This is a genomic window from Blautia hansenii (genome assembly GCF_013304445.1).
Lineage (GTDB): Bacteria > Bacillota > Clostridia > Lachnospirales > Lachnospiraceae > Blautia.
This window is the reverse complement of sequence record NZ_JAAITA010000004.1, coordinates 1-57,065: the sequence shown is the minus strand read 5'-3', so window position 1 is coordinate 57,065 and position 57,065 is coordinate 1. Positions and strand designations below refer to the sequence as shown.

Below are 57,065 nucleotides of genomic sequence, written 5' to 3'. Positions count from 1 at the left end.
ACAGTTGCCTTTGTCTGGCTGAAACAGAACAAAAGCGGAAAAGGGTGGTTTTTCGGTCTGGGATTTTGGACACGGGGAAATGCAGAAATCTGTCTGCTTGCCACAAAGGGAAAACCACGCAGGCAGTCTAATCGTGTGCATCAGTTTATTATCAGTCCTCTGCGTGAGCATAGCCAGAAGCCAGATGAAACCAGAGAAAAAATCGTTGAACTTATGGGGGATTTGCCGAGGTTGGAGCTGTTTGCCCGTAAAGAAACGGATGGTTGGGATGTCTGGGGCGATGAGGTTGTATGTGACGTTGAAATAAACAGTTATCCAGAGAAAACAGGAGGTGGTCTATGTGTCTGATAACTGGGTAGTACAGAATTTAGAGAACGCCCTGAACACATGGAATGAGAAGCTGTCCGAAATATGGACGCTCATTACCCAATCCCCAGAGCAGTTCAAGGGCGGTACGATATGGAATGTCATCGTGGATATACACGGGGCATTGCAGGCTGTCGGGCTTGCCCTGCTTGTGCTGTTTTTTGTCGTGGGCATGATGAAAACCTGCGGCAGCTTTGCAGAAGTCAAAAAACCCGAACACGCATTAAAGCTCTTTATCCGATTTGCCCTTGCTAAAGGTGCAGTAACCTATGGACTGGAGCTGATGATGGCTCTGTTCAAGATTGTGCAGGGTATCATTTCAACCATTATGAACGCCGCAGGCTTCGGCTCGGCAACCCAGACGGTATTACCGCAGGAGGTTGTCACAGCCGTTGAGGACTGCGGCTTTTTTGAGAGCATCCCCCTATGGGCGGTCACGCTCATTGGAGGGCTGTTCATTACGGTGCTGTCGTTCATTATGATTATGTCGGTATATGGCAGATTTTTTAAGCTCTACCTTTATACCGCAATCGCTCCCGTGCCGCTTTCCACTTTTGCGGGAGAACCGAGCCAGAGTGTCGGCAAGAGCTTTATCAAAAGCTATGCCGCTGTATGCCTTGAGGGGGCAATCATCGTACTCGGCTGTATCATCTTCTCCCTGTTTGCGGCTTCTCCACCCGTAGTCAATCCCGATGCGGCGGCAGTCACGATGGTCTGGAGCTATATCGGGGAGCTTGTATTTAATATGCTCGTCCTTGTCGGTGCGGTCAAGATGGCAGACCGTGTGGTACGGGAAATGATGGGCTTGTAAGGGAGGTGTTTGTAAATGGAAGTCAAGATAAATAAGGAAATCCGTAACTATACGGAATCCATGTTTTTTGGACTGTCCCTGCGGCAGTTCATTTTTTCTCTCCTTGCCATTGGTGTGGCGGTAGGATTGTATTTTCTGCTCCGTCCCCATTTTGGCACGGAAACCCTCAGTTGGATGTGTATTCTGGGAGCCGCCCCGTTTGCGGCGATGGGCTTTGTCAAGTACAACGGCATGACTGCCGAGCAGTTTGTGTGTGCGTGGTTCAAATCCGAGTTTATGACGCCGAAAAAGCTGATGTTTCTCCCAGATAATCTTTATTATGAAACGCTGAAACCTGCAATCCAAGACCATGAAAGGGCGGCTCTCGGCATGAAACCGAAACGAAATCCGAAGCCGCCGAAGAAATCAAAAAAGCGTAAGGAGGTAGACCATGATTAAAACGCTTAAAAATCTGTTCAAGCAGGACAGGGAGAAATTTGCCGTGCCAAAATCGGTGCAGAGTGTCATCCCGATTAAGACGATCTGGGAGGACGGCATTTTCCTTGTCGGCAAGAACAAATATGCCAAAACCTTTAAGTTTGAGGATATAAATTATGCGGTAGCAAGCCGTGAGGATAAAGAAGCCATGTTCCTTGAATACTCCGAGCTTCTTAACGCCCTCGACAGCGGGGCGACCACGAAAATCACGATCAATAACCGCCGCTTAAACCGCAGGGATTTTGAGCAGACCATCCTAATCCCGATGGCGGAGGACGGTCTGGATAAATACCGTGACGAATACAACAGGATGCTGCTCGACAAGGCGACGGGGGCAAACTCCATCGTGCAGGATAAGTATGTGACCATTTCCGTCTGCAAGAAAAATATCGAGGAAGCCAGGAACTACTTTGCCCGTATCGGTGCTGACCTTATCGGGCATTTTAACCGTCTGGGGTCAAAGTGTACGGAACTGGATGCAACGGACAGGCTGCGTATCTTCCATGATTTTTACCGCACAGGCGAAGAAACGGCATTTTCTTTCGATATGGTACAGACCATGCGGAAAGGTCACGATTTTAAAGACTATATCTGCCCCGATACCTTTGAGTTTGAAAAGGACTGTTTCCGTATTGGCGACAGATACGGGCGTGTGATTTTCCTCAGAGAATACGCCGCTTATATCAAGGACAGCATGGTAGCGGAGCTTTGCGAGTTAAACCGAAACATGATGCTGTCCGTCGATGTTATTCCTGTTCCCACAGATGAAGCCGTAAGAGAAGTTGAAAACAGGCTTCTGGGTGTTGAAACGAATATTACCAACTGGCAGAGAAAACAGAACCAGAATAACAACTTTTCGGCGGTCATCCCCTATGATATGGAACAGCAGCGAAAGGAAAGCAAAGAGTTCCTTGATGATCTGACGACCCGTGACCAGAGGATGATGTTTTCCGTCCTCACGATGGTGCATACCGCCGACACCAAAGAGGAGCTTGACAGCGATACCGAAGCCCTGCTCACAACAGCCAGAAAGCATCTTTGCCAGTTTGCGGTGCTGAAATATCAGCAGATGGATGGTCTGAACACGGCTCTGCCTTTCGGCGTAAGGAGGATTGACGCCCTGCGTACCCTGACAACGGAGAGCCTTGCGGTATTTATCCCATTCCGTGTGCAGGAAATCTACCATGAAAACGGCGTATATTACGGTCAGAACGTCATCAGCAAAAATATGATTATCGCCAACCGCAGATACCTCTTGAATGGAAATTCCTTTATCCTCGGTGTGTCTGGTGCGGGTAAATCCTTTACGGCAAAGGAAGAAATGACGAATATCATACTGACAGACCCCAATGCCGATGTCATTATCATTGACCCAGAACGGGAATATTCGCCCCTTGTGAAAGCCATGCAGGGCGAGGTCATCCATATATCTGCCACAAGTGAAAACCACATCAACGCTATGGATATGAACTCCGATTACGGTGACGGTGCAAACCCCGTCATTCTGAAATCGGAGTTTATTTTATCCCTCTGTGAGCAGCTCATCGGCGGTGCAAGTCTGGGGGCAAAGCAGAAATCCATCATTGACCGTTGTACGGCGAGTGTGTACCGCTACTATCAGCAGGGCAACTATATGGGAACACCGCCGACCTTGCAGGACTTCCGTGAGGAACTTCTGAAGCAGAGTGAACCAGAAGCACAGGAAATCGCCCTTGCCATCGAGCTGTTTACGGACGGATCACTGAATACCTTTGCCAAGCATACCAACGTGGACACCCACAGCCGCCTTATCTGCTATGACATCCTTGATTTGGGCAAGCAGTTACAGCCTATCGGTATGCTCGTTGTCCTCGACAGTATCTTAAACCGTATTACCCAGAACAGGGCAAAAGGCAGGAATACATTTATCTTTATTGATGAGATTTATCTGCTGTTCCAACATGAATACTCCGCAAACTTCCTCTTTACCCTCTGGAAACGTGTGCGTAAGTATGGGGCGTACTGTACGGGTATTACCCAGAATGTAGACGACCTCTTGCAGAGCCATACGGCGAGGACGATGCTTGCCAACTCCGAGTTTATCATCATGTTAAATCAGGCGTCCACAGACCGTATCGAGCTTGCCAAGCTCCTGAATATCTCCGATTTGCAGATGAGCTATATCACGAATGTCGGCGCAGGACAGGGGCTTTTGAAAGTGGGCAGCTCCCTCGTGCCGTTTGTCAATAAGTTCCCGAAAAATACGGAGCTTTACAAGCTGATGACAACGAAATTTGGGGAGGTGTAAGTCTATGGCAGATATTAGGTTTCGCAACACCGCACATCGGGATTTCTTTCTGGAAAATATGATGAAATGCAAGGTCAACGACTGTTACCACAGGGCTTTTTTCTATGTCATGGGGATTGCGGATGAAACACGCAGGAATATCAATTCCATGTTCAACTTTAAGACGGATTGTATCGAACCAGAGGGGATGCACGGCGGTTGGCAGACAAGCGGCACGGTCAAGGTGTGCCACCTTGCCTTTAACCTCTGGAACGGTTACGCCGAGGAGAGACGGGAACGGTATTTCACGCCAGAGGAATTATTCTGTTGTGAGTTTGCCCCGTATTTCATGGAGGGTATCAAGGTCAGGTATCCCGAATATTGCAGGGATTTACCCACGCCCAAGAAGCAGACCGAGCATACAAGGTAAATCAATATATCGAAAGGAAAAGCCTATGAATTTGAAAAAATATAAATCTGTTATTAGTATCGTTGCCGTCGTCGGCCTGTTAGCTGCGGCGGCTTTTTGTGGTTATCACATCTATCATCACTATGCACAGGTGGACGAGCAGACCGAAGCCTTTTCGGAGCTTGCCGAGGTTGTAGAGAACGCTCCCGATGATAAAGAAGTACCAGAAGATACGCCTGTCAGTGAGGGCGAGGACGTTCTGGCAAAATATAAGGAGCTGTATTTACAGAATGAAGATATGGTTGGTTGGATTTCCATTGCCGGCACGAACATCAATTATCCTGTTATGCAGACGAAGAACAACCCCAACTTCTATCTGAAGCATAATTTTGAAAAGGAATACAGTGATTTAGGTGTGCCGTATATCCAAGAGGACTGCGATCTTGCCACAAGTGACAATCTGATTATTTACGGTCATCATATCAAAGGGCAAAGGATGTTCGGGGCTTTGGAAGATTACAAAGCCAAGAGCTTTTATGAGGAACACAAGACCATTCAGTTTGACACGCTCACAGAGCAGGCGGAGTATGAAATCATTGCCGTATTCAAGACAGTTGCATACAGCTCCGAGGGCTACCGCTACTATGATTTTGTAGATGCGGAGAATGAGGATGAGTTTCATGCTTATATCGAAAAATGCAAAGAGCTTGCCCTGTATGATACGGGAGTGACCGCAAAGTACGGCGACAGGCTCATTACCCTGTCTACCTGCGAATACTCTGCACAGAACGGCAGGCTTGTTGTTGTGGCAAAAAAGGTAAACTGATATGACCGCAAATCCTCTGGGAAAGGAGGTTTTGTATGGCTGATATTAAGACCAGAGATGCGGTCAAAGGCACGATAAAGACCATTGACAAAGCCGCCATTGCTTCAGAGCGGATGAAAAATGCCTATGCTAAGACAAAGGATAAGGCAGAACAGGGTTATTATACGGAGAGAAATTCCCCTGCCGAGTATGCTTCTGATAAGATTTCCCATACTTCGGAGGGTATCGCAGCAGAGGGTGTCCGTCAGTTTAATAAGCAGGGACAGAAAAGTGTCCAGACGACCAGAGAGAATATCGGTAAGGCAAAGGATAAACTTTCTGATTTTAAAACGAAACGGGCGGTAAAAGCCGCCGAACAGAGAAAAGCACAGCAGGCTGCAGAGCAGACAGGCTCGCAGATCCGTCACGGAACTGCGGGCCTGTCCCCTGCTCCCGATATTTCTGTTACGGGTGAAGCACCCCAGACAGGGACAAAACAGTTGATAAAAACCCGAAGTCAGGGGAAAAAGACCATTAAGACAACAACCCGAAATGCAGAAAAAGCGGTAAAGTCTACCGCAAAAGGTACAGTCAGGACTACCGAGCGGACGGTAAAAACAGCACAGGCAACCTCAAAGGCGGCGATTAAAACCGCAGAGCAGACCGCCCAGACAACACAGGCAGCAGCAAAGGCGTCTGCCAAAGCAACCCAGAAAGCGGCACAGGCGGCGAAAGCCACCGCAAAGGCGACAGCCGAAGCAACAAAAGCGACGGTCAGAGCTACCATTGCCGCAGTCAAGGCGATTATCGCAGGGACAAAGGCTCTGATTTCTGCCCTTATTGCAGGTGGTTGGATCGCCGTTGTGATTATTCTGATCGTTGTCCTGTTCGGTTGTGCCGTTTCTCTTTTTGGCGGCGGCAGCGGCAGTAATTCCTATACGCCTGTCAGCGCAGAGGTAGAAGCCTATGAGCCGTTAATCCAAAAGTACGCCAAACAATACGGCATTCCCGAATATGTGGAGTTGATCAAGGCGGTTATGATGCAGGAAAGCGGCGGGCGTGGACTTGACCCTATGCAGGCGGCGGAAGGGAGCTTTAACACCAGATACCCTCATGAGCCGAATGGGATTCAAGACCCCGAATATTCCATAGAGTGCGGAGTGCAGGAATTAAAGGCAGCTCTTATCTCTGCCGAGGTGGAAAACCCGATTGACATGGAGCATATCAAACTTGCCTTACAGGGCTATAACTTCGGGAATGGCTATATATCATGGGCAAAGAGTAATTATGGCGGTTATTCCTATGCGAATGCGGTAGAGTTTTCTACTATGCAGGCACAGCGGTTAGGTTGGGAAAAATACGGGGACACGCAGTATCCCGCCCATGTACTGCGGTACTATCCATACGGGCGGGCATTCACAAGCGGCGGCAATCAGGCAATCGTGGAGGTTGCCTTGACACAGCTCGGTAATGTGGGCGGTCAGCCCTATTGGAGTTGGTACGGCTTTGAGGGGCGTGTGGAATGGTGCGCCTGCTTTGTTTCATGGTGTGCCGATCAGTGCGGTTATCTGGATAGCGGAATCGTACCAAAGTATTCTCTTTGTTCGGACGGTGTGGATTGGTTTCAGAGCAATGGGCAATGGCAAGGACGGGATTATGAGCCATCGGCAGGAGCGATTATCTTTTTCGATTGGGACGGTGACGGTACAATCGACCATACAGGCATTGTGGAGAAATGCGAAAACGGAACGGTTTATACCGTTGAGGGCAACTCTGATGACGCCTGCCGCCAGAGAAGCTATGCTGTCGGAAGCGGCGTTATCTATGGTTACGGTATCCCTGCCTATTAAGAAAAGGCAAAAGAAAACCAGAGGTTTTATTCCTCTGGCTCTTTTGCCTTACATAGTCCGTTTACAGTTGCTTCTATAACCGACAGTTCTCTATCGTCTAATTCGTCGAGCCGTGCGTCTAAGCGTCTGCGGACGGAACTTTTTTTGACTTCCTTGTTTGGGAATATGTATTCGTCAACCGATACATCAAACATCGTGATAAGCTGAATGAACAGCTCAATGCTCGGATACTGCCCCTCATTTTCGATTGCTTGAAGATGTCTGGGAGCAAAACCGATGATCCCAGAAAGCTGTTCCCTTGTCATACCTCTGGCTTCACGGGCTTTCTTAATCGCCTGTCCGATCGGCATAAAGTCGAAGTCAAAACCGTTGTTTCTTTCGTCCATAAGCTCACCACCTTGTACTTACATAATGTTTCCATTATATTTTACAGAGGTGTCAGCTCTTATGAAACGATGTGAAATCTCTTGTTATAAGAGATATAATCTCTTGATTGCAGAGATTAAAAAGCTGAAATGTTTCTTTAATGAAAACAAATTTAAGGTGTTCTTGACAAATGCGTAATAAGTTACTATAATACGAAAAAGGTAACTTATTACGCATTGTAGGAGAATACAAAATGGAATATGAAAAAATGGGTATAAATCTGCAATGGAAGAAAAATCTTTTGTTTGCAGGAGTGTTCATTCAAGAAAACCTTCTTCATTCAGTTTTTGACCGATATAACGAGATGTCGTGCAAACAATGGCTTTTAATGTCTGTTCTTAAAGCATTTGATACGCCGCCCGATTTGTCAACGGTAGCGAAAGCTATGGGCTGCTCCCGTCAAAATGTAAAACAGTTGGCACGACCACTTGAACAAGAGGGATATATCAGACTTGAAAAATCAGAGGCAGACGCAAGGAGTTTGTGCATTTCTTATACTGAAAAAGGCAAACAATTCAGTAAAGAGAATACAGCGAAAGGGAAATTTGTTCACGAAGCTGTTTTCAGTGAATTTACCGAAGATGAAATCGACGTTTATTATTCCTTGTCAATTAAGATGATGAACGGAATTAAGCACTTGGAAGAAGCGTTCCAGAAGCAAAAGGAGGAAGTTTAAGTGAACGGTATCGTTTTATATCAATCAAAATATGGTGCAACAAAAAAATATGTCGATTGGCTTACCGAAGCTACAAAATTTTCTTGTTTGGAAATCAAGAAAGCGGACATAAAAGACCTTGCAAAATACGACATTGTTATTTTAGCGGGTGGTATTTACGCTTCGGGGATAGCGGGTCTAGCATTTTTGAAAAAGCACATTATGCAGTTAGAAAACAAACGCATAGCAGTTTTTTGCGTTGGCGCTTCGCCGTTTGATGAACAGGCTTTTAAGCAAGTCTATGAACACAATTTCAGTGGGAATTTAAGTAACATTCCTTGTTTTTATGGTCGTGGTGCGTGGAACGAGGAAAAGATGTCATTCGCTGACAGAACAATGTGCAAAATGCTCCAAAAAATGGTTGCGAAGAAAGATCCCACAACATATGAGCCGTGGGAAAAAGCGTTGATGTGTGCGGTCGGGCAAAGCTGCGATTGGACAGATAAGAAATATCTGAATGCGTTGTTAGATTGGATAAAATCTGAATTGTAATTCTATCAATCTAAGTACAATGTACAGATGTGAAACGAATGGAAAACTATGTGGGAGAACTTGAATAATGGAATGGAAATTGAGGAAGAGAAAAATGTTTATCTTAATTGGCGGCTTATTTGTGCTTATTGGAATCATTTTGATATGGTTTTACGTTCCGTACTCTCCCGTTAAGAGAGATTTTCAGAATGATATTGACGCTCTAATGTCTGAAAATCAGTTGCGGACAAATAATGAAGTTTTTACGAAAGAAGATTTCAGCAGTCTACCCGTCGCTATTCAGAAGTACATACAAAATTGCGGATATATTGGAACTCCGAAAATGTCTTATTTGAGAATGGAATACAATAATGTTGACTTTTCACAAGGTAAAAATCACCCTACTTTGAAAATCGACTATATGCAATACAATTTTATAAATGAGCCTTGCAGAATGGCACTCATAGACAGCAGTATGTTTGGTATTCCTTTTGAGGGATATGATTATTACCAAAATGGCACAGGCGGTATGAAAGGCGTGATTGCAAAAGCAATTACTCTTTTCGATCAGACGGGAGCGGATATAGATAAGGCGTGTTTGGCGACCTTTCTTGCAGAGAGCTTATTTGCTCCTACCATTCTATTGCAGGATTATATCACTTTTGAAGAAATAAGCGATTTTGAAGTACAGGCAACAATTAGCTACAAAGAGCAAAAGGCAAGTGGCATTTTTACTTTCAACGAGCAGTATGAAATGATTTCATTTACAACAAATGACAGAGCTGTTGCAGGAACAGACGGCAGTATGGAATATATACCGTGGTCTGCTTTATGTGGTGATTATCAAATTTCTGTAAATGGTATAAAGTATCCCTCAAAATTTCAAGCTGTTTGGAACTATCCCGATGGTGATTTTATTTACTTTGACGGAATAATTAGCAAGGTATCGTATGGATATGAGGAATAAAACAGAATGGATACTATGTCCTGTCTGCAGGAACAAAACAAGGGTGCAGATACGGAAAGATACGGAACTGAAAAACTTTCCCCTCTACTGCCCGAAATGCAAGCAGGAAAGTTTAATTGAAGCAAAGGATTTACATATAACGATTATCAAAGAGCCAGACGCAAAGACGCAGAGCCGATGAACTTACGAGATACCTCGTAGCTCATCGGTATTTTGATGTCTTAGGTTATTTTTTCTCATATTGACTTTTTGAACAGTGTTCAGTATAATATAATATGATTGAACATTGTTCAAAAGGGAGATGTGAATATGGATAACAAAGAAGCAATCATACAGGCAACGATGACACTTATTGAAGAAAAAGGAGAGCATTTAGAGGAAATAACCGTCCGTGATATATGCAAAAATGCGGGAGTTGGTTTAGGGCTTGTAAATTATCATTTTGGCAGTAAAGAAAAACTGATAGAAATGTGTGTGGAACGCATTATAAATGGAATTGTAGAACGCTTCCAGAATATGCGGGAGGAAGCAAAAGCACTTTCGTCTTTTGAAAAATTAGAATATCTTGGCAATATGACGCTGGATTTTCTATTTGAACACTCCGCTGTATCCAGAATTTCAGTACTTACAGATATGCAGACTCCAAAAGCCAATGATAACACTCACAGAACCTATGCAGCATATTTACCACTTGTTGCAGCCTGCCGCCCCGATTGGGATGAAACAACTGTAAAGCGAAAAACTTTTTGTCTGATAACCATTATGCAGCAGACATTTTTGCGGTACGAAACAATATCGAAGATGTTGGATATTGATTTAAGTCAGAGAGATAATCGCAGAGCCTTTCATACGCAGATACTTCACGATGTTCTGGAGGTGTAAACAATGAAAATTACAGTTATAAACGGTACAGAAAAGCACGGTGTGACCTATCGGTTAAAAGAGATATTTTTATCGGAATTTAAAGGGAAAGCAGATATTACAGAATATTATTTGCCAAAGGATTGCCCAGACTTTTGCATTGGCTGCACAAACTGTTTTTTTAAGGGCGAGCATACCTGTAAAGATGCAGACAAAATCGGAAATATAGAAAAATCACTCTTGGAAGCAGATTTGATTGTAATGACATCTCCTGCCTATGTGTTTCATATCACAGGTGCAATGAAAGCCTTTCTCGATCATTTGGGTTATCGTTGGATACCGCACCGTCCTGCGCCCACAATGTTCGGAAAGCGAGCAGTTATCATAACGCAGTGCTTAGGCAGCGGCGCAAAATCTGCGGCTAAAGATATAAAGCATAGTTTGTCTTGGTGGGGAATTTCCCAAATCGGTGTATTTACTGGTAAACTGATGAGCGATATTGTTTGGGACAAACTACCGCAAAAAAAGCAATATGAGCTTACAAACAAGGCAAAAAGATTGTCACAGAAATATGCCCGTATTGATTATGCAAAAGCGGCACATACAAATTTCATTACAAAAGTAAAGTTTTTATTTTGTAGGCTTATGCAGAAATCGTTACATAAAGCAGACCCCGAATATCTTGACGGGAAATATTGGGCTGAACAGGGCTGGCTCGGCAGTGTCAGACCGTGGAAATGATTTCATAAGTCTGGAGGTGTGCTTATGGATACAACAGAATGGATACGCTGTCCTGTCTGTAGGAACAAAACAAGGGTACAGATACGGAAAGATACGGAATTGAAAAACTTTCCCCTCTATTGTCCAAAGTGCAAGCAGGAAAGTTTGATTGAAGCAAAGAATTTTCATATAACGGTCATCAAAGAGCCAGATGCACAGACGCAGAGCCGATGAATTTGTGAGGTGACTCACAGATCATCGGCTCTTTTTGTTGATTATTCGTAGTTAGATTTTAAGGACTCAATCCATGTTTCTATCGCTTGAGCGAGAACAAATTGCTGTTGCAAGACTGCTAATCCTGTTTGGGGGATTTCGGGTATATTCTCTTTCGCTTGCAAGTTTTCTTCCAGATATGATTTTAATGTTTTTACATTCGCTTCAATATCTGTTAGGCATTTCATTTGGTTTTCTGGCGAAAGAGCATCCAAATTTACGATTACAGCATTAAAATCTAAGAAGATTTGAATAGGTTTAGCGGCAATCTCAAACATAAGATTTTCAAGCTGTTTTTCGCCTGCTTCTGTCAGAGAATAGACTGCTTTTTCTGGCATTTTTCCTTCTTTGACGATGCTGCTTGAAATGTATCCTTTTTCTTCTAATTGGATGACTTTTTTATAAATTGACGGAGTGCTGATTTTTACCCATTTTGATATGTTGCGGTATTCAACTAACTTCTGAATGTCGTAGGCACTTAGAGCTTCTTTTTTCAGCATTCCTAATACAATTAAATCTATTGTTGCCATAATATTCTCCTTTCTCTATTGACAACTACTATAATTTATAGTAGTATATTCAACGCAGCTTAGTTTGCTGTAATTTATACTACTATATTTTATAAATAGTGTCAAGAAAAGGAGTGCTAGTCATGAGTCAACAAAACAAAAAAATGCAACTATTAGGTAGCGCACCCATTCCCAAAGCTCTGTTAGCAATGGGCATCCCGACAATGATTGGAATGTTAGTCAATGCTTTATACAATCTGGTGGATGCCTATTTTGTCGGGGGATTGGGAGAGAGTCAGATGGGAGCAATTTCGGTTGTGTACCCTCTCGGACAGGTTGTTGTAGGTTTAGGGCTTTTGTTTGGAAATGGTGCAGCGTCATACATTTCCAGACTGTTAGGGCGCAACGATAAGGAAAAGGCGAATAAGGTTGTCAGCACCGCTTTATACAGTAGTATCTTTGTCGGGGCGGTTATAATTATATTGTCTGTCATTTTTTTAAAGCCTATCTTAAGACTTTTAGGAGCGACAGAAAGTATTTTACCTTATGCAGTCACATATGGAAGCATCTATATTATTTCCTGCATCTTCAATGTATTTAATGTCACAATGAATAATATTGTGACAAGCGAAGGTGCGGCAAAGACAACGATGTGTGCTTTATTGACGGGTGCTGTGCTGAACATTGCATTAGACCCGATCTTTATTTATGTGTTGGATTTAGGTGTGGCAGGAGCTGCCATTGCTACTGCTATTGCACAGGTGGTATCCACTCTGGTTTACCTTTTTTATATTTTCAGAAAGAAAAGCGTATTTGATTTCAAAGTAAAAGATTGTTGTTTTTCAATGGATATTATGTCCGAAATATTTAAAATTGGTATTCCAACGCTTGTATTTCAGATATTAACAAGTCTTTCCATATCTCTTACCAATAACGCTGCGGCTAATTATGGAGATGCTGCAATCGCAGGAATGGGCGTTGTAACACGTCTTGTTTCTATGGGAAGCCTGACGATATTTGGTTTTATTAAAGGATTTCAGCCAATCGCAGGATATAGCTATGGAGCGAAAAAATTTGACCGCCTGCATGAAGCAATTAAAACGTCTATTATTTGGTCAACTGCATTTTGTGTCGTTTATGGATTGATATTAGCTTTGTTTTCAACGACAATCGTATCTCAATTTGCAAGTGGCAACATGGACATGATAAAGGTAGGCGCAAGCTCATTAAGGGTAAATGGAGTTTCCCTTATGTTATTTGGATTTTACACGGTGTATTCTTCGTTGTTCCTTGCTTTAGGTAAAGGAAAAGAGGGATTTATTCTGGGAGCTTGCAGACAGGGGATTTGCTTTGTGCCAGTTATTCTTATTCTCCCGATGGTATGGGGGCTAAATGGTATTCTGTATGCTCAACCAGTTGCAGATGTGCTTTCCGCTATTATTACAGTATTTATGGCTGCTCATCTTTATAAAGAGTTGAAAGCAGAGGAAAAACAATACATTGCTATAAAAGATGAGAATATCCATTAAAGGAGATGTTTATGCAGAATGAAAAATGGCTACTATGCCCTGTTTGTGGAAATAAAACACGAATAAAGATAAGGGAAAATACGGTACTTCTTAATTTCCCGCTTTTTTGTCCTAAATGTAAAAGGGAACAACTTATAAATGTTCAGCAATTAAAGGTAACTATCATCAAAGAGCCAGACGCACAGACGCAGAGCCGATGAACTTGTGAGGTAACTTACAGATCATCGGTTCTTTCTTTTTTATAGAATAGGTAGGAAAGCCCACTGAATAAAAAAAACGGAGCTTCGGTGGGCTGTTTTGTCACGCCTATATTGAGAAATCCCCCCATTCTCTGTTTTGAGTTTGGAGGGATTTTTTTGTGTTGGTCTAAATCAGCCACGCCGCTGCTTATCAAAAGCAGCGACTATCTACATAATATTATACAGGAAAGAGAATAGTGCGTTAAAAAAATCCATGCTTGTGCATGGAACTCTTGCACCCTTAAAGTAGAAGTCAAATATCTACAAAACAGAAATAGATACTCCTATATCCGCAAAGGTTATACAGCCTTTGCGGATTTTCTTTTGTCGCTTTTTGCAGAACACTGTAAAAAGCTGATTTGCGGCGTAGGCTGTCGTTCTCCCCCTACCAATCTGAATTTTCAAAATTTTCAGATTGATTGGAGGAAATGACAATGGATGAAAAGCATCCAAATCGAAAAAAGGACAAGCATAACCCATATACGTTGACGATAGCAAACGGACGTTATTACTTATCGTTCAAAGATGGGCGTGGTATGTTGCAGACGATAGAGATTGATAAGGTGCTTTATGGATTGTTCAACCGTTTTGAGCTTGAGGATATATCCTATCTCAATAAGGTAAGCAGACATATTGAACACTCCGAGCTGACAGAAGCCACCTTAAATAACAGAGCATTTTATAAGCCAGAAACGGTTGAGGATACTGTGTCAAGAAGTATGGAATATGAATTGTTACATAGGGCAATAGCAAAACTTCCCGAAGTACAAAGACGCAGATTGTTATTGTACTTTTTCGGGGAGCTGACCTATGAGCAGATTGCAGAATTGGAGGGATGCAAATATCAAGCTGTTCAGAACACTATTTATGCGGCGTTGAAAACTTTGAAAAAATTTTTGAAATAGTGCATTGTGTTATGGCGTTTGAGTGAGCAAACAGGTGAGAGGGCTTAAAAACCCCTTTCACCTGTTTTCATTTTTGTGTGGCGAAAACGGGATTGTTCCTTGACAACAGAATACTCATTCGTCAAATACTTCCTCTTTGTGATTGTGATGAGCATAAGCGTGTGTAGCGGTACGCCATGATCTGCCGACAAGCAGAATAGCGATGAAAGGTGGTGAGCGGATAAATACTGACTCAAAATATCGGGCAGCTCCCGATTTCGCCATGACCCACAAAGAGAATAATGGTACTCCCGTCCAGTCATAGTCCGAATGGTATCCAATCCATCGCAGGCAATGAGGGCGGCTCTGTCAGACCGACAGTTGAGGTGGAACTCCTGTGGAGTCAGTTCGCTGCTGACCGTTTGGCGACTTCCCTGCGATATAAGCGCATTGGCATTTCGGGGTGTCGAGGACAAATAGAAATGCTCCTATCATAAAGCCAGATATAAGGCGGTCTATGGAACAGAGCTTTGTTTATACTCTCCCGACCTTAAACACTTCCTTATATCTGGCTGTTACATAGGCAGTACATATCTGCCTTATTCCAGATAGGAGGTCAAACACTATGGAAAGAATAATCAGGCGTGGAGATGTTTTCTACGCAGAACTTAATCCCGTTGTCGGTTCGGAGCAGGGCGGCACAAGACCCGTGCTAATTATCTCTAATAATACAGGCAACAGACACAGCCCGACAGTTATCATTGCAGCGATTACGAGCCGAGTACACGCAAAAGCAAAATTACCAACACATACCTCAGTAAAGGATTTTGAGGGGCTTGATAAGGACTCAATTATCCTGCTTGAACAGATACGGACGATTGATAAGCAACGGTTAAAACAGTATATGGGAATGATGCCCAATAACATAATGGCAAGAGTTGACAAGGCTCTTGCCATTAGTCTTGCAATGGACAGAAAGGGGTGCTTGAATGGAACAAAATAAAGGACAGAAATTTGCACATTACAGCATCCAATTTGCATGTTTGCAGAAGCTGAAGAAAAACGGTTTAATTACGGTAGATGAGTACGAAGCCATAAAGAAACGGCTTATGAGTGATTTCAATGTCGTTTCCAATCTTGCAGCTTGACACTTATCAATAAATATTTTGGAGGTAAAATCTTATGAGTGATGTTCAAGTAATCAAGGCAAACCGTAGCGAAAACCGTATGCGTGGCAGAAAGGTTGAGATATTGAGAGTAGCTGCCTATTGCCGTGTCAGCACAGACAGCGAAGACCAGCTTAACAGCTATAAATCACAGGTTATGTATTATACGGATTTGATTAAGAAAAAACCCGAATGGGCATTAGCCGATATATATGCTGATGAAGCTATAACGGGAACACAGGTAACGAAGCGTGAGGACTTCCAGAGGATGATTAACGATTGTATGAATGGAGATATTGATATGGTCATCACAAAATCCATTTCAAGATTTGCCAGAAACACATTGGATACTCTGAAATATGTCCGTATGCTGAAAGAAAAAGGGATTGCCGTTTTCTTTGAAGATGAAAATATCAATACCCTAACGATGGACGGCGAGTTACTATTGGTGGTACTCAGTTCTGTTGCTCAGCAGGAGGTAGAGAATATATCTTCCAATGTCAAAAAGGGTTTAAAAATGAAGATGCAGCGTGGAGAACTTGTGGGCTTTCAAGGCTGTCTGGGATATGATTATCACAAAGAAACAAAGAGTATATCGGTCAATGAAAAAGAAGCCGAGATTGTGCGATATATCTTTAATCGCTATATCGAGGGTGCAGGTTGTACGGTTATAGCAAACGAGCTTGAAAATCTCGGCTATAAAACCAAGTATGGCAGCTCACGGTGGGTACAGTCCACAGTAATCGGCATTATTAAAAATGAGAAATATAAAGGCGATTTGCTTTTGGGCAAAACCTTTACTGTTGATCCAATTTCAAAAAGACGGTTGGAAAATTTCGGAGAGGAAGATAAATTTTATATTCGTGACCATCATGAACCGATTATTAGTGAGGAAATATTTGAAGAAGCCCAGAAGATATTGGCAAAGAGAAATGTCAATCGAGGAGTGCATCAGGAGGGGCAGAAGCGGAACAAATTCAGCAGGAAATATGCTTTTAGTTGTATGATTAAGTGTGGCTTTTGCGGCGGCACTCTAACTCGAAGGAATTGGCATAGCAGTTCTGAATATACAAAAACAATCTGGCATTGTGTGACAGCTACAAAGCATGGGAAAAAGAATTGTCCGCATTGTAAAGGCATCCCCGAAGAAGTAATTGAGAATGCCTTTGTTAAAAGTTATCAGCTCTTATGTTCCGACCAACATGAGGTTGTGAGTGTGTTCCTACAAAAAGTTGAGGACATTCTTAATGATGATACTTCTTTGAAACGTCTGCCGAAGATTGAAAAAGAAATGGCAGATTTACAGAGGAGAAAAGAGAAGCTGCTTGACTTAAGACTTGATAATAATATCGACAGGGATATTTATGAGAAGAAAAATCGGGAATTATCCGAACAGCTAAAAAAACTTCAAGACGAACAGTTGCAGTTGGTTGAATTGGGTAAAAATCAGGAAAGCACAAAAACACGGCTGCGGGAATTTCGGAAAAACTTGAGTTCAGGAGAGATACTGGAGAGTTTCGACAGAGTGGTTTTTGAAAGTGTGGTTGAAAGAATAATTATCGGAGGTTATAATGATGAAGGAGTGGAAGAACCTTTGAAGATAACTTTTGTGTATAAAACAGGTATCCACTCAAATCTTAATGCAAAGGATTTTAAGCCAAAGCGTAAAAACGCTGCGGCTGTACATAAGGACGCAGAATTGTGTTCCTATACAAGTAACGAGGTCAGAGAATTGTGTTTACATAGTAGCTCCGACACATGTCGAGACTGTGGTGTTGCTACAAAGGAAAAATATGTAGAAATCCTTGAATTTACGCACTTTGTGGAGTTTTTCAGTTTCAAAAAAATAGGTGAAAATCACAAAGAAAAGAGCCTTGTGAAGAAAGTAACCGTTGTTGTTGCGTTAGACCTCGGGACGGGGAACACAAAGAATCTTGAATATGAAAATGAATAGAGAGCTATCAGATCATTGATAGATTATAGGGATACTTGTTAAAAGCGGGTGTCCCTATTTTTTATGGGGCATTCCAGAAATGGGGTGTCTTTTTTATTAAAATTTAGGAGGAAAATAAAAAATGACAAACACAGCGTTAAGAGCAGAGAATAGCAATTCTCGCACAATTACTTTCAAGAGCAAGGAACACGAAAAATTTTATATGGAATATCTGGAAAAATGCAGATATCAGGATGTCTACCATCAGGCTCTGGTTTATTGCCTGGGTATCGACAGAGACACAAGAGAAAATGTGAATAAAATCTATAATTTTAAAACTGGATGTGTAAAAACGGAATCCCTGCAGGAAGGTTGGCAGACCAGTGGAAGTTTACGGATCGTCCGCATGGCATTTAATCTTTACTGCAATGGGACACCAAGTGTCGGAGATTATGAAGCAGAGGAAGATCAGTTAAAAGAGTGTCAGTATTATACCGTAGAAGATCTGTTTTGTTGCGGATATGCCCGGTATTTTTGGGAAGCCATTAAAATCCGTTATCCAGAGTATTGTTTTTACAAAGACTGGGAGGATATGTATGCTGAAAATTAGATTACAGGGTACTTTAAAGGATATTCAATGGTTCCGTCGTATTTTGGAAAAGCATAAAGAATTGGATGTTCTGGAAGTATCGGATGCTTATGCGAACAAAGGAACAAGCAAATATTTTCGTATTTATGTTGAAGTAGAAGAAAAAGAGTAAATCGGAGGAAAGTATATGTGTAAAGTAATTGCTATTGCAAATCAGAAAGGCGGAGTAGCCAAAACAACGACAACAATCAATCTGGGAGCCGGACTGGTGAAGTCAGGGAAAAAAGTAGTCCTGGTAGATGCTGATCCACAGGGGCACTTGACAATGGGATTGGGATTCCCTAAAAATCTCAAGGTAACATTAAAGAGCATGATGGAAAATATCATCATGGGACTGGAATTTGATCCAAAAGAAGCAATTCTTCACCATGAAGAAGGGGTTGACCTGATTCCGTCCAATAAATTGCTTGCTGGAATGGATATGTCCTTATTTACAGTAGAGGACAGAGAAAAGGTGCTGAAAGAGTATCTGGAACTGCTGAAGGACGAGTATGATTATATTCTGATTGACTGTATGCCATCCCTGGGAATGCTGACCATCAATGCTCTGAGTGCAGCGAACAGTGTTCTGATTCCGGTGCAGCCACAATATTATGCGGCAGATGGACTCATGGAATTACTGAAAGTAGTTAAGGGAATCCATCAGAGGTTCAATCCAGATTTACAGATAGAAGGCATTTTATTCACAATGGATAATTGCCGTTACAATAATGCAAAGAGAAACAAACAGGCGATTAAAACTACATATGGAGATGACATTAAGATTTTTGAGCAGACGATTCCGAGAACAGAAAGCCTTGCAGAAACAGCATCGGAGGGTGTAAGTATCTTTGCCTATGATGGAAAAAGCAAGGGGGCAGACAGCTATCTGGAATTGGTTCAGGAGGTGTTGAAACATGCGTAGACCGAAAAAAGATATTCAGCTCACCTCTTATGATAAATTACTGGGATTAGAAGAAACACCGGAAAAGAGCATGAACCAGGTTGTGGAAATAGAACTGGAAAAGCTCTATCCTTTCAAAAATCATCCATTTCATGTAAGCGATGATGAAAAAATGGCTGAGACAGTAGAGAGTATTAAAAACTACGGTGTTTTAAATCCTGCTCTGGTAAGACCCCGATCAGAAGGTGGATATGAACTGATTTCAGGTCACAGGAGAAAAAGAGGCTGTGAACTGTGTGGCAAAACAACTATGCCGGTCCTTGTCCGAAACTATACAGATGATGAAGCTGTCATAATTATGGTCGATTCCAACATTCAGCGTGAAAATATTCTGCCAAGTGAAAAGGCCCATGCCTATAAGATGAAATATGATGCTATGAAGCACCAGGGAAGTAAAGGTGAAAAATATACGGCAGATATGGTTGGTGAAACAGCCGGGGACAGTGGAAGAACTGTGCAGAGATATATCCGTCTGGCTTCATTATCAGATGGATTATTGGAATATGTGGACGATAATAAAATCCCTATGATAGTGGGAGAAAAATTGTCTTATCTGAAACCACAGGAACAGGAATGGCTTCTGGAAGGAATTGTCAACAGTAATATCTTTCCGACAAAACAACAGGCAGAACAATTAAAGGAATGCAGTGCAAATGGAAAATTAAATCAGGGTTATATCTATGCCATTTTATTGAAAAAAGAAAACAGTAAAATCAATGTAACCATTCCGGCAAAAAAAATCGGCAATTATTTTCCAGAGACATATTCTAAAGAACAGATAGAAGAAGTTATTTTTATGCTTTTGGATAAATGGAAACAAAACAGAGAAGGAGTAGCAGATGCAGAAGATACAGTTTGATTATTTTACGGGAATGGAAGCGGAACAATATAGCTTTTATCGTGTCCCGAAAGTGCTGTTTACAGAACCATGCTTTAAAGCTCTTTCTTGTGAAGCAAAGGTATTATACGGTCTGATGCTGGACCGTATGAGCCTGAGCATTAAGAACCGATGGCTGGATTCAGAGGACAGAGTATATATTATTTTCACGGTGGAAGAAATTGCAGAGCTGATGAACTGTGGAACCCAAAAGGCAGTGAAGCTGGTAAAAGAGCTGGACAGTAATAATGGGATTGGACTGATTGAAAAGAAACGTCTGGGACTGGGAAAGCCTAATGTTATTTATGTGAAAAATTTTATGCTCAGAGAAGTGCCAGACCAAAAGCCGATGGATAGCTGTGCAGATTTGCAATCAGAGCAGAAAAATCATAGAAAATGTGCAGATCTGCAATCTGAGCAGGGAAACCATGAAGAATGTGCAAATCTGCAATCAGAAGCTGAGAATAGGGAAAAAACAGGCACTTTTCTGAATTGTGAAAATCATCATTCAGGAGTAGTGAAATCCACAATTCAGGATTGTGTGGAATCACAATTACAGAATGGTGAAAATCACAATTCAGGAATGATGAAAACCACAAATCAAGAATTTCCAGAATCACAATTCCAAAATTGTGAAAATCATCATTCAAGAATAGTGGAAATCACAAAACCAGAATATCCGAAATCACAATCTAATAATACTGATATTAACAAGACTGATATTAGTGAAACTGAGATAAATCAATCCTATCCAATCATATCATCAGGTAATCTGAAAAAGAAAAGAGATGTGATGGAGGAGATGCGGGCATATCGTGAAGTGATTCATGAAAACATAGATTATCAATATCATGCCAAAGAAGATGTGGATGAACTGGTAGAACTGATGATTGAAGTTATGATGATGCCGGAGGATAGTATGATTCGAATCGCAGGGACAGAAAAGCCAGTTGCTTTGGTGAAAAACAGGTTTATGAAGCTGAATTATTCACATATCGAATATGTGCTGTTTTGCCTGAACCGAAATACGACCAAGGTTGGAAACATTAAAGCATATCTTCTGACTGCCCTGTATAATGCCCCGGCAACGATAAACAGCTATTATCAGGCAGAGGTTAATCACGATATGTATGGAGGATAAAGGAACATGAGAAATATGATAAAAAAAGTTGTTGTGCCAGTACTGATGATTGCTGTATTGTTTGCAATGCTGAGACCACTTTGTATCCAGGATGGGAAGTGCAATTATTTATTGCTGTTGCTTCTGATGGGGATACCATTCGGAATTGGAAAAATGTGTGTCTGGATGGTTCCAAGAGGTTTTGATCTTGGAGGAACACTGGCAGTATGGACAATGAATTTTCTGATCGGAGGATTGATAGGAAGTGTCGTATTGCTGGCAATGATTGGACAGGCAATCATTTATCTTAGTGTTTTCCTGCTCACAGTTATTACAGGAATACATAAAATACCGAGAATAAAATGAAATAGATCTTTTGAAAAGCAGCTAAGACAAAATTAGCTGCTTTTTTTCTGGAAACTTTGCGACACAATGTCGTAAAGCTGGGATAAATTGCAGGAAAGGAGACACCGTATTGAGCAATCGTGCAATTTCCACAGAACTTATTGAATTGGGAGAACGGATCAGAAAACGCAGGCAGGAAATGAAGTTGTCACAGGAATCTTTTGCGGAAAAAGCAGGTATCAGTGTCAATACGGTCAGCAGGATAGAAGGAGGGCAAACGGCAATGTCTGTTGAGATTTTCAGGAAGATGATTGAGATCCTGGAAACAGATGCCAATATCCTGATGGGAAAAGAGGGGGACGATGCAGAAAAAAGAAAGCAGTTTGAGGAAGTATTTTATCGTATTCAGAAGATGGAATGGAAAGAGCAGAAAATTATTATGCAGACAATAGATTCGCTGATAGACAGTTTTAATGAGTACAGGTGAAATTTCACCATATATGGGGTGTAAAACAAAAAAACTCCCCATATATGCTAAGGATAATAGTTTTTTGTGCTGTTAAAATAGCAAACAGAGAGAAAGAGACAGAAACAAGGAAGGGAGACAGGATTGATGACCAGACAAGAAAATTTAATCTATCGGAAGCAGTGTCCCTATGATGCAATGGGAGACTATTCTGTTTTGATGGAAAATGAAAAGAACATAAAAACGGAAAGAAATGCAAAGAAGTCTGACCGGGACATCAGACGGAAAATAAAATAGAGGATGCTGTAAATTAGCAGAAAGGGCAGTAAGGAAGTTTCAGGCTCTCGTTAAAAAAAACGGGTGTGCCGGAAGCTGTTTTTTACTGCCCTTTTGCCAGTAAATCAGTAATAATCCTATCCTTTCTGCTGATGGGCTCCTGTTGCCAGTAGGCAGAAAGGTGGTAATTATGCTGACATTGCAGGAATTGAAACAGGTTGTAGGTAACAGGAAAGAAAAAAGAAAGGTTCCGTCCGCCAGGTATTTGAGAGAAAACGATGTGGCAGTTGTAAAGCATAGACTGATAGATGGTGCGGAAATTATTGCGTATCAGACAGGATATGTTTTCTATTGTGCAGGTGATTATGGAACGGTTTTTCCTTTATTTACCTGTCGAGATTATGTATATGAAGCAGGAAGAAAAATAACAGTTGTTAAGGAAGATTTTTTTGATAATCAGCCCTGGTATGTGCGGTTGATATTAGAAGGTGAAGATCGGCTGTGCAGGAACAGGGAGGTACGAGAACATAATAATTGCATTTCATACAGCCATATTTCAGAAGGCTGGTGCGAATTGGTGGATAAAAGGCAGAATGTACTTGAAAAACTGATTATAGAAGAAGCTATTGGAGAATTCATGGATCTGCTGACTGACCGGCAGAGACAGGTGATCCATCAAATTTATTTTCAGCAACGGACACAAAGAGAAGTGTCACGGGTGTTTGGAATTACAGAACCGGCAGTATCAAAATGTATTTCACAGGCAAAGCAGAAAATGAGAAGAAATGCAGGCAGACTGACCGGAGTGCTTCAGAAGGGAGAATAAAAGATGCGTGGTAAAAAACCAAAGGAAAGACAACGGTATGTGCTGCGTGTAAATGAAACTCTCGTAGAAGTTACCAGAGACGTATATCTGGCATGGTACCAGTCAAGAAGAAAAGAAAGATACCAGCTTGAAAAAATGCAGAAAAATGGTGTATGCGGAATAGAAAAAGTAGGAGAAACGAGTTACAACAGTTATTTGCATATATTATCACCAGAAGAAATAGTCATCAGGGTGTCAGAAATACAAGAGCTGCAGGAAGCACTGAAATATTTGTCTGAAGAAGAAATGGAATTGATAAGACTATTATTTTTTGAAGAGTACACAGTTAAAAAAACAGCACAGTATTTCGGGTGTTGTACAAAGACAATCAGAAACAGGAAAAACAAAGTATTGCAGAAACTAAAAGACAGGCTGGAAACTTTGTAAGTTTTTGCTGTTTCAAAAAATTTTCTAAAAAAATTTCAAACAGGTTAATTTTTGCCCTTTCACACATGCGGTTAGTGGAGGGGCAAATGTCTATTTTAATTCAAAACAATAAATTCCCTCCTAAAAGTGAACCTTGACAATTTCATATCAGCAGCAAGAGGATACCTGAATTTCCCAGCTACGCATCTGGCGGCGGGTATTCGGTGGCAACGTGAAGGGCAATGGATGAGAGGCACCCTTGGCAGGAATGATTACGAATTACCTCTTGCGGCTTAATAGCTCAATCCTGTTTTTATTTAAAAGTCAATCCAAGACACAAGGGAGGTGGTTTCTATGATTGATTCATGCAGGTGTAAGCCTGAACGAAAGTGGAGTAAATTATCGAAGAAAGAGAGGACTCAGTCAAAATGAAAATGCGATTTAAAAGATTCTTGTCGGGATTTATGGCAGTTGCAACTTTGGCGTCTGTTATCGTTCAACCAGTCACGGTTTCTGCTTCTGAATTAGAACCGGAGACAACTTCATTTGAACAGCAATATCCGGAACTGCAGGATGTGCAGGATACTCTTGACAAAGACGAAATTGTGGAAGCAAAGGATATTGAGATTCCCTATGGAGAAGAATTTGAGGTGGAAGTCGATCTGTCCGGTATAGAGGGCGTGAATGAAAAAAAGGTGAAAGTTTTATTCCATGAAGCAAAGAGTGAAGCCGGTACAGATTTTGATGCACATACACCGGATACCTACAAAGCTGTCTATGCAGTAGAACCAGTCAGCGGTCACCCAGCTTACAGAGTAAGCAGAAACATTACGGTAAAAGAGCCGGAAACAGAAGCACAGACAAAGAGTTCTTCTGAAAATACAGTTGGTGAAGGAAATGCCGGTGAAACAGAAGATTCAGGTAATGCGGAGGAAGATGTTGATTCGGACGGGTCAAAAGAGATTGTAACTGATCTTACAGATGGACAGGAAGTAACAACAGATGAAGAATCTGGTCTGACTGTTTCAGAAGTAATGGATCAGGCAGAAAATGAAGGAATTGACTTGTATGAGATGGAGCCGGGTGAAACAGTGACATTTATGGCGGCAGCAGGAAATGCAAGAAGTTCACAACAGGTTTCAGTGACAAGAGGTGCCGAATACCGATATGCGGATTATGGTTATGGAACTTATCTGACGTATCAGTATACCGTAAAATTCGGTAATGTGTCCGCCACAGCTTATTGTGTACAGCCGTCCAAACCGGGACCTGGCACAGGAACATATACAATCAATAAGGTTGGAGATGGTAAAGCACTGGCTAAAGTATGTTACTATGGCACAAAGGCTTCTGGCGATGATGGATTTTTTACAGAAGAAAATGGCTATGGAAACCTGAGTGCAGGAGCCAGATTTATTCTGGTACATCTTGCTGCGTCATATGCGAATGGCAGTTCAGATGCTTTTTCTGGTGCAAACGCTACTGCACAGAATCTTGCGAAAAAACTTTATAATTATTGTATTTCTCAGCCAGATATTCCGGATGTGGCAATGTCTTTTTCAGATGCGGATGTGACAGCTTATGTAGATGGCAACAGCCAGAGAACAAAGGAAATCATTTTTAAAGCAGATGAACTGCAGAGTATCACAATGAAACTTCCAAGTGGTGTGAAACTTCACAACGTGACAACCGGAAAGACAAGCAAAGCTGGTGAAGCAGTGGAAATCAGTGGTGGAACCAAGTTTTACTTATCTGCACCTCTTACACAGGTACAGGATGTCGCAGGAAGCTGGTCGGCAACGATGAAAGGCAGTGTAACAAAAGATTATTCTGCATATAAGATCAGTACCGGATCTGGTTCACAGGACCTGGCCCTGGTATTTGGTGAAGGTGTTGATGATGAGAAATATGTGGACTTCAAAGTAACCTGGGTGCAGCACGCAAGTGTGAAGGTGATTAAAAAAGATGCAAAAGCAGACGCAAAGCTGTCTGGTGCAGTGTTTGGTTTATACAGTGATGCAAACTGTACAAAGCTGATCACAAAGTTACCGGCAACCGATGCGAACGGGGAATCGTCCGTACAGATCATTAAGACACAGGACACTGTATATCTGAAAGAGATTACAGCTCCGACAGGATACCGTATCAATGCAACTGCCTACAATGTAAAACTGGAAGTCAGCAAAACAACGACTGTGACTGTTCCGGATGAAGAACAGATGGGACAGCTGACTGTTTATAAAGAAGGTCAGGTTCTGACAGGTGCAGATGTCACCGAGAATGGAACAACATTTAAGTATGAGAAACGCAGACAGAAAGGTGCGATTTATGATGTGTATGCCGGAGCAGATATTAAAACTGCTTATGGTGCCAAGGTTTACAGCAAGGGTGATCTGGTCAAAGAGAATCTGACAACAGACTCGAATGGGGCAGTCATTCTGAAAAACCTGCATCTTGGTACATATATCATCAAAGAAAAACAGGCTCCGACCGGATTTTATAATGCCGGGGAAGAAAAGTCAGTCACTCTTTCTTATGCAGGACAGAATGTAGATGTTGTTTTTTCTGAGACAACTTTTACGAATGACAGACAGAAAGCAGAAGTAGTTGTGACAAAGCAGGATAAGGATACAGAAAATCCTCTGGATGGAGGAATTTTTGGACTTTATGCAGCCAGTGACATTAAAAATGCAGATGGAACGGTTGTTGTAAAGAAAGGCACTCTGATTGAGAAAGTGACAACTGGAAATGATGGAACGGCGAAGTTTACCGCAGATCTGCCGCTGGGATTTTCCTATGATGTAAAGGAAGTACAGGCTCCGGAAGGCTATCTGAGAAATGCGGATGATGTCTATACGTTTACTTTTTCTTATACAAACGATAAGGAAGCGAAACTGACATTTAAGCATACCTTCAAAAACGAGCGTGTGACAGCAAAGGTTTCCTTACAGAAGCAGGACAAAGAAACAAAGAAGGCTGTTCCACAGGGAGATGCTACTTTAGAAAAGGCAGTCTATGGACTATATGCCCGTGAGGATATTGTCCATCCGGATGGAGCAACTGGTGTGATCTACGAAGCGGGTGAGCAGGTTGCCACTCTTACAACAGATAAGAATGGACAGGCTTCTGTAGATGGATTATATCTTGGCAATTACTATGTAAAAGAGATTACTCCTCCAACGGGTTACCTGGCAGATGAAGAAGAACATGATCTGGTCTGCAACTATGAGGGTGATTTTGTAGCGGAAGTAAAACGTGACTGTCTGTCTCTGGAACAGGTAATGAAGCAGCCATTTGAAATCATCAAGGCTGCGAACAACGGAAAGACAGATGCCGATTTACTGAAAGGTGCAGGATTTACCGCTTATCTGGTATCTTCCCTGACAGTAAAAGAAGATGGCAGCTATGACTTTGGTTCTGCCAAGCCGGTAGTGATCGGAGAAAATGGTGCAACAGAGATCTTTACAGATGAGAAAGGGTATGCCCGCAGTATTGCGATTCCGTATGGAACTTACATCGTCCGTGAAACAACCACACCACATAATTACACTCCGGTCAATGATTTCATCGTACAGATTACAGAGAATCATCCGACTACACCGCAGGTATGGAGGGTGCTGCTTGACAAAGAGTTTGAAGCGAAGCTGAAGATCATCAAACAGGACGATGAGACAAAGAAAGCAGTCCTTCAGAAAAATACGGAGTTTAAGATTTTTAACCTGGATACAGAAAAGTATGTGGAGCAGGTAACAACGTATCCGACGACGGTAAAACACAAATCTTATTTTACAGATGAGCAGGGATACTTAATCCTTCCACAGAATCTGAAGATTGGACATTACCGTATTGAGGAAGTGAACGCACCTTATGGATATACGCTCAATGAGAATTACTATGAGGTAGATGTAGATTCCAATACAGCATATCAGATGGACGGAACTTCCGGCGATGTGATCATTGAGATCGCATACGAGAATCATCCGGTTAAGGGAGAACTGAACATCGTAAAACAGGGTGAGGTCTTAAATGGTTATAAAGATGACTTTACTTATCAGAAAGAAACTCTGGAGGGAGCAGTCTTTGAGGTATATGCTGCCGAAGATATTTATACAGCAGATTTCCAGAAAGATGATAATGGAAACCGTATCCTGGAGTATGCTTCTGGGGAACTGGTAGGAACTGTTACCACGGATAAGGATGGAAAGGCACAGATCGCTGACCTTCCACTTGGAACCTATAAGATTGTTGAAAAGACAGCACCAGAGGGCTTTGTGTTAAATGAAGAAGCACAGACAGTAACATTTGAATACAAAGACCAGAAAACACCAGTTATTGAGCAGACAGCAACCTTTGAGAATGACCGCCAGAAAGTGGAAGTGTCCGTAGTCAAACAGGATGCAGAGACAAAAACGGTTGTGGCGGGTGCAGAGTTTGGTATCTATGCAAAAGAAGATATTTTGGCACATGAAGAAGTGATTGTGAAGGCAGATACCTTACTTGGAAAAGCAGTCAGTGGGGAAGATGGAAAGGCAGTATTTGACGTTGACCTTCCATTTAGTACTTACTATATCAAAGAACTTGCAGCTCCGGCAGGGTATGTCTCTTCTTTTGAGACTTTGGAAGTGACTGCCAAATATCAGGGACAGGATGTGAAAATGGTAGAGCTGGAATCTGTATTTAAGAACCAGCCGACAAAAGTAACCTTTACGAAGTCCGATATTACGACAGGCGTGGAACTTTCCGGGGCAACGCTTACGGTGCTTGATAAGGATGGAAATGTGGTAGATACATGGAAGTCTGTAAAGGGTGAGGAACACTTGATTGAAAGACTTACAGCCGGGGAGACATATACTCTTCGTGAAGAAATGGCTCCTTATGGCTATCTGATGGCGGAAGAAGTTTCCTTTACTGTGGACGATACTGCTGAAATCCAGAAGGTAGAGATGAAAGATGCAGTGCCAACCGGAACACTTATCATCAATAAAAAAGGTGAGTTCCTGGAGAAAATATCTGCACTGGATTCCATTGGCGGATGGATGAAGCATCTGTTTGAATATCTTTCCGGTTCCCTGAAAGACGTTACTTTTGAGGTTTATGCCTTAGAAGATATAAAAGCGGCGGATGGTGAGAGTGAAGATTACTACAAAAAGGATGCACTGGTAGCAACGATCACGACGGATGAAACAGGAGTGGCGAAACTGACAGACCTTCCTCTTGGCAAATACTGTGTCAAAGAGAAAGAGACAGCAAATGGATATGTCCTGGATGGAGAAGCTCGTGAAGTGGATCTGACTTACCGTGACCAGAATACCGCAGTTGTTACTTATTCTGCTGACTGGCAGAACAAACGCCAGAGAGCAGAAGTAAACGTGTTAAAGAAAGAAAAAGATTCCGACCGTGTACTGGAAGGGGCTGTATTTGCCCTGTGCAATAAAGAAAATATTGTCAATGCAAAGGGCGATGTGATCTTGAAAGCGGATACGGTTATTGAGGAGCAGGCTACGGATAAGGAAGGAAAACTGACCTTTACGGCAGATCTGCCACTTGGCTATACCTACTATGTGAAAGAAACTTCTCCGGCACCGGGATTTGCGACAACAGACCAGGTACAGGAATTTACTTTTGAATATGGTGGGGCAGATAAGGAAACACTGTCTTATGTGTTTACTTTTGAAGATGAGCCGACAACCGTAGAGTTTACCAAAACATCCCTGACAGACGGAAAGGAGATTGAGGGAGCAAAACTGAAAGTTACAGATGAGAGTAGAAACACTGTGGATGAATGGACTTCTGGTAAAGAACCACATATCATCAAAGAACTGACCGCTGGCAAGAAGTACACCATGACAGAAACACTTCCTGCGGACGGTTATGTGACAGCAGAGAGCATCACTTTTACGGTGGAAGATACCGGTGAAGTACAGAAAGTGGAAATGAAGGATGATGTGACAAAAGTGCAGATTTCCAAGACCGATATTTCCGGTAAGGAGCTGCCAGGAGCGAAACTGACGATCCTTGATAAAGATGGAAAGACCGTAGAAAGCTGGACATCTGAGAAAAAACCACACTACATTGAGATGCTTCCAATCGGGAAATATACCCTCCGTGAAGAAACTGCACCAGACGGTTATCTGGTTGCAGAAGATGTGAAGTTTACGGTCAAAGATACTGGAGAAATCCAGAAGGTTGTGATGAAGGATGAGGCGAAACCGGAGGAAACTCCAACAGAGACACCGACGGAAACACCAGAAACCACATCAACACCGGAGACGAAAACCACAGAAGAAACAAAGAAATCGACTTCACCAAAGACAGGAGATAATACTCCGATTCTGTTCTGGATTCTGCTTGCAGGGGCTGGAATGGCTGGTCTTGGTGGAACAGTGATTCTTCGCAAAAAGAAGAAATAAGAAAGCATAAGATTTCTTAGTAATGGATGAGGGCATTTATGGACACAGGATTCATAGATGCCCTCTTATAAAATTTCAAGAGAAGTGAAGGGAGAAAAGAAGATGACAAAAACAGTATTGATCGTTGCTGCAGCTGCAGTATTTCTGGTATATGGATTTGTCCTTTGGTGCTGTATCAAAGTGGGGGCGGAATCAGAAAAAGAATATATGAAACTGGCAGAAAAGAGAGGAAAGGAGCAGCAATGTGATAAATAAGGATAAGACAGCAGTGAGAGAAGAAAGGGCGTGGTGTGATTGCAGGATGAAGTGAATGAGAAAACAGTCTCACTTTGTATCCGCTGTGGCAAGGTCACTGCCAACCTGCTGAAATCTGCCATGGTAAAGGCTCTTGCAAAGATGGAGCAGGAGAAAAAGCAGCAGGGACAGAAAACGAACCAGAAACAGTCCCAGAAGGAAAAGGAGGATAAGACCTACAAGGGAAAACAGAGCCTTGATAAGCTGATGAAGCAGAATGTACAGCTGTCCAACATTGAGATCACAGATGGAAACATCAAGTCTTTTGAACAGGTAGCAAAGAAGTACAGCATTGATTTCAGTCTGAAAAAAGATGTGACTGCTGACCCGCCAAGATACTATGTGTTCTTTAAGGCAAGGGATGCCGATGTGATGACTGCCGCTTTTAAGGAATACACGGGCAAGTCTCTCAATAAGGACAAAAAACCATCCGTGAGGAAGAAGTTACAGCAGGCAATCACCAAATCGCTTGCAAAGCACAGAGAACTGGAGAAAACAAAAGGAAAGGAGAAGGAGCCGTCATTATGAGCAGATTACAGAAATTGCTTGGTGTAGGAAAAGGATACCTGGAGAGGTTACCGCCGGTGGATGTACATAAGCTGCTTCGGATTGTTCTGATGAATCTTCCGTATATCGTAATCTTTTATGTGGGAAATAAGCTGGCATGGTTATATCAATACTGTGTGGGTGATTCTATGATAGAAAGACTGATGGTACTGGTCTTAAATTTCCAGATGGCATTCAGCAGGATTCTTCCAAGTATGCATAAAAATGAATTGCTGGTTGGGATTACAGGAGCCGTGGCGGTGAAGCTCTTGGTCTATATGAAAGGGAAAAATGCCAAAAAGTTCCGGCAGGGAGTGGAGTATGGTTCGGCAAGATGGGGGACGGCAAAAGACATTGCACCCTTTATCGACCCGGTATTTGAGAACAATATCCTGCTGACTATGACGGAACGGCTGACCATGAATGGCAGACCAAAGAATCCGAAATTTGCGAGGAACAAGAACGTGATCGTGATTGGCGGATCTGGCTCAGGAAAGACACGTTTTTATGTAAAGCCCAACTTGATGCAGATGGGAAAATACATCAGTTATGTGGTCACGGACCCGAAGGGTTTAATATATAAAGTACAGAGAAACAAACGTTGCTTCATAAACAGAAGTTGCGAAGAAACGCTTATTTGTCTGTATTTGCAGGCATTTTCGCAGAAAGGAGGTGGAAAGCATGGCACAGCGAAATAACAAGCTGACAGCTCTCTATGAGAGATTGTCAAAGGACGATGAACTGCAAGGAGAATCAAACAGCATCACGAACCAGAAGAATTATCTGGAAGAATATGCACAGGCAAAGGGACTGACGAATATCCGTCACTATACTGATGATGGATTCAGCGGAGTTACCTTTAACCGTCCGGGATTTCAGAAAATGATTGCTGATGTGGAAGCAGGACTGATTGATACTATTTGTGTAAAGGATATGAGCCGACTGGGAAGAAATTATCTGAAAGTCGGATATTACACAGAAATATTGTTCCCGGAGAAAAATGTCCGATTCATTGCAATCAATAACAGCATTGACAGTGCAACTCCAACGGATAATGATTTTACACCATTTCTGAATATCATGAATGAGTGGTATGCAAAGGACACAAGCAAGAAAATCAAGGCTATTTTTCAATCCAGAATGAAATCCGGCAAGAGATGCAGTGGTGCAATTCCTTATGGCTATAAGCATGACCCAGAAGATAAAAACCATTTGCTGGTCGATGAAGAGGCAGCGAAAGTTGTAAGAAAAATATATCAGCTTGCAATCGAAGGAAATGGTCCGGCACAGATAGCAGATATTCTCACAAAGGAGCATATCTTAATACCTTCGGCATATCTGGAACGACATGAGGAAGGAGAAGTGAGCAGGAATCACAGTTACCATGATCCTTATATCTGGAACGCTACCGCAGTCAGTGGGATTCTTGATAAAAGGGAATATATGGGGCATACGATTCTTGGAAAAACAATCTGTGATAACTTCAAAACAAAGAAACGAAGAAAAGCTAGACCAGAGGAATTGATTATCTTTGAAAATACGCATGAAGCGATCATTGATGAAGATACTTGGAATCAGGCACAGAAGTTCAGAAAAAGAGTGACAAAGCGTGTTGCAAATGGCACGTATAAGCATAGGCTATCGGGACTTGTCTACTGTGCAGATTGTGGCAGCAGAATGACTTACAGAAGCCCGGAAGCACAAAAGAGGAAAGATGGTAAACGCTATGATTCAGACAGCAGTTTTGCATGTTCGGCATACGGAAATAAATATAAAGAATGTACATTCCATTTTATTACGTCATCGGCACTGGATCAGCTGGTTGATGATTCTATCCGCAGAGTTGCAAGATTCGTTCTGACAAATCAAAAAGAGTTTCTGGAACAGGTGGGACAGTTGAAGGAAACTTATAGTGAAAAGTTCCTGCAGGAATCACAAAAAGAGGTCAAGTCAGCTAAGAACAGGATTCAGGAGTTAGATACTTTAATAAAGAACCTGTATGAAGGAAATGTGCTGGGGAAAATCCCGGACAGGCATTTTAACCGTATGATGAAAGAATATGACGATGAACAGCAGGAGCTGGAAGCAAAGGTGGCAGAATTGGAACAGGAACTCGGTCAGAATGAAAATTCGGAAGATGGAGGAGATCGGTTTGTCCGACTTGTAAAAAAATATCAGGACTTTGAAGAAATCACCCCAAGAATGTTAAATGAGTTTATAGATAAAATTATGGTTCATGAAGCGGTAGGAAAAGGTCTTGATCGTACACAGCGGATAGACATTTATTTCAATTTCATCGGACAGTTTGCAGTCCCTTTTTCGGAAAAAGAACTGGAGACGGAAAGAAAAGCCCGGCAGGAAGAAGAACAGCGTAAGGCAGAGGCAAAAAGAGAAAGACAGAGGATAGCAGCCAGAAAGTGTTCACAGAAGCGTAAAGAAGAACGTGCCAGAATCAAAGCAGCTGCGGAAGCTGGAGATGAAGAGGCAATCAGGCAGTATGAAGCAATTCTGGATAAGGAGAGGGCAAGACGGGAAAGAGACCGGGCAAGCCGAAAACGGAGTTATCAGAAACAGCAGAAAAAAGCAAAAGAGATTGAAAAGGCTGCACAGGCTGGTGATCCGGAAGCTATGAAGGAGTATGAAAAGATACTGGAAAACAGAAAGAAAGCTACTGCCAGTACACAGAAATGGAGAAACAAGCAAAAAAAGAAGGCTCTGGAGCCTACCTACCAAATAGAACCAGAGCCAACTGAACTTGAACCGGAGCAGGAACTACCTGTCACCGCTTCGGCTTGATCGTACCACAAGGACAGGAAGAAAACAAGCAGAGAGGTTATTGAATATGAAAAAATTAGAACCATTGATTCATGACACTGAGAATGGACTGGATTATATCCTTGTTGGAGAGATTTATTTACCGCTAATTGCAGTGCCGGAAGAGACACGTGATATTGGATTTTATGGAAGTCTCCGCAGGAACTATCTGAGAGATTATAAGAGCGGATTGTATTCCTATTTGTCACTCAGCGGAAAACTCTGGACGCATCTTGCAGATGTAAATGAACAGTGCATACAGCGTAGAGATTTACTTATGGAGCAGATAATGATACAGGAAGACATTACCGAAGAATTGAAAGCCAGAAATCAAATGGAATGGGTTCGCAGGGCAAATAATGTAAGAAGCCGGGTAGATGAAATGATACTGATCGAAATGGTGTACGTGTAGGAGGGGCTTATGAGATATAGGATTGAATACGCAGATGGAAGATGTTGTAATTTCGCAAACAGCAGAAAAGACCTGTTGGACTGGCTGAAACTGCTGAAAGATGAAAAAATCGTAGATATCCGTAAAGTATATAAAAATGGCGTTACGGATTCTGTTCTGGATAATTACCGTAGATATTTAAAACAGTGAAAGGGGGCGGACAGTCATGGTAGTTGTAAGAATTATTATAAGAATTTTGTTATTGCCGGTGCGTATGTGCCTGACAATCATACAGCTGGTGGTTATGTTCTTCACATGGCTGTCTGCAACTGTATTTCATATCCTGTCGGGAATCATCTGTATCACGGCTATATTGGGATATGGATTCGGACAGGAAACAGGTACAGAGACAATCAGAATGCTTGTGATAGGCTTTATATTGTATGTTCTGCCTATCCTCGCAGGCTGGGCTGTGGTGTGGCTGGAAGCAATCAAAATTAGATTGATGGGAGATTAAAAGATGGAATTAATAGAAAAAATGGAAGAGTTTATAAATGACCTGATTGGGAAAAGAATGGAAGAAGTTTATCAGGAAAAAAATGGAGAGCAGTATGATCCATTCAATGAAGAACTGGAATTAAAAGTGCAAAAGGTGATTCGGAAGCTGCCGAAAGAACAGGGGAAAATCATTTTTGACTATATGACGGAAACTTCAAATAATAACAGTGATCTGAATGAGTTTTACTATCGTATGGGATTAAAAGACGGGTTGAAGCTGAGGAAAGTCATTCAGGTTATGCTGGACACATTAACAGAGTAGGCTGTGTGAAAGGAATGGAATCAACAAATGAAAATGACGAAAGAGATTGAAGAATTTATTAACCTGACTATAACGGAACATATGGGAAAAGCATATGCAGACTGGAAACTGAGCCAGACTTCGGTGACAGAACCAGATGAGGTTGAAGAAGCGTACAAAAAAGTGATTGCTACACTTTCACCTGAGCAAGAAGAAGTCATTACAAAATATTGTGACCAGATATTTAACAGCGGAGCAGAGACAGAGGAATTTTTCTATCGGCTAGGCTTGAAAGATGGAATGAAAATGAAAAAAATAATAAAAGGCATTATGAGAAAATTATCGAGATGATACTGTTACAAATTGAAATATATCATAAAAATATGTTATAATGCTATGCGACCGCACGATCGATTATGGATGTAGCGGCATATAAATTAAACAAAGGAGAGTTTGAAGCGTGAGAGAATTTACGGCAATTAGCTTATTTGCAGGAGCCGGCGGACTGGATATGGGATTTGAAAGAGCTGGTTTCAAAACAATTTGGGCTAATGATTTTAATGCAGATGCCTGTAAAACTCATGAGAACTGGAGTACTGCAAAAGTAGTATGTGGAGATGTTGCAAAGGTTGATGCAACAGATATTCCAGATGCGGATATTATGCTGGGCGGATTTCCGTGTCAGGGCTTTTCTCTGAGTGGGCCACGAAAAATTGATGATTCAAGAAATGTACTTTATAAACATTATGTAAGAATTGTCAAGGAAAAAAAACCGTTAATGTTTGTTGGAGAAAATGTTAAAGGACTTTTGACAATGGGTGGTGGAACTATCATAGAAGCGATAGTAGAAGATTTTTCACAATGTGGATATAATGTCTTTTATAAATTACTCAATGCAAAGGATTATGCGGTTCCAGAAGACAGGGAGCGAGTGATTATTGTAGGATTTAGGAAAGATTTAAATATAACTGAATTTGAATTTCCTGTTCCGCGAAACTATCGTGTAACTATGAGAGAAGCATTAAAAAATATTCCAGAGCCAGAACCAGATGAAGTATGTAATGCACCTTATAGCAGTCGTTATATGAGTAGAAATCGAAAAAGAGGCTGGGACGATGTATCCTATACGATTCCTGCTATGGCTAAACAAGTTACATTATGGCCAGGTTCCCCAGATATGGTAAAGCTAGATAAGGATTTGTGGAAATTTGGAGATAATGGTGTGACAAGGAGATTTAGTTGGAGGGAAGCAGCGGCTATACAAACATTCCCGCCAGATCTGGAATTTTATGGAGATTTGACCTCAAAATATAAGCAAATAGGAAATGCTGTTCCGGTAAAATTAGCCGAAACAGTTGCTACACATCTCTATGGAGTACTGTCAAACAGACTTCGTGATGGCAAAAAGCGGAAAACAAACTGAAACAGGAAAAGCTTTTGAATATGCATGTGCTTATGTTCTTTATAAGCAATATAGCAAAATTACAAATGTTGTATTGTTAGATAGTCCACAGATGAGTACTGCACGAAACGCTTTTAATAATCTCACAATGGAGGAGCAGCGTGACTATATATTAGGAGCAGAGGCTGCGGTTAGAATTGTCGATAGGTTAGAGCCTAAGTTATCGAATCAAAAAAATGATATGCTAATTGGCTTGCAAACAGATTCAGCTGGAATTACAGGTGATGTACGAGATGTATTGTGTATGAGAGGCAGTGACTGGGAAATAGGATTGTCATGTAAACATAATCATCAGGCAGTCAAACATAGTCGTTTATCAGATACCATAGATTTTGGAAAAGAGTGGTTTGGAATACCTTGTTCAACAGAGTATTTTGAAGCGATTAGAAACGTGTTTTTACCATTAAGAAAGATAAGGGACGAAAGCAAAGCAAATGGCGAACCAGCCAAATGGGATATTATTCCAGATAAAGAGATGGGCTGCTATGTACCTGTTTTGGAAGCATTCATGAATGAATTAAAACGTTTAGATTCTGAGTATCCACATGAGATACCAGGACGATTGATTAAATATCTGATTGGTGTTAATGACTTTTACAAGGTTATTATGAACGATCAAAGAAGATTTACAATGATAGAATCTGTAAATATCAATGGAACATTAAATCAAAAGGATGGGAAAAAGAAAGCTCTTATAGATGTACCATTGATGAAGTTACCAAGTAGATTTTATGAAATAGGGTTTAAAGAAGGATCAAGAAATACAATTGTTGTTGTATGTGATCAAGGTTGGAATGTATCGATGCGAATTCATAATGCAAGTTCTAAAATTGAACCTTCATTGAAATTTGATGTGCAATTGATGGCAATGCCGTCCTCAATATTAACACAAATTGAGCCATGGGATTCTACAACATTGGAATATCATAAGGTTATCTCAGCTGACAAAGTAGCTGAAGATATTCCACCATATGGAAACAAATAAAAGATGTAAGGACATTAGCTTAGATAAGCTGGTGTCCTTTTAAAGTGAAAAATATTGCAATAATGTGACAAATGGGAGACGAAAAGCGCACAAGAGAGAAACACGAAAAATAAATGGGATTGAACAAAACAAATGAATATGGTATAATCAACAGGAAAACAGAAAGGAGGCGAGCAGAGTGATTGATTTATCAAATTTTAAGACGTTTGACTTTAGTGAAGGTGTACCATATATCTCAATTACAAGCAATGGAATTACATTTAATAAATCTGTAATTATGAAGATGAAGTATCCAACATATGTAAAACTTCTGATTAACGAATCTGACAAACAGATTGCTGTTCAGGCATGTGATGAACATGATGATAAATCAGTGCAGTTTTATAAGGAAAAATCGAATGGTGTTTTGTCAGTTCGATGGAATGCAAAAGATTTGATTAACACGATTGCTAGAATATGCGATTGGGATTTGAGTCAATTGTCGTATCGAGTAAATGGCGTATTAGTTCCTGAAATGAATTTAATGCTATTTGATTTGAATGAAGCAGTCACTATGGTATAAGGCTTGCAACTTTTCTGATTCCAAAAAAAGAGTTCATTTGAGATTAGGCCCTCAAACGAACTCCGGCGGAAATAGCAGAGACAAAGATCATCTACTAAAACCATATCTTTCAAATGTATTTTAGTATTTGTTTCTGCCGATTTCCATACTTTTTCAGATTCGTCTGAGAAAAATCTTTTGGAAAGGAGGCAGATTGCATGGAAAAATGTGACCAGACTGAAATGGTTTTTACAGCATACATTACCCTGAAAAATGGAAATCGCTTGTATGCTAAGCAGGTTGGGAAAAAAGCATTTTGCTTTCCACGTAAAGAAACCAAGGAAAAAACGAATAAATAATTTATAAGTAACAAGATGTCGGAGAATGTTTGATGGTCACATTCTCTCTGAAAGAAAGAGAGAAAAAAATGAACAAAAAATCAAGTGGACAAAAATTATCAGCACAAGCTTCAAAGATTATGAGATCAAATAACAGTTCTCAAATTCAGAAATCATTAGCTGCGAGTGTATTATCACAAAGAAATACTGGGAAAATTACTGGTAAGGCTATGGAGACAAAAGCATCTATGGTAATGAATAGTAATAAGTATTCTGGTACAACAAAGAGTTTAGCAGCCAGTGTTCTTTCACAGTCAGATAAAAACAGATAATAAATAATGATTAACCCAAAGGGCATTAACCGTAAAAAAGTTAGTGCCTTTTGTTTTGCTCATTATAAAAATGGACTGTATGAGCCAGTCAGAAAAATTGAATAATGACCGATCAGGTCAAAAGGATTGAGCCGATGTATTTGGACTTTTGCAAAAGTTAAAACTACGTCGGCTTTTTTATTTTTACAAAATCCGATACAGAGGATTTTTGAAAAACAGATGGAACAGAAAATCTTACCGAAGGGACAGCGGCAAGAGATATGTTTTGTCTGCCGGGAGTACAGAGGGCTGGAAGTCCTTTGTGCCAGGATTGCAAAGGGTGGCAGCACCTTGCTGGGGTTAAGGGGCGAAGTCCTTAGCAGGTTAAGGGCGGCAGCCATTGCCCAGTTAAGAGGCGTTTCGCCACTTAGTACTGGGTACTATCTGTAACGGATACTATCTGTAACGGAGACAGAGACTTTTAGCAGCTTCGCTGCAAATCCCTTCGGGGAAATAACTTGAAAGAAAGGGGAAATGTGAATTGAAAGGAACAAGGCATAATGGACGATCTGGAAAAGATGGAGTTTATAATCCACTTCACAATGATCGGAGATTTGATCCGAAACACAGTGAGCATATCGACAGTGAAAGAATCAGACAAAATATTTACTGGGATTGCTATCAGGGATATACCACAATGGAAGATCGGGGAAAAGAGGATAATTTTTCTTTTAGCCAGATTGAAATGGCTTATTATTCGGAGCATTACAGCGACTATGTGATTAATCAAAATAAGCGACATGAGAAAGCCCGACACCCAGACAGATACAAAGATGTGGAAGATATTTTGAAAAATAAAAAGACCTGCCCGGAAGAAAGTATCTATCAGCTGGGGACGATAGATAAACATGCTTCTGTAGAGACACTGGTCAGGGTTTTCGATGAATTTAAAAAAGAATTTGATGAGCGGTTTGGCTCTAACGTGCATATCATTGACTGGTCACTGCATATGGACGAAGCAACTCCTCATATCCATGAGCGTCATGTATTTGATGCTACAAACCGATATGGAGAGATTGAGCCAAAACAGGAAGCAGCACTGGAAGAACTTGGCTTTGAACTTCCAAATCCAGAAAAGAAGAGGTCAAAGACAAATAATCGTAAGGTCGTTTTTGATTCTGCCTGCCGGGCGATGTTTCTGGATATCTGTAAACGACATGGATTGGAACTTGATGAAGAACCGGCTTATGGTGGGCGACAGTATTTGGAGAAACAGGATTATATCCGTATGAAGCAGAAAAAAGAGATTGCAGACAGACAGGAAACAATCCTTATGCAGATAGATAAGGTAAATGAAAATCGTCTGGAACTTGCGAAACAATCAAGGCTTGTAAATGCAAACGAAGAAATTATTCAGTCGCAGGAAGAAAAAATAAAACAGCAGGATAAAGAATTTGCAAATAATTCTGATCGAATATTTAAACAAGGTGATCTGATTGAAGAACAGAAACAGGAGTTGCAACAGCTTACAGTCCGTATTGAAGATGTGGAGACTTTACTTGATGAAGTATCCAGTGAAGCATATGACAAAGCGGTGGAGAAAGTTGCAAAGGAAGTTGTGCTGGCTACCAGAAAAGATGATATTCATTTGGCAGAAGATACTAAAAAATGGATTCAGAGTCCTGAGAGAAAGGCATCACGAAAAGAAAAGGAATATGCAATACAGCGGGTGGACGGTCTTATTAAAAAAATTGAATATGCGATGGAAAAAGCAGTTGTAAGAATCATTCACCAGTTGAAACAGCCAGAAAAGAAAAAAGCCGTTGTAGAAGAAATCAAAAAAGAAGTGAAGCCGTCTATCAGGGAAAGACTTGCACAGAATGTAGCAAAGATTCAAAGAGAAGAGGCAGAGAGAAAACAACTGAAAAAAGGAAAATCACATTCCAGTGATTTAGAGATGTAGGGTATTTTGTTGATTCCGTAAGGATAGGACAGAGTGCCTTTTTTATTCGTAGTAAAAACTTGCTTCCCAGATTTGGGAAGCAGATTTAAGAAAGTGAGGAAATGAATTGGGGTTATTTGATGAAGTAAAACAGAATGTGACCGTCCGGCAGGCTGCGGAAATATATGGATTGAAGCCAAACAGGAGTGGACTGATCCGTTGTATTTTTCATAATGACAAATTGCCCAGTATGAAAGTAGACCGAAGATATTATTGTTTTGGTTGTGGCTGTACAGGAGATGCGATTGATTTTACAGCACAGTTGTTTGGACTGGGATTAAGAGATGCGGCGATGAAGCTGGCAGATGATTTTGGAATTAACTATTCTGCCAGAGGAAGGGATTCCCCGGCAGGCAGAAGAAATGTTTTGATAAGGAAGCCAGAACCGACACCGGAAGAACAATGGGAAAAAGAATATATGAGATGCCTGAAAGCTTATCTGGATTATCGGATTCTGTTGCAGGACTGGAAAGAACAGTACAGGCCAAGAACAAGAACAGAAGAATGGGACGAAAGATTTATAATTGCCCTGAGAGAACTTGTGATTGTTAATTATTATCTGGATATGTTGCTGTTTGGAGAGTCTGCGGACAAAGAAGCAATAGTGAGAGAAAAAGGAGAGGAGATAGAGAATATTGAGCGAAAATGCAAAAGATATTTCAACGAAAGAGGAAAAAGATTTAATAAAGAAAATGATTCACATGGTAAATCCGGAGGATTGTCGGGAAATCAGAGAGACCCTGAATATGACAGAAAAAGGGACAGTCAAAAATTCAATGGAGAATTATGTGACCGTATTAAGAAAAGATCCATTGTTAGCAGGTAGTCTTCGATATAACCGACTGACAGAGAAAATTGATGTGAAAAAAGTTCTCTGGTGGAATAAAGAACCATGTGTATTGACGAACAAAGGAAGAAAAGCACTTAGGTATTTCTTTGAAAAATATTATGGTCTGTTCAATGAAGGTGTTATGGACGATGCACTGGATCTGGAAGCATACAGTAAAGAATACCACCCCATTTGTGAGTATTTAGAAAACCTTGAATGGGATGGGAAAGAAAGAATCCGTAATGTATTGAAAGTGTATATGGGGGCTAAAGATTCGGATATGGTTTATGAAATGCTGAAACATTTTATGATGGGAGCCTTGAATCGTATTTACTGTCCGGGTTGTAAATTTGATGAAATGTTATGTTTGGTAGGACAGCAGGGGGCTGGAAAATCCACCTTTTTCCGTTTTCTAGCACTGGACGATCAGTGGTTTTCAGACAGCTTGAAAAACTTAAATATGGAAAAACCATATGAACTGCTTCGGGGACACTGGATTTTGGAGATGTCGGAAATGACAGCTGCAATCAGTGCAAAGAGTATCGAAGAAACAAAATCTTTCTTATCAAGAATGAAGGAAACCCACCGCAATCCTTACGAAAAATATGAGGAAGACAGACCAAGGCAGTGTGTGTTTGCCGGATCATCAAACAACCGTCAATTCATTCCGTTTGATCGTACCGGGGCAAGAAGATTTCTACCGATTGAAATTGATAGTAGTAAGGCAGAAAAGCATATTCTTGATAATGAGCAGGAAGCCAGAGAGTATTTTGACCAGCTGTGGGCAGAAGCAATGGTATTGTTCAATGCAGTTGAAAATAAATCGGAATTACTGCGGTTTGACAGTGAGATGGAATTTAATATCAATGAATATCGGAAACAGTTCATGCAGGAAGATACAATGGCAGGAATGATTCAAGGGTGGCTTGACAGCTATGACGGAAATTATGTCTGCTCCATTCAGCTTTGGAAAAATGCCTTTAACCACTATGACGGAGAGCCGAAGAAATTTGAAACAAACGAAATCTGTCAGATCATGGATACTCAGATTATCGGTTGGAAGAGAGGCGGATATCATCGCTTTACCAAGGAAGGATATGGGAAGCAGAGATGCTGGATTCGGGGAGATGCAGATGGTGGCAACAACGAAGGCGGAGATGGATTTATTGACCTTTCCGAAGCCGAACAGATGGCACTTCCTTTTGACTAGCCCGACAGAGAAAAGGACAGTTTTGGAAGCCGGAAGGCTGTTTTTTACTCGGTTGGTTATCGGTTGTTGCCATTGTTGTATCCACTGAAAACTATTGATTTTAAAGGCTTTACAGCTATTTTTACTAGGTGGCAACAAGATATTTCAAAAAAGAAAATAGTAGTGTTATAGATAGAAAAATGAGTGGTGAAAAACACTTGAAAGAAAGTTTCAACCATGTTGTTGCCAGTTGTAAATTACAGCTTTAAATGAAGACGTCCGGCAGAGACAAAACACTCCTTCTCTCTGTCGGGCAATTTAGCGAAAGGAGAAAAAATTTATGAAAGATAGAAATATAGTCCAGACTACAGAAGAAAAAAATCCAGATTATGAAAAGAAAATCGGAAACACCTGTTATCAGGTAAATTACTATTTTAATCAAAATTCTACCATGACCATGCAGGAAAAAGTAATGAAAATTATGAAGACAGAGTTAGATATGGAAGTCCGCAACCCAGCGTAAATACTGGGTTTGCAGGCATTTTGAAAAAAATAAGCATTTATTCAAATTCCTACTTGACGAAATGGTGCCCAAAGGGACGATCATCATTGAGTGCGGAAAGATGCTGGTACGGCATGGATATAAAGTGAAAGTATTGAATACGATCAATTTTTCCAAGAGTATGCATTATAACCCCTTCCACTATATCCATTCAGAAAAGGATATTTTGAAACTGGTAAATACGATTATGGTAAACACAAAAGGGGAAGGCGAGAAGTCCAGTGAGGATTTCTGGACGAAAGCAGAGAGACTTCTGTACTGTGCCCTGATCGGCTATATCTGGTATGAAGCACCGGAAGAAGAACAGAACTTTGCGACCCTGCTTGAGTTTATCAACGCTTCCGAAACAAGGGAAGATGATGAGACATTTAAAAATGCAGTAGATATGCTGTTTGAGGAACTGGAAAAGGAAGAACCGGAGCATTTTGCAGTACGTCAGTATAAGAAATATAAGCTGGCGGCAGGTGTTGTATGCTCTAAAAGACTTCTTAATCAAGCGGTTGGGAAGTCTCTTAGAACACACAACCTAAAAACGAAGAAAGGAGCGCAAGTTATGAGAAAAAACGAGAAAATCACTGCTCTGTATGAACGGTTGAGCCGTGATGACTTTGGCAAAGATGATGACCAACAGCGTGAGAGCAATTCCATTTCCAACCAAAAAGCAATGTTGGAGGAGTTCGCCGCACGGCAGGGGTTTACGAACATTGTCCATTTCACGGACGATGGCATTAGCGGCACTTGCTTTGACCGTCCCGGATTTCTGGCAATGATGAAAGAGGTTGAAGCCGGAAATGTGGAGTATCTGTGTATCAAGGACATGAGCCGCATGGGTCGTGACTATCTGAAAGTCGGTCAGATTATGGAAATCCTGCGTCAGCGTGGCGTTCGCCTTATCGCCATCAATGACGGCGTGGACAGTGCCAGAGGTGATGATGATTTTACCCCTTTCCGCAACATTATGAACGAGTATTACGCCAGAGATACCAGCCGTAAAATCCGTTCCACTTTCCAGTCCAAAGGCAAGTCCGGCAAGCACCTCACAGGCACGGTCATTTACGGCTATCTCTGGAACGAAGCCAGAGACCAATGGTTGGTTGACCCCGAAGCCGCCGAGATGGTCAAGCGCATCTTTGCCATGACGATTGACGGCTACGGTCCGTATCAGATCGCCAGCAAACTGAAATCGGAAAAGGTGCTTATTCCGTCTGCTTACCTTGCCCAACACGGCGAGGGCGTGAACAAAAACAAGACTTTCAAAGATGTGTACGGCTGGGGTTCTTCCACCATCTGCAACCTTCTTGAAAAGCGTGAATATCTGGGACACACCATCAATTTCAAGACCCGAAAGCACTTCAAGGACAAGAAAAGCCATTATGTCCCGGAGGACGAATGGACAATTTTCGAGAATACCCATGAGCCTATCATTGACCAGCAGACCTTTGACCTTGTGCAGAAAATCCGTGGGAATGTCAGACGCTACCCGGACGGCTGGGGCGAAGCAGCTCCCCTCACAGGCTTGCTTTATTGTGCCGATTGCGGCGGCAAGATGTATGTCCACCGTACCAACAACGGCAAGCGTATTTCTCAATATACCTGTTCCCAATACAGCAAAGTCCCAGTTGGAAAGCTCTGCACGACACAGCACCGTATCAATGAAGATGTGGTACTGTCCCTTGTCTCTGAAATGCTCAAAGCCATTGCCGAGTATGCGAAGCATGACCGAGCCGAGTTTGTCCGTGTGGTGCAGGAAGCGCAGTCCAGCCAGCAGACAGCAGAGGTTAAGAAACAGCGGATACGCCTTGCCACCGCAAAGCAGAGAGTGTCCGAGCTGGAAGTCCTGCTCTGTAAAATCTATGAGGACAACATTTTAGGAAAGCTGTCCGACAGCAGATACGCCACTCTGGACGCTCAATACGAAAAGGAACAGTCCGAGCTTACCGCCGAAATCTCTGCTCTGGAAAAGGCTGTCAAGAGCTATGAGAAGCACGAAAAGGACGCTGATCGTTTTATCGCTCTGATTGACAAGTATGAGAACTTCGACAAGTTGACCATTGCCATGCTCAACGAGTTTATCGAGAAAATCCTTGTGCATGAGCGTGACCGTAAAGGCAGTATACAGACCACACAGGAGATCGAGATTTACTTCAATTTTGTTGGGCGATTCGTTCCCCCGGCGTTTGGAGAAGTGGAGCTGACCCCGGAAGAATTAGAGGAAATCCGCAAGCGTGAGGAACGCAAGGACAGGCTTCATCAGAACTACTTGAAGCGGAAAGCCAGCGGAGCGCAGAAGCGATACGAGGACAAAATCAAGGGGAGAAAAAAGGCAGAAATCGAAGCCAAGAAAGCCGCCATTCGTGCGGAGGACATTGCAAAGGGAGTGTTCGTCCCTGTCAGCAGTTTACCGCAGAGAGAGCCGATGAAAGGAGTACAAACAGCATGAATATCACTTATACACAGAACGGCGATTATCTTATCCCGAACATCGTTATCCGCAAGACCAAGCCCCTCGGACACTACGGCAGACTTCGCAAGGCGTATCTGGAAATGCACCGTCCGATACTGTTCAATGAGCTGGTACTATCCGACAAGCTCTTTGAGCATTGCGCCGAGATTGACGAAGCGGCACGAAACCGCATGGAGCTGATCGTGCGGTCACTGGCAGAGCAAAACGGCGTGACCGAGCAACTGAAAGCTGAAAACCAAATGGAATGGGTGCGGCAGATGAACGCTTGCAAGGCGCAGGCAGAGGAAGTTGTGAAAGCAGAGTTGATTTATAATTGAGCGAGGAAGTCCGGGCAGAAAACTGTTCGGACTTTTCTCATATAGTCCAAAGTTGCGGTAGAATTGTTCACAAGTTTTATGGTATAATTTATGCGAATAAAGAAAACGGAAAATTAGAATCTAACAAGAGAATGTGGTTGTATGAAAAAATCCATATTAGTATTTTGGGCAATCGTGTGTCTGTTACCTATTCAAAGGAGGTTTAAGAATTTCAAATGAAACATATAAGAAATATATTGCTGTTGATTACGATTATTTTTGCTTTTGTTATGCAAGCTGAAGTATATCAAAATATGCTCTGGAACTTTAATGGTGCTTATTATTTATCGTCCAGATACACAACTACTAATGACGATATGGATTCATTTTTAGCCAATGCAGAAGATACAGCTGAGAAGCATGGTGTTCATATTTTTTCGACTTTTAATCAGAGAGTTTCTAATTATCAGACAAGACTTTATATTTATGGTGATGATACCGTTGTTCGGGATAGTCTTAAAAGCACAATGGATATTGAGGAAAAAACATATACGGCTTTGATAGGTGGAATCACCGTAATAGAATTTGAAGATTTTAGAGAAGCAAAAAACACAGGCAATGGACAGGAAATAATGGTCAGCTATATCGGTGATGATGATGACATTATTGCCACATATCAAGATTTGGCAAAAGAATATTCTATATCGCAGCCAGAGTTTTGGCAATCAACCGAAACTGATATGATGTTCATTGTTTGGGGCCTGGTTGCCATATTGATGATTGTACTTAATATGATTGAGGTGATACGCAGGCAAAAGGAAGTAGTTGTACGAGCTTCTCTGGGCGAAAATGCTGCTGTGATTGCTCTAAAAGCTGTAGTGGCTGATATGATTTCATATGCTGCATTATTCGTCTTAGCAAAGTTGCTTGTTTCTCAATTTATATCGGGAGCGTATGAAGATCATCTCATTTTGGCAGTGTATTGTGCCGGAGCAGTTCTTTCCGTAATTCCTTATGCTGCTTTTGTCCGCTTTGATGTAAAAAAAGCCTTTGCCAATGCTTCAGATAAAAAAGGTATGTTTTATCTTCTGAACGGTCTTAAAGTATTTGCTACTGCCATGACAATTTTTACAATAACTACAAATCTCAGTAGCATTCAAGGTAATTTACTTACAAACACTACTCTTTTAGAAAATCATTATAATGATTATTATTTTGGAGTTATGCAGATTGAACCTCCTTTTGAAGAAAATGAGGAGGAATCCAAAGAGAGCAAATTTTGGAATGACCTTTACGAAAATGAATACAACACGATAAATCCGGTGGTCTGCATAGGCAGCCGGATAAGCGATACGGATAATTATATTTTTGTAAATCATAATGCCAGAGATATGCTACAAGGGTTTTCTGATATGCTTACTGAAGATGATGAAAAAGAGGATATCGTGGTCTTCGTGCCAAAGGGAAGAAATGCGGAATCATACAAAGATATCGCAAAAGAGGAAATTGGCTCTCTTACCCAAAATGCAGAAGAACTGCGTGTTGTTTATAAAGAATATTCTGGCAGAGAACAATTTTATTATCTCAATTCGAACAGAGAAGAGGCTATTGACGGATTGTCAAGAGTAACAAATCCGATTGTGATTTATCAGGCAAATGAGGCTGTTGCTTTAAATGGAAGTTATATCGAAACAGGAACATATAATGGTGAGGTAATCTACGGATGCGATGAAAGCACAATTCGCAGTGTTGCGAAAAAATATTCAGAACAGCTTGGTTCACACTATTTTATGCTGACGAATGTCGGAGAGGATTACATTTATAGTCATAGTTTCCTCGTGAAACTGATTGGCTTTATAAGCTCTCTTTGCGTATTAGTATTGCTGTTAGATATCGCTATCATCATATCTGAAGTGAAAATGGAATTTAGACTTAATGCGATGGAAATCTCCCTCAAAAAGGTTTTGGGCTATCGCTTTTATGAAAGGCACAAAAGATTTATTTCCGTTAATCTCTTAGAAAATATAGCCGTTGTGATATTGATTTGCATTGTTTCGATTTTTATATCTAACGCAAGTGTCGGGATTGCTTTACTGATTGGAGCGTTGCTCACCATTATTGAAATGGCAATCATTTTCACAAATATTATGTGGGTTGAAAAAACAAATATCTCAAAGTCATTGAAGGGAGGATGTTTATGATTATAATTCGTGGCTTAAATAAAGCATTTGGAGAGAAAATAATTTTCTCTAACTTTAATTTAGAAATTCCGGATGGAAGTTTTGTAGTAATCAGCGGCGATAGCGGCAGTGGAAAAAGCACTTTACTCAATATGATTGGTGGTATCGAAAAACCGGATAGCGGCAGTATCATAATCGAAGGGCTGAATATTACCCGGCTTAAAAATAAAAACAGTTTTTTTGCGGATACAGTGGGGTTTCTTTTTCAGAATTTTGCACTGCTTGAAAATAAGACAGTTAAAGAAAATTTAAGTTTGATTAAAAAATCAAGCCGAACTAAAGTATCACTTAAAGAAGCTCTTAATCGTGTGGGGTTATCAAAGGAAGTTAACAAAAAAGTTTATCAGCTTTCCGGTGGTGAACAACAGAGAGTTGCTTTAGCTCGTCTTATGATGAAAAAATGTTCTGTTGTTTTGGCAGATGAACCTACTGGCTCACTTGACAAGAAAAATAGAGATATTGTTATGAGGTTATTGCACGAACTCAATGAAGAAGGTAAAACGGTTATCATTGTTACCCACGATCAGGGTATTATTGAAGATGAACCTTATGTTGTGAAAATCTGAGAGTACCTCTTAGAAATGTCTTGATCTACATTTTATATAATTTGGGTCAGAAGAAAATCCCTTTAGGAACTAAAGGGCGCACTTCTATACTCTCCTATCGGGAGTATGTGCGTCCTGCGGAGCTTCATTCTCTGTCAGCAGAAGAAAACTGCCCGACCGAGAAAGTTGCGTCACTTCGTTCCGTCAAGGTGGCTACACCCCCTTGCGCCGCTAATGCGGCTATCCCTTGTGGACTTGCCGTCCGCAAACAGCATAAAATGCTGTTCGCCGCCAGCAAGTTTGAAAAACTGAATACCGAAAAACTGACCGTTGACTGGTCGCACTATGCGAAAAGTTGACGGTCTTTTTTTATCCCAAAAATCAAAAAAGGAGGTCAATCACAATGACAAAACCGAAAACCCTTGAACAGCTCCGAGCCGAAAAGGAACGAGCCGAGACGCAGCTTGCACAGGAGAAGCACAAGCTCAACCGTCTTGAGAACAGAAAGAAATATCTGGAGAAAGGCGAAAGGCAGAAACGCACCCATCGTCTTTGCAATCTGGGCGGCACGATTGAGAGCCTTGCCCCGGAGGTCAAAGATCTCACACGCACCGAAATGACAGAGCTGATGGAGTACATCTTTTCTCTGTCCGAAGTCCAGCGAGCCGTCCGTCACATGGCGATTACTCACACCAACCAAGCGAACAGGGAAAAGGAGTTGAAAGCCGATGGCACTATTTCATCTGAGCGTCACGCAGACTAAGCGAAGCGCAGGACAGTCCGCTATTGCTTCTGCCGCCTACCGTGCCGGGGAGCGATTGTATAGCGAGTATTACGGCGAATACAGCGACTACACCCGCAAGGGCGGCGTGATCTGCTCTGACATTCTCTTGCCGTCCCATGCACCGCCAGAATACGCAGACCGCCAGACCCTATGGAACGCCGTGGAAAAAGCCGAGCGTGGAAAGAACGCCCAGCTTGCATACAGCTTTGACATTGCCTTGCAGAATGAATTTTCCCTTGAGGAAAACATCGCTCTTGCAAGGCGATTTTTATTGGAGAACTTTGTGAGCCGTGGCATGGTGGTTGACTTCGCCGTACACCAGCCAGACCGGGAGGACGGCGGCATACCAAACCCACACTTCCATGTGCTTTGTCCCATCCGCCCCATCGAGCAGGACGGTAAATGGGGGCTAAAGCAACGACGAGTGTACGAGCTGGACGAGGACGGAAATCGTATCAGAGACCAGAACGGCGAGTATGTTTTCAATGCCGTTCCCACTACCGACTGGGGCAGTCCCGAAACGCTGGAACATTGGCGGCAGACATGGGCGGAACTATGCAACGCCAAGTTTGCGGAGAAAGGGCTTGATGTTCGTATCGACCACCGAAGCTATGAGCGTCAGGGCGTGGAGCTTCTTCCCACCGTCCATGAGGGCGCAACCGTCCGGGCAATGGAGAAGAAAGGCATACGCACCGAGAAAGGCGAGTTCAACCGCTGGATCAGAGCAACCAATGCCGTTATCCGGGACATCAAGAAGAAAATCGCTCTCCTGTTTGATTGGATTGCCGAAGCAAAAGCGGAGCTTGCCAAGCCGCAGGCACCCAACCTTGTTTCTCTGCTGAACGCCTACTACACCCAGCGCAAAGCCGGGGCTTATTCGCAGAAAGGCAAGGTCAGCAATCTAAAGGAGATGAACGAGACTTTCAATTATCTCCGGGCAAACGGCATTTACTCCCTTGAAGATTTGGAAAGCCGTGTCAGCGAACACAGTGCTGCCACAGAGAGCTTGAAGAAAACGCTGGACGAACAGACCGCCCGAATGAAAGCAATTAAGCAGCTCTATGACAGCTCCGCTGCTTTCCAGAGCTTGAAGCCTGTCTATGACGGCTTGCAGAAAATCAAGTTTGAGAAGCCCAGAGCCAAGTACAAGGCAGAGCATGAAGCGGAACTGAAACAGTTCTACGCCGCCAGACGCAAGCTGACCGGAGAGTTCCCGGACGGCAAGGTGGATATGAAAAAGCTGACCGAAGAGTATGACGAGCTGGAACAGGCGCACAACACCACCTATGGCGAGTTTAAGACCGTCAGAGACGATTTACACCGTCTTTGGAAGGTCAAGTCATGTGTAGATACTGCCGTCCGATTTAACGAGCGTACAGAGGAACAAATGCACCAAAATCGACCCCAAACACGACACAAAAAGGAGGATATATCCCGATGAATTACACCCAAGCACAGATTGACCGGGCGAACGCCGTCAGTCTGGAAGATTTTCTCCGCACACAGGGAGAGACACTTATCAAAAGCGGACGGGAATACCGCTGGAAAGAACATGACAGTCTGACCGTCCGGGGAAACAAGTGGTTTCGCCACAGCCAGAGCAAGGGCGGCTATCCCATTGATTTCGTCATGGAGTTTTACGGCAAGTCCTTTCCCGAAGCTGTCCAGATGTTGACAGGCGAAAACGGCGAGGGACAGACCGAATCCACCACAGCACCGCCCACAGCGTTCCACTTGCCCTTGCACAACAGAACAGCCGACAGAGCAATTCAATATCTTTGCGAAAGCCGAGGTCTCAACAAAACGCTTGTTGAGGCTTTTCTTCTTTCCGGGGATATTTACGAGGACGCAAAGCGGCACAATGTTGTGTTTGTCGGCAGAGACCGAAGCGGTACGCCGAGATACGCCCATGTGCGAGGAACGGCAGACCCATTCAGACAGGACATTGCCGGGTCTGACAAGTCCTATCCGTTCCGCTACGAGGGAAACGGCAACCAGCTCTTTGTCTTTGAAGCGCCGATTGACCTTTTGTCCTTTATCTGCCTTTATCCGCAGGACTGGCAGACAAGGAGCTATCTTGCCCTGGGCGGCGTTTCGGGCAAAGCCCTTGACCGTTTTCTTTCTGAACGCAAGGACACCCGAAAAGTGTTCCTCTGCCTTGACAGCGACACCGCAGGAAGTGAAGCCTGCTCCCGACTGGCGCAGGACATTCCCAGCGAGATCGCCGTCATTCGCCTTGTCCCGGCAAGGAAAGACTGGAACGATGTTCTCCGTCAGCAAGGGGACATTCCCAGCCGCAAATTCATAGCCGAGACAATCACGCTGCGAGAGCTGTCCACCGCCCAGCCTGTCCCAATGCTCCGCATGGCAGATGTGGAGCTGACGAGCGTGGATTGGCTATGGTTTCCGTATATCCCCTTTGGAAAGCTGACGATCATACAGGGCAACCCCGGCGAGGGCAAGACCTACTTTGCCATGCGTCTTGCGGCGGCTTGCACCAACCGAAAGCCCTTGCCCGGTATGGAAACCCTTGAGCCGTTCAACATCATCTATCAAACCGCCGAGGATGGTCTGGGCGATACCGTTAAGCCCCGGCTGATGGAAGCGGACGCAGACCTTGAAAGAGTGCTTGTCATTGACGATAGAGACACGCCGCTGACCCTTGCCGATGAGCGCATAGCAAGGGCAATCCGTGAGAACAACGCAAGGCTGGTTATCATTGATCCGGTGCAGGCGTTTCTGGGCGCAGATGTGGACATGAACCGGGCAAATGAAGTCCGTCCCATCTTCCGCAGTCTGGGAGACATTGCACAGGCTACCGGGTGCGCTATTGTGCTGATCGGACACCTCAACAAAGCCGCAGGAACGCAAAGCACCTACCGGGGATTAGGGTCTATCGACATTACGGCGGCAGTCCGCAGCCTGCTTTTTATCGGCAAGCTGAAGGACAGCCCCACAACGAGGGTGCTTATCCATGAGAAAAGCTCCCTTGCGCCGCCCGGACAGTCCCTTGCCTTTTCTCTGGGAGACGAGAAAGGCTTTGAATGGATAGGAGCTTATGACATTACCGCTGACGAGCTTCTTGCCGGAACGGACACCGCCAAGACCGAGAGCAAGACCGCACAGGCGCAAATGCTGATACTGGAACTGCTGGCAGATGGAAAGCGTATGCCGAGCGCAGAGCTGGAAAAGGCAGTCAATGAGCGTGGGATTTCCTCACGCACTATGAGAACGGCAAAGAGCCGTATCGGGGACAGACTTATGACCGAGAAAGACGGCACAGCATGGGTCTGCTATCTCCGAGACTGACAACAGGAACACGGCAAGCGTGGCAAAGACGGCAAGGTTTTTATAGATACCTTAATGTTGCCGCCTTGCCTTGTTCCCTCATACCGACACCGCCCGATGATGAACAGTCACCGGGCATTTTTCATTTACAGGAGGATTTTGAATGAACAATACCGCAACCAACACCGCCACTTGCCCGACTGTCAGAAAGCAGATTGGCAAGACCACCTATATCGTCCGTGTGCATTTCAGCCAGACCGCAAAAGAGACGATGGAGGACAAAATCAAGCGTATGCTTCGTGAAGAAGTCCGCAAAATGTGACTTCTTTGTGAAAGTGATTAAAAAGTCCTTGACTTTTCGTCTCTGGAAAGACAGCAAAGAGTATTTTGATTTCCTGTGGTGCAAGGCTTGCACCGTTCGACATTGCAGAGCTTCGTGAGATCATGAGCTATGATGAGATGGAACTGGATATGGTAGGTGACCAGAGGACAGCACTGTTTATTATCATTTCCGATACGGATGATACCTTTAACTTTGTTGTGGCGATGATGTACAGCCAGTTATTCAACCTGTTATGTGACAGGGCAGACGATGTACATCATGGCAGACTGCCATATCACGTCAGAATCCTCTGTGACGAGTTCGCAAATATCGGTCAGATTCCAAAGTTTGACAAGCTGATCGCAACCATCCGTAGCAGGGAAATCTCTGCATCCATTATCCTCCAGTCGCAGTCCCAGTTAAAGACGATCTACAAAGATGCAGCTGAGACAATCCTAGGCAACTGCGATACGATGTTATTCCTTGGCGGTAAGGAAAGTTCGACCTTAAAGGAGATTTCCGAGACGCTGGGAAAAGAAACGATTGATTTATATAACACTTCGGACACCCGTGGACAGAGCCGTTCTTACGGGATGAACTATCAGAAAACAGGAAAGGAATTGATGAGCCGGGACGAACTTGCGGTCATGGATGGCAGCAAATGTATCTTGCAGCTTCGGGGTGTAAGACCATTTTTCAGTGACAAGTTCGATATTACCAGACACAAACGGTATAAGGAGCTGTCAGACTACGATAAGAAAAATGAGTTTGATGTGGAAGCGTATATGCGGCATCGGATGGAAGTGAAACTGACGAGGACACAGGAATTTGACCTGTATGAGTTTTCGGAAGAGAGTCTGGCAGAAGAATTAAATACAGAAAACAAGGAAGCAGAGCATGTGAAAGATTCAGACACATAGCTCTTTTTTCTTTACCCTTTTGGGAGGTGATGGATTTGAGAGATCATGAAAGGCCGCCCGTAAGGGCAGAGCCGGAAAAGACTTCTTAAAGATAGAAACCAGAGAAATACAGAGATTTGAAAGGAGACAACGAATATGGCGTTTTTTAATCAGGCAATCAATATTTTACAGACACTTGTGGTGGCGATTGGAGCCGGACTTGCAGTATGGGGTGTTATCAACCTGTTAGAAGGATATGGAAACGACAACCCAGGTGCAAAGTCCCAGGGGATCAAGCAGTTCATGGCTAATTAAAGGGAACAAAAAGAAAGGAAAAGCACAATCCAGACGGTATCAGCGGCAGGCTACAAGAATAAATTGTGATTACACAAGATTGGTGTTATAATAAGAGAAAAGTTCCTGCCGGGGCAGCCGCCCCGGTGGTATGGATAGAAAGGCAGGAAAAATATGCACATCAGCTATAAACCACTCTGGCACACACTGTTAGAGCGTGATATGAGGAAAGAGGATTTAAGGCTTGCCGCTGGTATGACAACGAATATGATTGCCAACATGAGTAAAGAGGGAAAGCACATCAGCATGGACACATTAGCCCGTATCTGCGAAACGCTGAATTGTGAGATTACTGATGTAATTGAGTTAGTACCAGACGAGCCTGCTTCCACAGGAGGTAAGGAACATGAGCGAATTAAAACCAAGAATAACGGAAAACGGAATTGATTATATCCTTGTTGGAGATTACTACATCCCAGACTTGAAGCTGCCGGAGGAACACCGCCCCATCGGAAAGTATGGACGGATGCACCGGGAATATTTAAGAGAAGTCCACCCAGCCCGATTGAACACATTGACACTGACCGGGGAGTTATGGACATATCTTGCAGACCTGAACGAACAGGCACAGGAACGGTTAGACACCATCATAGAGCAGATGAAAGCTGCCGAGGGCGTGACCGAGGAATTGAAGCGTACCTGTCAAATGGAATGGGTGCAGCGTTGCAATAACATTCACAACCGGGCAGAAGAAATTGTTTTGCATGAGATGATTTATTCATAACGGTATGGATAGAGTGATTTTTTATTCAATCGAAAGTTAGTGAGGTGTTGAATCATGAATGAAAGAGAAAAAATTATTCAATTGTGGTTTGAAATGTGGCTTACAAAACAGGATTTAGGTATTGATAATATTTTTACGGAAGATGTAATTTATACTGAAAGTTGGAGTCCTCAATATAATAATCGTCAAATCGTAAAACACTGGTTTCAGGAATGGAATACCCGTGGCAAAGTCGTTGTTTGGGAAATTAAACAATTCTTCCACAAGGAAAATACTACGATTGTAGAATGGTATTTCAAGAATGAAATGAACAATGGGAATGTAGAGGAATTTGATGGGATTTCTCTGGTTGAATGGACAAAGGATGATAAAATAAAGTCATTGAAAGAGTTTGGTTGTAATTTGAATAATTATAATCCTTATGAGCATAGCGACCAACCCGAATTTAGGGAAGAAAGACCAAGTTGGTTTTAATATTAGGAATGAATAGTTTATTTGAGGTGGTATGGAATGGTTAAAGTGATAAAGAAAAGTTTTGTCGTCATTGGAAAAGAAGGTTCAACATTAGACGGCGAAGGATTTATTCAGAAATTGTGGGATGATGCAAATAGTCATTTTGGTGAAGTTGCACATCTGGCAAAGAAAGACGCAAACGGTGGCATTGTGGGAATATGGGGGGCTATGTCTGATATTTCTCGCTCATTTAAACCGTGGGAAGATGGCTTTAGCAAAGGCTTGTATCTGGCAGGAGTGGAATGTGTTGATAATGCAGAAGCACCTGATGGATGGACAAAATGGATAATACCAGATTATGAGTATATAGTTGTTGAAAACCATAAGGGAGTGTTTGAAGAAACCATTGGACAAATGAATGAGGATGGTATTTCTCTGGTCGGAGCAGTTCATGATTATACCGACCCGGCAACAGGAAAGGGCTATCTGTACTTCCCGATAAGAGAAGTTTAATAAATCAGAATTGAGGTGAAGTCATGGCGTCCAGTAAAGAATATTTAGAATTTATTTTAGGACAGTTATCCGATTTAGAAGAAATTACTTATCGAGCTATGATGGGAGAGTTTATCATTTATTATCGTGGCAAGATTGTAGGCGGTATTTATGATGATAGATTGCTTGTTAAACCAGTGAAAGCAGCAATTAGTTATATACCGACAGCTCCGTATGAATTACCCTATGAGGGAGCAAAACAGATGTTGTTGGTAGATGAAGTTGATAATAAGAATTTTTTAGCAGGCTTGTTTAATGCTATGTATGAGGAATTACCAGCTCCAAAACCGAAAAAGAAGAAATAAGTAAATTAGAAGTTGAGGAAAAGAAAGAATGGAAGATAAAAAGATATTGCTTGATAATATTGATAAAGTTCATACAACCGAAATGGGAATTGATAGAATTAAAAGAAACCTAAAAATAGATACAGCAGATGTTGTTGAGTATTGCAAAAATAAGGTGTTAGATAAAAATTGCAATATATACAAACAGGGTAAAAATTGGTATTGCGAAGTTGAAAATATCAAAATTACTATCAATTCATATAGTTATACAATTATCACAGCACATATTGTTAAGTAAAATCGGACTTTGGAGTGAAATTATGGACTATATAATACGAGAAATGAGAAGTGAAGAATACTGTTTATTAAGTGATTTTTTGTACGAAGCGATTTATATTCCAGAAGGAATTGAACCGCCACCTAAATCAGTAATAGAATGTCCAGAATTACAAGAATATATCGTTGAGTTTGGAAATCGAAAACACGATAAAGCCTTAGTTGCAGAAATGCAGGGAAATGTGATAGGAGCTATTTGGGTAAGAATTATGAATGATTATGGACACATTGATAATGATACTCCATCGCTTGCTATGTCTGTCTACAAAAAATACAGAGGATTAGGCATTGGGACTTCATTATTGAAACAACTATTACAGGTAGAAAGATTGGCTGGATATTCAAAAATATCCTTATCCGTTCAGAAAAGTAATTATGCAGTCAAGATGTACGAGAAAGTGGGATTTACTGTGGGAGTATCCCAAAGTTTGTGTAAACCTTCAAACTGATGTAAGATAGACTTACCA

66 protein-coding genes and 3 pseudogenes (1 of these 69 running past the window's edge) are annotated in these 57,065 nt (G+C 42.1%); 67 read left to right on the top strand and 2 right to left on the bottom strand.

Annotation, left to right across the window (positions count from 1 at the left end; genetic code table 11):
• The 7 genes in view from G5A70_RS05040 to G5A70_RS05010 are tightly spaced (at most 35 nt apart) and all read left to right on the top strand, a layout consistent with a single transcriptional unit that may run on beyond the window.
• Positions 1–348, top strand: partial view of an MT-A70 family methyltransferase gene (locus G5A70_RS05040; RefSeq protein ID WP_173748732.1) — the 3' portion only. Its footprint begins 225 nt before the window's first position; the window shows 348 of its 573 coding nt (coding positions 226–573); the start codon falls outside the window, past its left edge; it ends in the stop codon at positions 346–348.
• Positions 341–1,177 carry a hypothetical protein gene (locus G5A70_RS05035; RefSeq protein ID WP_173699058.1) on the top strand — a complete coding sequence of 279 codons (837 nt, stop codon included), beginning with the start codon at positions 341–343 and terminating at the stop codon, positions 1,175–1,177. Before G5A70_RS05040 ends, G5A70_RS05035 begins: the two co-directional genes overlap by 8 nt.
• A 15-nt stretch (positions 1,178–1,192) precedes the next feature.
• Entirely contained in the window at positions 1,193–1,615 is a 423-nt protein-coding gene (locus G5A70_RS05030; RefSeq protein WP_173748553.1) for a PrgI family protein, read from the top strand.
• Complete coding sequence (locus G5A70_RS05025) at positions 1,608–3,941, top strand: VirB4-like conjugal transfer ATPase, CD1110 family (protein WP_173748552.1); 2,334 nt, start codon at positions 1,608–1,610, stop codon at positions 3,939–3,941. The genes G5A70_RS05030 and G5A70_RS05025 overlap by 8 nt, the downstream gene beginning before the upstream one ends.
• 4 nt (positions 3,942–3,945) lie before the next feature.
• Entirely contained in the window at positions 3,946–4,350 is a 405-nt protein-coding gene (locus G5A70_RS05020; RefSeq protein WP_173748551.1) for a DUF6075 family protein, read from the top strand.
• Positions 4,351–4,381: 31 nt separating this feature from the next.
• Positions 4,382–5,155: a class B sortase gene (srtB, locus tag G5A70_RS05015; RefSeq protein ID WP_173748731.1), complete on the top strand. Its 774-nt coding sequence runs from the start codon at positions 4,382–4,384 to the stop codon at positions 5,153–5,155.
• Between the two features lie 35 nt (positions 5,156–5,190).
• Positions 5,191–6,984, top strand: coding sequence for a lysozyme family protein (locus G5A70_RS05010; protein ID WP_173748550.1), 1,794 nt, complete (start codon positions 5,191–5,193; stop codon positions 6,982–6,984).
• Positions 6,985–7,010: 26 nt separating this feature from the next.
• On the opposite strand, the gene G5A70_RS05005 is transcribed toward G5A70_RS05010, so the two are convergent.
• Entirely contained in the window at positions 7,011–7,370 is a 360-nt protein-coding gene (locus G5A70_RS05005; protein ID WP_173699067.1) for a helix-turn-helix transcriptional regulator, read from the bottom strand.
• A 233-nt stretch (positions 7,371–7,603) separates the two neighbouring features.
• Here G5A70_RS05005 and G5A70_RS05000 point away from each other — a divergent pair, with 233 nt between their 5' ends.
• The 7 genes from G5A70_RS05000 (at position 7,604) to G5A70_RS04970 (ending at position 11,378) form a co-directional block, all read left to right on the top strand.
• Positions 7,604–8,086, top strand: a complete 483-nt coding sequence (locus tag G5A70_RS05000; protein WP_173699069.1) for a MarR family winged helix-turn-helix transcriptional regulator — start codon at positions 7,604–7,606, stop codon at positions 8,084–8,086.
• Positions 8,087–8,617, top strand: coding sequence for a flavodoxin domain-containing protein (locus tag G5A70_RS04995; RefSeq protein ID WP_173748549.1), 531 nt, complete (start codon positions 8,087–8,089; stop codon positions 8,615–8,617).
• A 67-nt stretch (positions 8,618–8,684) separates the two neighbouring features.
• Positions 8,685–9,563, top strand: a complete 879-nt coding sequence (locus G5A70_RS04990) for a DUF6920 family protein (protein WP_226853521.1) — start codon at positions 8,685–8,687, stop codon at positions 9,561–9,563.
• A complete protein-coding gene (locus G5A70_RS04985; protein ID WP_226853519.1) occupies positions 9,547–9,744 on the top strand; it encodes a cysteine-rich KTR domain-containing protein in 198 nt (65 codons plus the stop codon). Before G5A70_RS04990 ends, G5A70_RS04985 begins: the two co-directional genes overlap by 17 nt.
• A 128-nt stretch (positions 9,745–9,872) precedes the next feature.
• Entirely contained in the window at positions 9,873–10,445 is a 573-nt protein-coding gene (locus G5A70_RS04980; protein ID WP_173699075.1) for a TetR/AcrR family transcriptional regulator, read from the top strand.
• A 3-nt stretch (positions 10,446–10,448) separates the two neighbouring features.
• On the top strand, positions 10,449–11,165 hold the full coding sequence (locus G5A70_RS04975; RefSeq protein WP_173699077.1) for a flavodoxin family protein: 717 nt from the start codon (positions 10,449–10,451) through the stop codon (positions 11,163–11,165).
• A gap of 24 nt (positions 11,166–11,189) precedes the next feature.
• Entirely contained in the window at positions 11,190–11,378 is a 189-nt protein-coding gene (locus G5A70_RS04970) for a cysteine-rich KTR domain-containing protein (RefSeq protein WP_173699079.1), read from the top strand.
• Positions 11,379–11,419: 41 nt separating this feature from the next.
• On the opposite strand, the gene G5A70_RS04965 is transcribed toward G5A70_RS04970, so the two are convergent.
• Positions 11,420–11,947, bottom strand: coding sequence for a PadR family transcriptional regulator (locus G5A70_RS04965; RefSeq protein WP_173699080.1), 528 nt, complete (start codon positions 11,945–11,947; stop codon positions 11,420–11,422).
• Between the two features lie 122 nt (positions 11,948–12,069).
• Between G5A70_RS04965 and G5A70_RS04960 the strand changes: the two genes are divergently transcribed.
• The 53 genes and pseudogenes from G5A70_RS04960 (at position 12,070) to G5A70_RS04700 (ending at position 57,047) form a co-directional block, all read left to right on the top strand.
• Complete coding sequence (locus tag G5A70_RS04960; RefSeq protein ID WP_173699082.1) at positions 12,070–13,455, top strand: MATE family efflux transporter; 1,386 nt, start codon at positions 12,070–12,072, stop codon at positions 13,453–13,455.
• A gap of 11 nt (positions 13,456–13,466) precedes the next feature.
• Positions 13,467–13,655, top strand: coding sequence for a cysteine-rich KTR domain-containing protein (locus G5A70_RS04955; protein WP_173699084.1), 189 nt, complete (start codon positions 13,467–13,469; stop codon positions 13,653–13,655).
• Positions 13,656–14,128: 473 nt separating this feature from the next.
• Positions 14,129–14,599, top strand: coding sequence for an RNA polymerase sigma factor (locus G5A70_RS04950; protein ID WP_173748548.1), 471 nt, complete (start codon positions 14,129–14,131; stop codon positions 14,597–14,599).
• A 604-nt stretch (positions 14,600–15,203) separates the two neighbouring features.
• Positions 15,204–15,581 (top strand): type II toxin-antitoxin system PemK/MazF family toxin, encoded by a 378-nt coding sequence (locus tag G5A70_RS04945; RefSeq protein ID WP_173699088.1) that lies wholly within the window; start codon positions 15,204–15,206, stop codon positions 15,579–15,581.
• Positions 15,568–15,726 carry an SHOCT domain-containing protein gene (locus G5A70_RS04940; protein WP_173699089.1) on the top strand — a complete coding sequence of 53 codons (159 nt, stop codon included), beginning with the start codon at positions 15,568–15,570 and terminating at the stop codon, positions 15,724–15,726. Before G5A70_RS04945 ends, G5A70_RS04940 begins: the two co-directional genes overlap by 14 nt.
• A gap of 34 nt (positions 15,727–15,760) precedes the next feature.
• Positions 15,761–17,698, top strand: coding sequence for a recombinase family protein (locus G5A70_RS04935; protein WP_173748547.1), 1,938 nt, complete (start codon positions 15,761–15,763; stop codon positions 17,696–17,698).
• A 121-nt stretch (positions 17,699–17,819) separates the two neighbouring features.
• On the top strand, positions 17,820–18,287 hold the full coding sequence (locus G5A70_RS04930) for a DUF6075 family protein (protein WP_124984243.1): 468 nt from the start codon (positions 17,820–17,822) through the stop codon (positions 18,285–18,287).
• A complete protein-coding gene (locus tag G5A70_RS04925; RefSeq protein WP_173748546.1) occupies positions 18,274–18,438 on the top strand; it encodes a hypothetical protein in 165 nt (54 codons plus the stop codon). Before G5A70_RS04930 ends, G5A70_RS04925 begins: the two co-directional genes overlap by 14 nt.
• A gap of 15 nt (positions 18,439–18,453) precedes the next feature.
• Positions 18,454–19,230 carry a ParA family protein gene (locus G5A70_RS04920; RefSeq protein WP_118367356.1) on the top strand — a complete coding sequence of 259 codons (777 nt, stop codon included), beginning with the start codon at positions 18,454–18,456 and terminating at the stop codon, positions 19,228–19,230.
• Entirely contained in the window at positions 19,223–20,128 is a 906-nt protein-coding gene (locus G5A70_RS04915; RefSeq protein ID WP_173748545.1) for a ParB/RepB/Spo0J family partition protein, read from the top strand. The genes G5A70_RS04920 and G5A70_RS04915 overlap by 8 nt, the downstream gene beginning before the upstream one ends.
• Positions 20,109–21,287, top strand: a complete 1,179-nt coding sequence (locus G5A70_RS04910) for a DUF6017 domain-containing protein (RefSeq protein ID WP_173748543.1) — start codon at positions 20,109–20,111, stop codon at positions 21,285–21,287. The genes G5A70_RS04915 and G5A70_RS04910 overlap by 20 nt, the downstream gene beginning before the upstream one ends.
• Before the next feature lie 6 nt (positions 21,288–21,293).
• The gene (locus tag G5A70_RS04905) at positions 21,294–21,632 is read left to right on the top strand and encodes a DUF6050 family protein (RefSeq protein WP_173748541.1); all 339 of its coding nucleotides are present in this window, start codon (positions 21,294–21,296) and stop codon (positions 21,630–21,632) included.
• A gap of 109 nt (positions 21,633–21,741) precedes the next feature.
• Complete coding sequence (locus G5A70_RS04900) at positions 21,742–22,098, top strand: helix-turn-helix domain-containing protein (protein ID WP_005338503.1); 357 nt, start codon at positions 21,742–21,744, stop codon at positions 22,096–22,098.
• A gap of 126 nt (positions 22,099–22,224) precedes the next feature.
• Positions 22,225–22,374: a hypothetical protein gene (locus G5A70_RS04895; RefSeq protein WP_004612798.1), complete on the top strand. Its 150-nt coding sequence runs from the start codon at positions 22,225–22,227 to the stop codon at positions 22,372–22,374.
• Between the two features lie 169 nt (positions 22,375–22,543).
• Positions 22,544–23,179: a sigma-70 family RNA polymerase sigma factor gene (locus tag G5A70_RS04890; RefSeq protein ID WP_055149770.1), complete on the top strand. Its 636-nt coding sequence runs from the start codon at positions 22,544–22,546 to the stop codon at positions 23,177–23,179.
• A 3-nt stretch (positions 23,180–23,182) separates the two neighbouring features.
• On the top strand, positions 23,183–23,605 hold the full coding sequence (locus G5A70_RS04885) for an RNA polymerase sigma factor (RefSeq protein WP_005338497.1): 423 nt from the start codon (positions 23,183–23,185) through the stop codon (positions 23,603–23,605).
• A gap of 407 nt (positions 23,606–24,012) precedes the next feature.
• Positions 24,013–29,994 (top strand): SpaA isopeptide-forming pilin-related protein, encoded by a 5,982-nt coding sequence (locus tag G5A70_RS04880; RefSeq protein WP_173748539.1) that lies wholly within the window; start codon positions 24,013–24,015, stop codon positions 29,992–29,994.
• Between the two features lie 102 nt (positions 29,995–30,096).
• The gene (locus G5A70_RS04875; protein WP_004612794.1) at positions 30,097–30,249 is read left to right on the top strand and encodes a hypothetical protein; all 153 of its coding nucleotides are present in this window, start codon (positions 30,097–30,099) and stop codon (positions 30,247–30,249) included.
• Positions 30,250–30,288: 39 nt separating this feature from the next.
• On the top strand, positions 30,289–30,816 hold the full coding sequence (locus tag G5A70_RS04870) for a PcfB family protein (RefSeq protein WP_055149764.1): 528 nt from the start codon (positions 30,289–30,291) through the stop codon (positions 30,814–30,816).
• A pseudogene (locus G5A70_RS04865) lies at positions 30,813–31,412 on the top strand (type IV secretory system conjugative DNA transfer family protein); the annotation flags it as partial. The gene G5A70_RS04870 and the pseudogene G5A70_RS04865, both read left to right, overlap by 4 nt.
• A gap of 103 nt (positions 31,413–31,515) precedes the next feature.
• The gene (locus tag G5A70_RS04860) at positions 31,516–33,630 is read left to right on the top strand and encodes a recombinase family protein (RefSeq protein ID WP_173748537.1); all 2,115 of its coding nucleotides are present in this window, start codon (positions 31,516–31,518) and stop codon (positions 33,628–33,630) included.
• A gap of 46 nt (positions 33,631–33,676) precedes the next feature.
• Complete coding sequence (locus tag G5A70_RS04855) at positions 33,677–34,060, top strand: TnpV protein (RefSeq protein ID WP_173748535.1); 384 nt, start codon at positions 33,677–33,679, stop codon at positions 34,058–34,060.
• A gap of 9 nt (positions 34,061–34,069) precedes the next feature.
• Positions 34,070–34,249 (top strand): hypothetical protein, encoded by a 180-nt coding sequence (locus tag G5A70_RS04850; protein WP_173748534.1) that lies wholly within the window; start codon positions 34,070–34,072, stop codon positions 34,247–34,249.
• A gap of 16 nt (positions 34,250–34,265) precedes the next feature.
• The gene (locus tag G5A70_RS04845) at positions 34,266–34,556 is read left to right on the top strand and encodes a hypothetical protein (RefSeq protein WP_173748532.1); all 291 of its coding nucleotides are present in this window, start codon (positions 34,266–34,268) and stop codon (positions 34,554–34,556) included.
• A gap of 3 nt (positions 34,557–34,559) precedes the next feature.
• Positions 34,560–34,859 (top strand): hypothetical protein, encoded by a 300-nt coding sequence (locus tag G5A70_RS04840; RefSeq protein ID WP_173748530.1) that lies wholly within the window; start codon positions 34,560–34,562, stop codon positions 34,857–34,859.
• A 27-nt stretch (positions 34,860–34,886) separates the two neighbouring features.
• The gene (locus G5A70_RS04835) at positions 34,887–35,189 is read left to right on the top strand and encodes a hypothetical protein (RefSeq protein ID WP_226853517.1); all 303 of its coding nucleotides are present in this window, start codon (positions 34,887–34,889) and stop codon (positions 35,187–35,189) included.
• A gap of 109 nt (positions 35,190–35,298) precedes the next feature.
• Positions 35,299–36,261, top strand: coding sequence for a DNA cytosine methyltransferase (locus G5A70_RS04830; RefSeq protein ID WP_202031322.1), 963 nt, complete (start codon positions 35,299–35,301; stop codon positions 36,259–36,261).
• Positions 36,236–37,285, top strand: a complete 1,050-nt coding sequence (locus G5A70_RS04825) for a HaeIII family restriction endonuclease (protein ID WP_173748528.1) — start codon at positions 36,236–36,238, stop codon at positions 37,283–37,285. The genes G5A70_RS04830 and G5A70_RS04825 overlap by 26 nt, the downstream gene beginning before the upstream one ends.
• 178 nt (positions 37,286–37,463) lie before the next feature.
• Positions 37,464–37,847: a hypothetical protein gene (locus G5A70_RS04820; RefSeq protein ID WP_180211098.1), complete on the top strand. Its 384-nt coding sequence runs from the start codon at positions 37,464–37,466 to the stop codon at positions 37,845–37,847.
• Positions 37,848–38,044: 197 nt separating this feature from the next.
• Complete coding sequence (locus G5A70_RS04815) at positions 38,045–38,185, top strand: hypothetical protein (protein WP_173748526.1); 141 nt, start codon at positions 38,045–38,047, stop codon at positions 38,183–38,185.
• Positions 38,186–38,253: 68 nt separating this feature from the next.
• Positions 38,254–38,496, top strand: a complete 243-nt coding sequence (locus tag G5A70_RS04810) for a hypothetical protein (protein ID WP_173748524.1) — start codon at positions 38,254–38,256, stop codon at positions 38,494–38,496.
• A 219-nt stretch (positions 38,497–38,715) separates the two neighbouring features.
• A complete protein-coding gene (locus G5A70_RS04805; protein WP_173748522.1) occupies positions 38,716–38,925 on the top strand; it encodes a hypothetical protein in 210 nt (69 codons plus the stop codon).
• Positions 38,926–39,016: 91 nt separating this feature from the next.
• Positions 39,017–40,438 carry a serine/arginine repetitive matrix protein 2 gene (locus tag G5A70_RS04800; protein ID WP_173748520.1) on the top strand — a complete coding sequence of 474 codons (1,422 nt, stop codon included), beginning with the start codon at positions 39,017–39,019 and terminating at the stop codon, positions 40,436–40,438.
• A gap of 106 nt (positions 40,439–40,544) precedes the next feature.
• Positions 40,545–41,303: a CHC2 zinc finger domain-containing protein gene (locus tag G5A70_RS04795; protein ID WP_173748518.1), complete on the top strand. Its 759-nt coding sequence runs from the start codon at positions 40,545–40,547 to the stop codon at positions 41,301–41,303.
• Positions 41,266–42,516: a virulence-associated E family protein gene (locus tag G5A70_RS04790; protein ID WP_226853515.1), complete on the top strand. Its 1,251-nt coding sequence runs from the start codon at positions 41,266–41,268 to the stop codon at positions 42,514–42,516. Before G5A70_RS04795 ends, G5A70_RS04790 begins: the two co-directional genes overlap by 38 nt.
• Before the next feature lie 319 nt (positions 42,517–42,835).
• A complete protein-coding gene (locus G5A70_RS04785; RefSeq protein ID WP_173748514.1) occupies positions 42,836–43,018 on the top strand; it encodes a transposon-encoded TnpW family protein in 183 nt (60 codons plus the stop codon).
• Between the two features lie 67 nt (positions 43,019–43,085).
• Positions 43,086–45,497 (top strand): annotated as a pseudogene (locus tag G5A70_RS04780) (DUF4368 domain-containing protein); the annotation flags it as partial.
• A complete protein-coding gene (locus G5A70_RS04775; protein ID WP_118481866.1) occupies positions 45,494–45,838 on the top strand; it encodes a TnpV protein in 345 nt (114 codons plus the stop codon). The pseudogene G5A70_RS04780 and the gene G5A70_RS04775, both read left to right, overlap by 4 nt.
• Positions 45,839–46,053: 215 nt before the next feature.
• Positions 46,054–48,018, top strand: coding sequence for a bacteriocin-associated integral membrane family protein (locus G5A70_RS04770; RefSeq protein WP_004845300.1), 1,965 nt, complete (start codon positions 46,054–46,056; stop codon positions 48,016–48,018).
• Complete coding sequence (locus tag G5A70_RS04765) at positions 48,009–48,623, top strand: ATP-binding cassette domain-containing protein (RefSeq protein WP_004845304.1); 615 nt, start codon at positions 48,009–48,011, stop codon at positions 48,621–48,623. Before G5A70_RS04770 ends, G5A70_RS04765 begins: the two co-directional genes overlap by 10 nt.
• Before the next feature lie 382 nt (positions 48,624–49,005).
• Positions 49,006–49,365: a DUF3847 domain-containing protein gene (locus tag G5A70_RS04760; protein WP_015524579.1), complete on the top strand. Its 360-nt coding sequence runs from the start codon at positions 49,006–49,008 to the stop codon at positions 49,363–49,365.
• A complete protein-coding gene (gene mobQ / locus G5A70_RS04755) occupies positions 49,331–50,827 on the top strand; it encodes a MobQ family relaxase (RefSeq protein WP_173748512.1) in 1,497 nt (498 codons plus the stop codon). The genes G5A70_RS04760 and mobQ overlap by 35 nt, the downstream gene beginning before the upstream one ends.
• Positions 50,824–52,695 carry an AAA family ATPase gene (locus G5A70_RS04750; RefSeq protein WP_173748510.1) on the top strand — a complete coding sequence of 624 codons (1,872 nt, stop codon included), beginning with the start codon at positions 50,824–50,826 and terminating at the stop codon, positions 52,693–52,695. Before mobQ ends, G5A70_RS04750 begins: the two co-directional genes overlap by 4 nt.
• Positions 52,696–52,837: 142 nt before the next feature.
• Positions 52,838–52,996 (top strand): transposon-encoded TnpW family protein, encoded by a 159-nt coding sequence (locus G5A70_RS04745; RefSeq protein ID WP_004845310.1) that lies wholly within the window; start codon positions 52,838–52,840, stop codon positions 52,994–52,996.
• A 41-nt stretch (positions 52,997–53,037) separates the two neighbouring features.
• A pseudogene (locus tag G5A70_RS04740) lies at positions 53,038–53,916 on the top strand (VirD4-like conjugal transfer protein, CD1115 family); the annotation flags it as partial.
• Positions 53,917–54,051: 135 nt separating this feature from the next.
• Positions 54,052–54,210 carry a Maff2 family mobile element protein gene (locus tag G5A70_RS04735; RefSeq protein WP_004612778.1) on the top strand — a complete coding sequence of 53 codons (159 nt, stop codon included), beginning with the start codon at positions 54,052–54,054 and terminating at the stop codon, positions 54,208–54,210.
• A 153-nt stretch (positions 54,211–54,363) separates the two neighbouring features.
• Positions 54,364–54,636, top strand: coding sequence for a helix-turn-helix domain-containing protein (locus G5A70_RS04730; protein ID WP_015524252.1), 273 nt, complete (start codon positions 54,364–54,366; stop codon positions 54,634–54,636).
• The gene (locus tag G5A70_RS04725; protein WP_147514746.1) at positions 54,596–54,973 is read left to right on the top strand and encodes a TnpV protein; all 378 of its coding nucleotides are present in this window, start codon (positions 54,596–54,598) and stop codon (positions 54,971–54,973) included. The genes G5A70_RS04730 and G5A70_RS04725 overlap by 41 nt, the downstream gene beginning before the upstream one ends.
• A 54-nt stretch (positions 54,974–55,027) precedes the next feature.
• Positions 55,028–55,447 carry a nuclear transport factor 2 family protein gene (locus G5A70_RS04720; protein WP_005921262.1) on the top strand — a complete coding sequence of 140 codons (420 nt, stop codon included), beginning with the start codon at positions 55,028–55,030 and terminating at the stop codon, positions 55,445–55,447.
• Positions 55,448–55,483: 36 nt separating this feature from the next.
• A complete protein-coding gene (locus tag G5A70_RS04715) occupies positions 55,484–55,939 on the top strand; it encodes a GyrI-like domain-containing protein (RefSeq protein ID WP_002595209.1) in 456 nt (151 codons plus the stop codon).
• A gap of 23 nt (positions 55,940–55,962) precedes the next feature.
• On the top strand, positions 55,963–56,283 hold the full coding sequence (locus G5A70_RS04710) for a TfoX/Sxy family protein (RefSeq protein WP_002596489.1): 321 nt from the start codon (positions 55,963–55,965) through the stop codon (positions 56,281–56,283).
• Between the two features lie 28 nt (positions 56,284–56,311).
• On the top strand, positions 56,312–56,560 hold the full coding sequence (locus G5A70_RS04705; protein ID WP_173748508.1) for a DUF3781 domain-containing protein: 249 nt from the start codon (positions 56,312–56,314) through the stop codon (positions 56,558–56,560).
• Between the two features lie 22 nt (positions 56,561–56,582).
• Entirely contained in the window at positions 56,583–57,047 is a 465-nt protein-coding gene (locus G5A70_RS04700; RefSeq protein WP_173748506.1) for a GNAT family N-acetyltransferase, read from the top strand.
• Positions 57,048–57,065 lie beyond the last annotated feature (18 nt).

Excerpts from the sequence above, each read along its gene's own strand:
- G5A70_RS05030 (WP_173748553.1), top strand. The coding sequence starts at position 1,193 with ATGGAAGTCAAGATAAATAAGGAAATCCGTAACTATACGGAATCCATG.
- G5A70_RS05025 (WP_173748552.1), top strand. The coding sequence starts at position 1,608 with ATGATTAAAACGCTTAAAAATCTGTTCAAGCAGGACAGGGAGAAATTT.
- G5A70_RS05020 (WP_173748551.1), top strand. The coding sequence starts at position 3,946 with ATGGCAGATATTAGGTTTCGCAACACCGCACATCGGGATTTCTTTCTG.
- G5A70_RS05010 (WP_173748550.1), top strand. The coding sequence starts at position 5,191 with ATGGCTGATATTAAGACCAGAGATGCGGTCAAAGGCACGATAAAGACC.
- G5A70_RS05005 (WP_173699067.1), bottom strand. The coding sequence starts at position 7,370 with ATGGACGAAAGAAACAACGGTTTTGACTTCGACTTTATGCCGATCGGA.
- G5A70_RS05000 (WP_173699069.1), top strand. The coding sequence starts at position 7,604 with ATGGAATATGAAAAAATGGGTATAAATCTGCAATGGAAGAAAAATCTT.
- G5A70_RS04990 (WP_226853521.1), top strand. The coding sequence starts at position 8,685 with ATGGAATGGAAATTGAGGAAGAGAAAAATGTTTATCTTAATTGGCGGC.
- G5A70_RS04985 (WP_226853519.1), top strand. The coding sequence starts at position 9,547 with ATGGATATGAGGAATAAAACAGAATGGATACTATGTCCTGTCTGCAGG.
- G5A70_RS04980 (WP_173699075.1), top strand. The coding sequence starts at position 9,873 with ATGGATAACAAAGAAGCAATCATACAGGCAACGATGACACTTATTGAA.
- G5A70_RS04975 (WP_173699077.1), top strand. The coding sequence starts at position 10,449 with ATGAAAATTACAGTTATAAACGGTACAGAAAAGCACGGTGTGACCTAT.
- G5A70_RS04970 (WP_173699079.1), top strand. The coding sequence starts at position 11,190 with ATGGATACAACAGAATGGATACGCTGTCCTGTCTGTAGGAACAAAACA.
- G5A70_RS04965 (WP_173699080.1), bottom strand. The coding sequence starts at position 11,947 with ATGGCAACAATAGATTTAATTGTATTAGGAATGCTGAAAAAAGAAGCT.
- G5A70_RS04960 (WP_173699082.1), top strand. The coding sequence starts at position 12,070 with ATGAGTCAACAAAACAAAAAAATGCAACTATTAGGTAGCGCACCCATT.
- G5A70_RS04955 (WP_173699084.1), top strand. The coding sequence starts at position 13,467 with ATGCAGAATGAAAAATGGCTACTATGCCCTGTTTGTGGAAATAAAACA.
- G5A70_RS04950 (WP_173748548.1), top strand. The coding sequence starts at position 14,129 with ATGGATGAAAAGCATCCAAATCGAAAAAAGGACAAGCATAACCCATAT.
- G5A70_RS04945 (WP_173699088.1), top strand. The coding sequence starts at position 15,204 with ATGGAAAGAATAATCAGGCGTGGAGATGTTTTCTACGCAGAACTTAAT.
- G5A70_RS04940 (WP_173699089.1), top strand. The coding sequence starts at position 15,568 with ATGGAACAAAATAAAGGACAGAAATTTGCACATTACAGCATCCAATTT.
- G5A70_RS04935 (WP_173748547.1), top strand. The coding sequence starts at position 15,761 with ATGAGTGATGTTCAAGTAATCAAGGCAAACCGTAGCGAAAACCGTATG.
- G5A70_RS04930 (WP_124984243.1), top strand. The coding sequence starts at position 17,820 with ATGACAAACACAGCGTTAAGAGCAGAGAATAGCAATTCTCGCACAATT.
- G5A70_RS04925 (WP_173748546.1), top strand. The coding sequence starts at position 18,274 with ATGCTGAAAATTAGATTACAGGGTACTTTAAAGGATATTCAATGGTTC.
- G5A70_RS04920 (WP_118367356.1), top strand. The coding sequence starts at position 18,454 with ATGTGTAAAGTAATTGCTATTGCAAATCAGAAAGGCGGAGTAGCCAAA.
- G5A70_RS04915 (WP_173748545.1), top strand. The coding sequence starts at position 19,223 with ATGCGTAGACCGAAAAAAGATATTCAGCTCACCTCTTATGATAAATTA.
- G5A70_RS04910 (WP_173748543.1), top strand. The coding sequence starts at position 20,109 with ATGCAGAAGATACAGTTTGATTATTTTACGGGAATGGAAGCGGAACAA.
- G5A70_RS04905 (WP_173748541.1), top strand. The coding sequence starts at position 21,294 with ATGAGAAATATGATAAAAAAAGTTGTTGTGCCAGTACTGATGATTGCT.
- G5A70_RS04895 (WP_004612798.1), top strand. The coding sequence starts at position 22,225 with ATGACCAGACAAGAAAATTTAATCTATCGGAAGCAGTGTCCCTATGAT.
- G5A70_RS04890 (WP_055149770.1), top strand. The coding sequence starts at position 22,544 with ATGCTGACATTGCAGGAATTGAAACAGGTTGTAGGTAACAGGAAAGAA.
- G5A70_RS04885 (WP_005338497.1), top strand. The coding sequence starts at position 23,183 with ATGCGTGGTAAAAAACCAAAGGAAAGACAACGGTATGTGCTGCGTGTA.
- G5A70_RS04880 (WP_173748539.1), top strand. The coding sequence starts at position 24,013 with ATGAAAATGCGATTTAAAAGATTCTTGTCGGGATTTATGGCAGTTGCA.
- G5A70_RS04875 (WP_004612794.1), top strand. The coding sequence starts at position 30,097 with ATGACAAAAACAGTATTGATCGTTGCTGCAGCTGCAGTATTTCTGGTA.
- G5A70_RS04860 (WP_173748537.1), top strand. The coding sequence starts at position 31,516 with ATGGCACAGCGAAATAACAAGCTGACAGCTCTCTATGAGAGATTGTCA.
- G5A70_RS04855 (WP_173748535.1), top strand. The coding sequence starts at position 33,677 with ATGAAAAAATTAGAACCATTGATTCATGACACTGAGAATGGACTGGAT.
- G5A70_RS04850 (WP_173748534.1), top strand. The coding sequence starts at position 34,070 with ATGAGATATAGGATTGAATACGCAGATGGAAGATGTTGTAATTTCGCA.
- G5A70_RS04845 (WP_173748532.1), top strand. The coding sequence starts at position 34,266 with ATGGTAGTTGTAAGAATTATTATAAGAATTTTGTTATTGCCGGTGCGT.
- G5A70_RS04840 (WP_173748530.1), top strand. The coding sequence starts at position 34,560 with ATGGAATTAATAGAAAAAATGGAAGAGTTTATAAATGACCTGATTGGG.
- G5A70_RS04835 (WP_226853517.1), top strand. The coding sequence starts at position 34,887 with ATGAAAATGACGAAAGAGATTGAAGAATTTATTAACCTGACTATAACG.
- G5A70_RS04825 (WP_173748528.1), top strand. The coding sequence starts at position 36,236 with ATGGCAAAAAGCGGAAAACAAACTGAAACAGGAAAAGCTTTTGAATAT.
- G5A70_RS04815 (WP_173748526.1), top strand. The coding sequence starts at position 38,045 with ATGGAAAAATGTGACCAGACTGAAATGGTTTTTACAGCATACATTACC.
- G5A70_RS04810 (WP_173748524.1), top strand. The coding sequence starts at position 38,254 with ATGAACAAAAAATCAAGTGGACAAAAATTATCAGCACAAGCTTCAAAG.
- G5A70_RS04805 (WP_173748522.1), top strand. The coding sequence starts at position 38,716 with ATGGAACAGAAAATCTTACCGAAGGGACAGCGGCAAGAGATATGTTTT.
- G5A70_RS04785 (WP_173748514.1), top strand. The coding sequence starts at position 42,836 with ATGAAAGATAGAAATATAGTCCAGACTACAGAAGAAAAAAATCCAGAT.
- G5A70_RS04775 (WP_118481866.1), top strand. The coding sequence starts at position 45,494 with ATGAATATCACTTATACACAGAACGGCGATTATCTTATCCCGAACATC.
- G5A70_RS04770 (WP_004845300.1), top strand. The coding sequence starts at position 46,054 with ATGAAACATATAAGAAATATATTGCTGTTGATTACGATTATTTTTGCT.
- G5A70_RS04765 (WP_004845304.1), top strand. The coding sequence starts at position 48,009 with ATGTTTATGATTATAATTCGTGGCTTAAATAAAGCATTTGGAGAGAAA.
- G5A70_RS04760 (WP_015524579.1), top strand. The coding sequence starts at position 49,006 with ATGACAAAACCGAAAACCCTTGAACAGCTCCGAGCCGAAAAGGAACGA.
- mobQ (WP_173748512.1), top strand. The coding sequence starts at position 49,331 with ATGGCACTATTTCATCTGAGCGTCACGCAGACTAAGCGAAGCGCAGGA.
- G5A70_RS04750 (WP_173748510.1), top strand. The coding sequence starts at position 50,824 with ATGAATTACACCCAAGCACAGATTGACCGGGCGAACGCCGTCAGTCTG.
- G5A70_RS04745 (WP_004845310.1), top strand. The coding sequence starts at position 52,838 with ATGAACAATACCGCAACCAACACCGCCACTTGCCCGACTGTCAGAAAG.
- G5A70_RS04735 (WP_004612778.1), top strand. The coding sequence starts at position 54,052 with ATGGCGTTTTTTAATCAGGCAATCAATATTTTACAGACACTTGTGGTG.
- G5A70_RS04730 (WP_015524252.1), top strand. The coding sequence starts at position 54,364 with ATGCACATCAGCTATAAACCACTCTGGCACACACTGTTAGAGCGTGAT.
- G5A70_RS04725 (WP_147514746.1), top strand. The coding sequence starts at position 54,596 with ATGAGCGAATTAAAACCAAGAATAACGGAAAACGGAATTGATTATATC.
- G5A70_RS04720 (WP_005921262.1), top strand. The coding sequence starts at position 55,028 with ATGAATGAAAGAGAAAAAATTATTCAATTGTGGTTTGAAATGTGGCTT.
- G5A70_RS04715 (WP_002595209.1), top strand. The coding sequence starts at position 55,484 with ATGGTTAAAGTGATAAAGAAAAGTTTTGTCGTCATTGGAAAAGAAGGT.
- G5A70_RS04710 (WP_002596489.1), top strand. The coding sequence starts at position 55,963 with ATGGCGTCCAGTAAAGAATATTTAGAATTTATTTTAGGACAGTTATCC.
- G5A70_RS04705 (WP_173748508.1), top strand. The coding sequence starts at position 56,312 with ATGGAAGATAAAAAGATATTGCTTGATAATATTGATAAAGTTCATACA.
- G5A70_RS04700 (WP_173748506.1), top strand. The coding sequence starts at position 56,583 with ATGGACTATATAATACGAGAAATGAGAAGTGAAGAATACTGTTTATTA.